Source organism: Acidovorax soli (assembly GCF_014207955.1).
Classification (GTDB): Bacteria; Pseudomonadota; Gammaproteobacteria; order Burkholderiales; family Burkholderiaceae_C; genus Acidovorax; species Acidovorax soli_A.
In genome coordinates, this window is record NZ_JACHLK010000027.1 from 1 (window position 1) to 54550 (window position 54550).

General features: G+C 69.0%; 54 protein-coding genes (1 of these 54 cut by a window edge). 33 read left to right on the forward strand and 21 right to left on the reverse strand.

What is annotated here, in order from left to right; genetic code table 11:
- Positions 1 to 217 precede the first annotated feature (217 nt).
- The 4 genes from HNP48_RS33415 to HNP48_RS33430 all read left to right on the forward strand — a co-directional run bounded on the left by HNP48_RS33415 (position 218) and on the right by HNP48_RS33430 (position 3497).
- Positions 218 to 766: a pseudouridine synthase gene (locus tag HNP48_RS33415; protein WP_184865589.1), complete on the forward strand. Its 549-nt coding sequence runs from the start codon at positions 218 to 220 to the stop codon at positions 764 to 766.
- A 92-nt stretch (positions 767 to 858) separates the two neighbouring features.
- On the forward strand, positions 859 to 1602 hold the full coding sequence (locus HNP48_RS33420) for a GntR family transcriptional regulator (RefSeq protein WP_184865591.1): 744 nt from the start codon (positions 859 to 861) through the stop codon (positions 1600 to 1602).
- 27 nt (positions 1603 to 1629) lie between these two features.
- A complete protein-coding gene (locus HNP48_RS33425; protein WP_184865593.1) occupies positions 1630 to 2634 on the forward strand; it encodes a tripartite tricarboxylate transporter substrate binding protein in 1005 nt (334 codons plus the stop codon).
- 41 nt (positions 2635 to 2675) lie between these two features.
- The gene (locus HNP48_RS33430; RefSeq protein WP_184865595.1) at positions 2676 to 3497 is read left to right on the forward strand and encodes an amidohydrolase; all 822 of its coding nucleotides are present in this window, start codon (positions 2676 to 2678) and stop codon (positions 3495 to 3497) included.
- 289 nt (positions 3498 to 3786) lie between these two features.
- Here the strand turns inward: HNP48_RS33430 and HNP48_RS33435 are convergent, their stop codons facing one another.
- Positions 3787 to 4326 (reverse strand): DUF2242 domain-containing protein, encoded by a 540-nt coding sequence (locus tag HNP48_RS33435; protein WP_260420483.1) that lies wholly within the window; start codon positions 4324 to 4326, stop codon positions 3787 to 3789.
- A 488-nt stretch (positions 4327 to 4814) separates the two neighbouring features.
- Between HNP48_RS33435 and HNP48_RS35745 the strand changes: the two genes are divergently transcribed.
- Positions 4815 to 5915 (forward strand): tetratricopeptide repeat protein, encoded by a 1101-nt coding sequence (locus HNP48_RS35745; protein WP_184865599.1) that lies wholly within the window; start codon positions 4815 to 4817, stop codon positions 5913 to 5915.
- A 186-nt stretch (positions 5916 to 6101) separates the two neighbouring features.
- Entirely contained in the window at positions 6102 to 7418 is a 1317-nt protein-coding gene (locus tag HNP48_RS33445; RefSeq protein WP_184865601.1) for a UDP-N-acetylglucosamine 1-carboxyvinyltransferase, read from the forward strand.
- Positions 7419 to 7425: 7 nt separating this feature from the next.
- On the opposite strand, the gene HNP48_RS33450 is transcribed toward HNP48_RS33445, so the two are convergent.
- Positions 7426 to 8085: a hypothetical protein gene (locus tag HNP48_RS33450; protein ID WP_184865603.1), complete on the reverse strand. Its 660-nt coding sequence runs from the start codon at positions 8083 to 8085 to the stop codon at positions 7426 to 7428.
- A gap of 115 nt (positions 8086 to 8200) precedes the next feature.
- Here HNP48_RS33450 and HNP48_RS33455 point away from each other — a divergent pair, with 115 nt between their 5' ends.
- On the forward strand, positions 8201 to 8653 hold the full coding sequence (locus HNP48_RS33455) for a thermonuclease family protein (RefSeq protein WP_184865605.1): 453 nt from the start codon (positions 8201 to 8203) through the stop codon (positions 8651 to 8653).
- A 6-nt stretch (positions 8654 to 8659) separates the two neighbouring features.
- Here HNP48_RS33455 and HNP48_RS33460 read toward each other — a convergent pair whose 3' ends face one another.
- The gene (locus tag HNP48_RS33460; protein WP_184865607.1) at positions 8660 to 10360 is read right to left on the reverse strand and encodes a flagellinolysin; all 1701 of its coding nucleotides are present in this window, start codon (positions 10358 to 10360) and stop codon (positions 8660 to 8662) included.
- A gap of 293 nt (positions 10361 to 10653) precedes the next feature.
- Here HNP48_RS33460 and HNP48_RS33465 point away from each other — a divergent pair, with 293 nt between their 5' ends.
- The 3 genes from HNP48_RS33465 (at position 10654) to HNP48_RS33475 (ending at position 14851) form a co-directional block, all read left to right on the forward strand.
- Entirely contained in the window at positions 10654 to 11928 is a 1275-nt protein-coding gene (locus HNP48_RS33465) for an MFS transporter (protein ID WP_184865609.1), read from the forward strand.
- Positions 11929 to 12065: 137 nt separating this feature from the next.
- The gene (locus HNP48_RS33470; protein WP_184865611.1) at positions 12066 to 13634 is read left to right on the forward strand and encodes a DUF1800 domain-containing protein; all 1569 of its coding nucleotides are present in this window, start codon (positions 12066 to 12068) and stop codon (positions 13632 to 13634) included.
- A gap of 11 nt (positions 13635 to 13645) precedes the next feature.
- Complete coding sequence (locus HNP48_RS33475) at positions 13646 to 14851, forward strand: DUF1501 domain-containing protein (protein ID WP_184865613.1); 1206 nt, start codon at positions 13646 to 13648, stop codon at positions 14849 to 14851.
- Here the strand turns inward: HNP48_RS33475 and HNP48_RS33480 are convergent, their stop codons facing one another.
- On the reverse strand, positions 14852 to 15766 hold the full coding sequence (locus HNP48_RS33480) for a DHH family phosphoesterase (RefSeq protein ID WP_184865615.1): 915 nt from the start codon (positions 15764 to 15766) through the stop codon (positions 14852 to 14854).
- Positions 15767 to 15833: 67 nt separating this feature from the next.
- Between HNP48_RS33480 and HNP48_RS33485 the strand changes: the two genes are divergently transcribed.
- Positions 15834 to 16352 (forward strand): TerB family tellurite resistance protein, encoded by a 519-nt coding sequence (locus tag HNP48_RS33485; protein ID WP_260420479.1) that lies wholly within the window; start codon positions 15834 to 15836, stop codon positions 16350 to 16352.
- A 4-nt stretch (positions 16353 to 16356) separates the two neighbouring features.
- Here the strand turns inward: HNP48_RS33485 and HNP48_RS33490 are convergent, their stop codons facing one another.
- From HNP48_RS33490 to HNP48_RS33500, 3 genes are all read right to left on the reverse strand, one after another.
- A complete protein-coding gene (locus HNP48_RS33490; RefSeq protein ID WP_184865617.1) occupies positions 16357 to 16692 on the reverse strand; it encodes an ankyrin repeat domain-containing protein in 336 nt (111 codons plus the stop codon).
- Positions 16693 to 16717: 25 nt separating this feature from the next.
- Positions 16718 to 17437 carry a tetratricopeptide repeat protein gene (locus HNP48_RS33495; protein WP_184865619.1) on the reverse strand — a complete coding sequence of 240 codons (720 nt, stop codon included), beginning with the start codon at positions 17435 to 17437 and terminating at the stop codon, positions 16718 to 16720.
- A 70-nt stretch (positions 17438 to 17507) separates the two neighbouring features.
- Positions 17508 to 18161 (reverse strand): DUF6151 family protein, encoded by a 654-nt coding sequence (locus tag HNP48_RS33500; RefSeq protein WP_184865621.1) that lies wholly within the window; start codon positions 18159 to 18161, stop codon positions 17508 to 17510.
- Between the two features lie 128 nt (positions 18162 to 18289).
- On the opposite strand from HNP48_RS33500, the gene HNP48_RS33505 reads away from it, so the two are divergent.
- The 5 genes from HNP48_RS33505 (at position 18290) to HNP48_RS33525 (ending at position 23058) form a co-directional block, all read left to right on the forward strand.
- Positions 18290 to 19039, forward strand: a complete 750-nt coding sequence (locus HNP48_RS33505) for a pseudouridine synthase (protein WP_184865623.1) — start codon at positions 18290 to 18292, stop codon at positions 19037 to 19039.
- Between the two features lie 969 nt (positions 19040 to 20008).
- Positions 20009 to 20626, forward strand: coding sequence for an MgtC/SapB family protein (locus HNP48_RS33510; RefSeq protein WP_184865625.1), 618 nt, complete (start codon positions 20009 to 20011; stop codon positions 20624 to 20626).
- Positions 20627 to 20941: 315 nt separating this feature from the next.
- Positions 20942 to 21814, forward strand: a complete 873-nt coding sequence (locus HNP48_RS33515) for a DMT family transporter (RefSeq protein WP_184865714.1) — start codon at positions 20942 to 20944, stop codon at positions 21812 to 21814.
- Positions 21815 to 21946: 132 nt separating this feature from the next.
- Positions 21947 to 22192, forward strand: coding sequence for a hypothetical protein (locus HNP48_RS33520; protein ID WP_184865628.1), 246 nt, complete (start codon positions 21947 to 21949; stop codon positions 22190 to 22192).
- A 326-nt stretch (positions 22193 to 22518) separates the two neighbouring features.
- Entirely contained in the window at positions 22519 to 23058 is a 540-nt protein-coding gene (locus HNP48_RS33525) for a DUF924 family protein (protein ID WP_184865630.1), read from the forward strand.
- On the opposite strand, the gene HNP48_RS33530 is transcribed toward HNP48_RS33525, so the two are convergent.
- The 3 genes from HNP48_RS33530 to HNP48_RS33540 form a co-directional block, all read right to left on the reverse strand.
- Entirely contained in the window at positions 23055 to 23828 is a 774-nt protein-coding gene (locus HNP48_RS33530) for a fumarylacetoacetate hydrolase family protein (RefSeq protein WP_184865643.1), read from the reverse strand. The two genes, HNP48_RS33525 and HNP48_RS33530, sit on opposite strands and share 4 nt — an antisense overlap.
- Positions 23829 to 23834: 6 nt before the next feature.
- The gene (locus tag HNP48_RS33535; RefSeq protein ID WP_184865716.1) at positions 23835 to 24818 is read right to left on the reverse strand and encodes a tripartite tricarboxylate transporter substrate binding protein; all 984 of its coding nucleotides are present in this window, start codon (positions 24816 to 24818) and stop codon (positions 23835 to 23837) included.
- A gap of 242 nt (positions 24819 to 25060) precedes the next feature.
- Entirely contained in the window at positions 25061 to 26302 is a 1242-nt protein-coding gene (locus HNP48_RS33540) for an alanine--glyoxylate aminotransferase family protein (protein WP_184865646.1), read from the reverse strand.
- Positions 26303 to 26424: 122 nt separating this feature from the next.
- On the opposite strand from HNP48_RS33540, the gene HNP48_RS33545 reads away from it, so the two are divergent.
- Positions 26425 to 27123: a GntR family transcriptional regulator gene (locus HNP48_RS33545; RefSeq protein WP_184865648.1), complete on the forward strand. Its 699-nt coding sequence runs from the start codon at positions 26425 to 26427 to the stop codon at positions 27121 to 27123.
- 12 nt (positions 27124 to 27135) lie between these two features.
- Positions 27136 to 30195: an FAD-binding and (Fe-S)-binding domain-containing protein gene (locus HNP48_RS33550; RefSeq protein WP_184865651.1), complete on the forward strand. Its 3060-nt coding sequence runs from the start codon at positions 27136 to 27138 to the stop codon at positions 30193 to 30195.
- Here HNP48_RS33550 and proC read toward each other — a convergent pair whose 3' ends face one another.
- The 7 genes from proC to HNP48_RS33585 form a co-directional block, all read right to left on the reverse strand.
- Complete coding sequence (gene proC, locus HNP48_RS33555; RefSeq protein WP_184865654.1) at positions 30196 to 31047, reverse strand: pyrroline-5-carboxylate reductase; 852 nt, start codon at positions 31045 to 31047, stop codon at positions 30196 to 30198.
- 56 nt (positions 31048 to 31103) lie between these two features.
- Positions 31104 to 32222: an ABC transporter substrate-binding protein gene (locus HNP48_RS33560; RefSeq protein ID WP_184865656.1), complete on the reverse strand. Its 1119-nt coding sequence runs from the start codon at positions 32220 to 32222 to the stop codon at positions 31104 to 31106.
- A gap of 63 nt (positions 32223 to 32285) precedes the next feature.
- Positions 32286 to 33005, reverse strand: coding sequence for an ABC transporter ATP-binding protein (locus HNP48_RS33565; RefSeq protein WP_184865658.1), 720 nt, complete (start codon positions 33003 to 33005; stop codon positions 32286 to 32288).
- On the reverse strand, positions 33002 to 33802 hold the full coding sequence (locus HNP48_RS33570) for an ABC transporter ATP-binding protein (RefSeq protein ID WP_184865718.1): 801 nt from the start codon (positions 33800 to 33802) through the stop codon (positions 33002 to 33004). The genes HNP48_RS33565 and HNP48_RS33570 overlap by 4 nt, the downstream gene beginning before the upstream one ends.
- Before the next feature lie 17 nt (positions 33803 to 33819).
- The gene (locus HNP48_RS33575; RefSeq protein ID WP_184865659.1) at positions 33820 to 34707 is read right to left on the reverse strand and encodes a branched-chain amino acid ABC transporter permease; all 888 of its coding nucleotides are present in this window, start codon (positions 34705 to 34707) and stop codon (positions 33820 to 33822) included.
- Positions 34700 to 35593, reverse strand: a complete 894-nt coding sequence (locus tag HNP48_RS33580) for a branched-chain amino acid ABC transporter permease (protein ID WP_184865661.1) — start codon at positions 35591 to 35593, stop codon at positions 34700 to 34702. Before HNP48_RS33580 ends, HNP48_RS33575 begins: the two co-directional genes overlap by 8 nt.
- A 219-nt stretch (positions 35594 to 35812) precedes the next feature.
- Positions 35813 to 36922, reverse strand: a complete 1110-nt coding sequence (locus HNP48_RS33585; RefSeq protein WP_184865721.1) for an ABC transporter substrate-binding protein — start codon at positions 36920 to 36922, stop codon at positions 35813 to 35815.
- A gap of 321 nt (positions 36923 to 37243) precedes the next feature.
- On the opposite strand from HNP48_RS33585, the gene HNP48_RS33590 reads away from it, so the two are divergent.
- The 12 genes from HNP48_RS33590 (at position 37244) to HNP48_RS33645 (ending at position 46450) form a co-directional block, all read left to right on the forward strand.
- Positions 37244 to 37936, forward strand: coding sequence for a GntR family transcriptional regulator (locus HNP48_RS33590; protein ID WP_184865663.1), 693 nt, complete (start codon positions 37244 to 37246; stop codon positions 37934 to 37936).
- Positions 37937 to 38268: 332 nt separating this feature from the next.
- Positions 38269 to 38772 (forward strand): gamma-glutamylcyclotransferase family protein, encoded by a 504-nt coding sequence (locus HNP48_RS33595; RefSeq protein WP_184865665.1) that lies wholly within the window; start codon positions 38269 to 38271, stop codon positions 38770 to 38772.
- 71 nt (positions 38773 to 38843) lie between these two features.
- The gene (locus tag HNP48_RS33600; protein ID WP_184865668.1) at positions 38844 to 39737 is read left to right on the forward strand and encodes an ABC transporter substrate-binding protein; all 894 of its coding nucleotides are present in this window, start codon (positions 38844 to 38846) and stop codon (positions 39735 to 39737) included.
- Positions 39738 to 39796: 59 nt separating this feature from the next.
- Complete coding sequence (locus HNP48_RS33605; RefSeq protein WP_184865670.1) at positions 39797 to 40660, forward strand: amino acid ABC transporter permease; 864 nt, start codon at positions 39797 to 39799, stop codon at positions 40658 to 40660.
- 6 nt (positions 40661 to 40666) lie between these two features.
- Positions 40667 to 41443, forward strand: a complete 777-nt coding sequence (locus tag HNP48_RS33610; RefSeq protein ID WP_184865672.1) for an amino acid ABC transporter ATP-binding protein — start codon at positions 40667 to 40669, stop codon at positions 41441 to 41443.
- Positions 41444 to 41468: 25 nt separating this feature from the next.
- Positions 41469 to 41912, forward strand: a complete 444-nt coding sequence (locus HNP48_RS33615) for a VOC family protein (RefSeq protein ID WP_184865675.1) — start codon at positions 41469 to 41471, stop codon at positions 41910 to 41912.
- Positions 41913 to 41951: 39 nt separating this feature from the next.
- Positions 41952 to 42602: a GntR family transcriptional regulator gene (locus tag HNP48_RS33620; RefSeq protein WP_184865677.1), complete on the forward strand. Its 651-nt coding sequence runs from the start codon at positions 41952 to 41954 to the stop codon at positions 42600 to 42602.
- Positions 42603 to 42629: 27 nt separating this feature from the next.
- Entirely contained in the window at positions 42630 to 42911 is a 282-nt protein-coding gene (locus tag HNP48_RS33625) for a hypothetical protein (RefSeq protein WP_184865679.1), read from the forward strand.
- A 25-nt stretch (positions 42912 to 42936) separates the two neighbouring features.
- The gene (locus tag HNP48_RS33630) at positions 42937 to 43863 is read left to right on the forward strand and encodes a DMT family transporter (protein ID WP_184865682.1); all 927 of its coding nucleotides are present in this window, start codon (positions 42937 to 42939) and stop codon (positions 43861 to 43863) included.
- 131 nt (positions 43864 to 43994) lie between these two features.
- A complete protein-coding gene (locus tag HNP48_RS33635; RefSeq protein ID WP_184865685.1) occupies positions 43995 to 44327 on the forward strand; it encodes a hypothetical protein in 333 nt (110 codons plus the stop codon).
- Between the two features lie 91 nt (positions 44328 to 44418).
- Positions 44419 to 45972, forward strand: a complete 1554-nt coding sequence (locus HNP48_RS33640) for a serine hydrolase (protein ID WP_260420480.1) — start codon at positions 44419 to 44421, stop codon at positions 45970 to 45972.
- A 34-nt stretch (positions 45973 to 46006) separates the two neighbouring features.
- Positions 46007 to 46450 carry a DUF6389 family protein gene (locus HNP48_RS33645; protein ID WP_184865687.1) on the forward strand — a complete coding sequence of 148 codons (444 nt, stop codon included), beginning with the start codon at positions 46007 to 46009 and terminating at the stop codon, positions 46448 to 46450.
- Between the two features lie 139 nt (positions 46451 to 46589).
- On the opposite strand, the gene HNP48_RS33650 is transcribed toward HNP48_RS33645, so the two are convergent.
- Both HNP48_RS33650 and HNP48_RS33655 read right to left on the reverse strand, forming a co-directional pair.
- Positions 46590 to 46994, reverse strand: coding sequence for a hypothetical protein (locus tag HNP48_RS33650; RefSeq protein ID WP_184865690.1), 405 nt, complete (start codon positions 46992 to 46994; stop codon positions 46590 to 46592).
- A 162-nt stretch (positions 46995 to 47156) separates the two neighbouring features.
- On the reverse strand, positions 47157 to 48095 hold the full coding sequence (locus HNP48_RS33655) for a succinylglutamate desuccinylase/aspartoacylase family protein (RefSeq protein WP_184865694.1): 939 nt from the start codon (positions 48093 to 48095) through the stop codon (positions 47157 to 47159).
- Between the two features lie 134 nt (positions 48096 to 48229).
- Between HNP48_RS33655 and HNP48_RS33660 the strand changes: the two genes are divergently transcribed.
- The gene (locus HNP48_RS33660; protein ID WP_184865697.1) at positions 48230 to 51325 is read left to right on the forward strand and encodes a WD40 repeat domain-containing protein; all 3096 of its coding nucleotides are present in this window, start codon (positions 48230 to 48232) and stop codon (positions 51323 to 51325) included.
- A 130-nt stretch (positions 51326 to 51455) separates the two neighbouring features.
- Here HNP48_RS33660 and soxR read toward each other — a convergent pair whose 3' ends face one another.
- Complete coding sequence (gene soxR / locus HNP48_RS33665; protein ID WP_260420481.1) at positions 51456 to 51923, reverse strand: redox-sensitive transcriptional activator SoxR; 468 nt, start codon at positions 51921 to 51923, stop codon at positions 51456 to 51458.
- 89 nt (positions 51924 to 52012) lie between these two features.
- Here soxR and HNP48_RS33670 point away from each other — a divergent pair, with 89 nt between their 5' ends.
- A complete protein-coding gene (locus HNP48_RS33670) occupies positions 52013 to 52468 on the forward strand; it encodes a RidA family protein (protein ID WP_184865699.1) in 456 nt (151 codons plus the stop codon).
- Positions 52469 to 52580: 112 nt separating this feature from the next.
- Complete coding sequence (locus HNP48_RS33675) at positions 52581 to 52724, forward strand: hypothetical protein (protein WP_184865702.1); 144 nt, start codon at positions 52581 to 52583, stop codon at positions 52722 to 52724.
- 79 nt (positions 52725 to 52803) lie between these two features.
- Here HNP48_RS33675 and HNP48_RS33680 read toward each other — a convergent pair whose 3' ends face one another.
- On the reverse strand, positions 52804 to 54550 hold the 3' portion of the coding sequence (locus HNP48_RS33680) for a bifunctional diguanylate cyclase/phosphodiesterase (protein WP_184865704.1). 545 nt of this gene lie beyond the right edge of the window; 1747 of the gene's 2292 nt are visible here — the last part of the coding sequence; the start codon falls outside the window, past its right edge; the stop codon is at positions 52804 to 52806.

Sequence of the window (54550 nt, forward strand, 5' to 3'; positions counted from 1 at the left end):
GACGCAGACAGCGGGGCGCTGTTTCTTTGCCTACTTTCTTTTTGCGCAAAAAGAAAGTAGGTGCGCCGCCGGGCGCACATCCCGGCCTCCGCCCTCAACCAAAGCACGCAACTAAAAAGACCCCAAAACTCAACGAACCAGCGCAGCCACAAAAAGCCACCCGCCAGCCGCTATGCTTAGCGCCCCGCTGCAAATCCCCTCCTCTTGTGCCCCACCCATGCCACCGCGCCTGATCCGCTTCAACAAGCCCTACGGCGTACTCAGCCAGTTCACGGCCGAGGGCAAGTGGCAGGGCCTCAAGGACTACATCGACCAGCCGGGCGTGTACGTGGCCGGGCGGCTCGATGCCGACAGCGAGGGCCTGCTGCTGCTCACCAGCGACGGCCCCCTGCAGGCCCGCATTGCCGACCCGCGCTTCAAGATGGAAAAGATCTACTGGGTGCAGGTGGAGGGCCTGCCCAGTGAAGACGCCCTGGCGCAGCTGCGCAGCGGCGTGCAGCTCAACGACGGCCCCACCCGGCCTGCGCGCGCCCGCCTGCTGGAGCCGCCACCGGCCATTTGGGAGCGCACGCCGCCCATCCGCGAGCGCAAGGCCATTCCCACCGCCTGGATCGAGCTGGCCATCCGCGAGGGGCGCAACCGCCAGGTGCGGCGCATGACGGCGGCCGTGGGCTTTCCCACGCTGCGGCTGGTGCGCGCGGCCATCGGGCCCTACACGCTGGACGGCCTGGCCCCGGGGGCCTGGGCCGAGCAGGCCGTGTTGTAGCCCCGGCCTGCCGGCTCCACTCCACCCCAACAAGACATACCAAGGGTATTCCCGCTTCTTCTATAGTCCTCTAGAGAACTATAGTTATCGGCATGAGTTCCTCCCAGCACCTTGCTTTGGTTGACGCCTCCTCCGGCATGCGCCGCTATGCCGCGCTGGCCAACGCCCTGCGCGCCCGCGTGGTGGCCGGCGAATGGCCGCCGGGCAGTGCGCTGCCGTCCGAGAACCTGCTCGCTGCCGAGCACCAGGTGGCCCTGGGCACCATGCGCCGCGCGCTGGAGCTGCTGGTCGAGCAGGGGCTGATCGAGCGCATCCACGGCAAGGGCACCTTTGTGCGCCAGGGCATCGCGGGCGGGTCCATGCTGCGCTTCTTCCGCTTTGGCGGCGGCGGCAGCGAGGTGCCGCAGTCGCGCATCGTCCAGCGCCAGAGCGTGGCCGCCACCACCGCCGTGGCGCGCGGCCTGGGCGTGGCACCGGGCGAGCCGGTGCTGCGCCTGCTGCGCCTGCGCCTGCTGGCGGGGCAGCCCTGCCTGCTCGAGGAGATGTGGTTGCCGCTGGACCTGTTCGCACCGCTCACCGAGGGCGATCCGGCCGGCTGGGACGACCTGCTCTACCCGATGTTCGCGCGCCGCTGCGGCGTGCATGTGCACCGCGCCGTCGACCAGATCGGCTTTGGCGTGCTCACCGCCCCCCAGGCCGCCCACCTGCGCCTGCAGGCCAGCCACCCCTGCGTGGTGGTGGAACGCAGCGCCTACGACCTCACGGGCCGCTGCGTGGAGTGGCGCAGCACACGCGGCGATGCCCACGCCTTCCACTACCAGGTCACGATCACCTGACCCCGCCAACCGCAGGAGCACCGCACCATGACCATCTTTGCCCCCTCTTCCCGCCTCTCCCGTCGCCGGCTGCTGCAGGCCGCAGGCGCCACCGTGGCCGCCCCCTGGCTCGCGGCCGGCCATGCGGCCACGGTCGCAGGCGGGCGGCCGATCACCCTGGTGGTGAGCTACCCCGCCGGCGGCGGCGCCGACCTGATCGCGCGCATCGTGGCGCCGCGCATCGCCGACGCGCTGGGCCAGAGCGTGGTGGTGGAGAACAAGCCCGGCGCCAGCGGCCAGCTGGCCGCCACCCAGGTGGCGCGTGCCACACCCGATGGCAGCACGCTGCTGCTCGACGCCTCGTCCTTCGCGGTGAACCCCTCGCTGTTCCCCAAGCTGCCCTACGACAGCGCCAAGGCCTTCACGCCGCTGGCGGTGCTGGTGACCTTTCCCAACGTGCTGGTGTGCACACCGGGCTTCGCAGCCAAGTCGGTCAAGGACGTGATCCAGATGGCCAAGGCGAAGCCTGGCGAGCTGACCTATGCCTCCTCGGGCAATGGCTCGGCCCAGCACCTGGCAGGCGCCATGTTCGAGGGGCGCGCGGGCGTGCAGCTGCTGCACGTACCCTACCGCGGCGGCGGCCCGGCCATGACCGACGTGATGGGCGGGCAGGTGCCGCTGTTCTTTGCCAACGTGGCCTCGTCGCTCGGCCACATCCAGGCCGGCAAGCTGCGCCCGCTGGCCGTGACCAGCATGGTGCGCGCCCGCTCCCTGCCCGAGATCCCCACCATGGCCGAGGCGGGCGTGCCCGGCTACGAGGTGCTCGAATGGAATCCGCTGTTGGCCCCGGCCGGCATGGCCGCCGACACCAAGGCCACCCTGGTCGCCGCCGTGCGCAAGGCCCTGGCTGACCCCGAGGTGCTGGGCCGCGTGCGCCAGCTGGGCGGCGATGTGTTCGCCGACGCCACGCAGCAGACCGCGGGCAAGTTCATCGCCGCCCAGCAGGAGCAGTGGGCCAAGGTGGTGCGCGAGCGCAAAATATCGGTCGGCTGAGTTCTGAGCGCGCACGCTTCGTGCATGCGCAGTCCACTGCAATGGCTTCCTCTCCCCCTTTGACCCCACTTTCCCCGGCCTTGCCTTCGGGCTGGGACACCCATGTGCACGTGTTCGACCGTGCGGCCCCGGCACAGGCCGGGCACTACGAGCCCGTGCACCGTCCGCTGGCCGATATCGAGGCGTTGGCGGCTGCGCATGGCGTAGGCCACCTGGTGCTGGTGCAGCCCAGCGTGTACGGCACCGACAACCGGGTGCTGCTCGATGCGCTGGCCCAGTCCCCGGGCCGCCACCGCGGCGTGGTGGTGCTGGACGGCACCGTACCCGACGCCGAACTCGACCGCATGCACGCCCTGGGTGTGCGCGGCGTGCGCTTCAACCTGGTCTCGCCCGTGGGCAACGGGCCCGAGACCATGCAGGCCCTGGCCCCGCGCCTGGCCGAGCGCGGCTGGCATGTGCAGTGGTACGCCAACCCCGAAGACCTGGCCACCATCGTCCACCTGCACCAGGGCACGCCCGTGGCCTGCGTGCTCGACCACCTGGCCGGCCTGCATGCGCTGCTCCCCTCCGATGACCGCGCCTGGCAGGCCCTGGCCAAGCTGGCCGGGCAAGGCGCCTGGGTCAAGCTCTCGGGCTGGTACCGGCTGCAGGCCAGCGCCCCCTACGGCCTGCTGCACCCGGCCATCGCACGCGTGGCCGCGCACATGGGCGAGCGCCTGGTCTGGGGCTCGGACTGGCCGCACACGTCCTTCGCCCCCGACGCGTTGCCGCGCTATGCCAGCGTGTGGGAGCCGGTGGTGAATGCGCTGGGCCACGAGGCTGCGCTGCGCATCCGCGATGCGGGGGCGCGCCTGTACGCCTGAAGTGAAACACCCCCTGAGTCGCTTCGCGCCTCGGTGCCACCGCCAGAGGCGGTGGCCCTTCGGGCACGTCCAAGCCTGCGCAGGCAGGCTTGGAGCCGCGGCCCTCAGCCCCTCTCTCGACCCGCTGCGAGTCGGGAGGGGGACGCCCCCAGTGCACGCAAGCGAAGCGCCGCCTGAGCGGCTTGGCGGCCCTTGCACGGGGGCACTGGCCTTGGCCGCGCCAGTTTCATGCGTCACGGGTGGCGCGAAGCGCAATGAACAACTGATACGACGCCTTGGGCGCCTCTGCCTATTCGTTGGCCTGGGCAGCCTCGTCGATCACCAGGTAGCGCCGCACCAGGTCGAAGAAGCTTTCGTAGAAGGTGTCGGTGGTGATGGTCTCGCTGCCCACGCGCACCAGCGATTCGCTGCTCGACGAGAACGGCAGCGACACCGAGCCGATGGCCCCCACGCCCAGGCTGGCCGAGTTGTTGGTCTTGCGCAGCGCAAAGCTGTCCTGGATGGCGGTGACAAAGCCCAGGCTGATCTTGCCCGTGGGCGACTCGGGCACGCAGACCACGCGGATCACCATCTGCATGTGTGTCTCGGTCCCGGGCTGGAAGTTCTTCTTGCCCTCCACCAGCTCGGCCGAGCTGGTGTTGATGATGTAGCCCTGGCTGAGCAGCGCACGGCGCGATGCCTCACAGGTCTGCGCCGGCGTGGCATCGAACAGGCGCGAGTACGTGGCCAGCGAGCCGAACTTTTCCTGCGGCGCCTGGGGGCCCTGCGGGCCGGTGGGCAGGGCGGCGCAGCCGGCCAGCAGCAACGCGGCCGCACCGGCCAGCGCCATGGCCAGGGGGCGAAAAGAGCGGGACAACAAGGGCACGGCAGTGCGAAGGGGCAGACCCAGGGGCATCGGCGAAGTCAAAGGCGGCACTCCGAAAAGGCAGGCATCGGCAGGCGGGTGTCGCTGTGAGACCCGCGGCGGACCGGTGGTTCCCCGCATTCTAAAAATGAAATTCGTCGGTGGGATGGCATTCCCATGTCCGGTGTCAAATGGACCGCCAGCCTGCCCGACCCTTGCCACATGATGCCATGCCGCTCTCATTTCGATAGCCTGCGAGCCCCTCCACGCGATGATTGGTGGTGATTGTTACAAATCCATTCCCAAGCGGCATGGCGCCATGCTGCACAGCAGCACAGTTACACATTCCGACATACAAAAAACCAATTACTACAAATACACTACACGCCATTGGGCCGGCGGCACCCTATGGGAGGGGCCGAACGAGCAGCCCGGGAGGACCGCGCCAGCGTGCGCGGTGAAGGACGAACTACGTGAACACCAAAGCCGGACCATCATCGCTTTCGCTGTCCCTGGAACCCATCGAAAAGGAAGGCGCGGCCGCCGCCGCTCCCTCTGCCGCCACCGGACGCGTCTGCGCCCGTTGCAAATACACCCGCCAGCCCGGCGATACGGCCCCCGACTGGCAGTGCCCCAGCTGCCACGTGGCCTATGACAAGGTAGACCCGCCCAAGCCTCCAGAGCCCAAGGCCGCCGAAGTGCCGGCCCCGGCACCCGCCCCCTATGTCGGCAAGGCCGCCCGCGCTCGCGCAGCCGCGGCAGAAGCGGCTGCCGCCGAAGCCGAAGCCAAGAAGAAGGCCAAGGCGCGCAAGAAGGCCCAGCGCGAGCTGCCCGTGACCTGGATCGCGCTGGCGCTGGCCGTGGCCATCGGCGTGGGCCTGGTCGGCTGGAAGCACCATGCCGACAAGGTCCGCGCCCAGGAGCGCGCCGCCAAGGCCGAGGCCGATGCCCGCGCCGCGGAAGTCGCGGCCCAGAAGGCCGCCCAGGACCAGCAGGCGCGCATGAAGGACCTGGAAAAGCAGGCCCGCCGCAGCAGCGAGGGCCCCGAAGCGGTGAAGGAGTTGCAGGCCCTGGCCGAAAAGGGCGACCAGCGCGCCATGCTGGTGCTGGGCACCACGCTGCGCGATGGCCGTGGCGTGCCCAAGGACCCTGAGCAGGCCGTCCAGTGGCTGACCAAGGCATCCAATGAAGGCTATGCCCTGGCCAGCGTGCAACTGGGCTACAGCTATGAGCGCGGCCTGGGCGTGACCCAGCAGGCCGAACAGGCCGAAAACCTGTACCAGCGTGCTGCGCGCCAGGGCGACCCCGCCGGCCTGTACAGCCTGGGCCTGCTGTATTCCACCGGCCTGGACAACGTGGGCCGCCGCCCTGTGGCCGCCCACATGCTGCTCGACCTGGCGCAGCGCGCGCACAAGGAGCAGCAGCAGGACGATACGCTGGTGCCACCCAACCGCGGCGCCTTCTGGGCGGCTGGCACCCTGCGCCGCCTGGCGCCCAGCATGAGCATCGTGGAAGTGGCCGAGGCCAAGCGCCTGGCCGATGCCTGGAAGCCGGGCCAGCCGTTCGGCTTCTGACGCCCCCTTTGCTTTGGAGGGACGGGTCTAAAACCGACCTGCCAAGCGGCAGATTACCGGCAGATACACGCGCCGGGACGCGGCACGGGTACAGTGCAGGGCTTTCGCGGACGCGGCGCCAGCAGGCGCAGCGCCCGCGATGCTGCTTTTTCCCTGTTCTCCCGCCCCTTTCCTTCCGGTTCCCCCATGTCCAACCTCATCGTCCACGGCGGTACGCCCCTGCGTGGCCGCATCACCCCGTCCGCCAACAAGAACGCCGTGCTGCCGGTGCTGTGCGCCACCCTGCTCACGCGCGAGCCGCTGCGCCTGCACGGCGTGCCCGACATCACCGACGTGCGCAAGATCCTCGACATCTTCCGCATGCTGGGCAGCAGTGTGCAGATGGACCAGGCCACGGGCACGCTGAGCCTGCACCACGAGCACACCGTGTTCGACCCCGCGCAGCACCGCCTGCCCGAGGAGATGCGCTCATCCATCATGCTGATCCCGCCGCTCTTGGCGCGCTTCGGCGTGGCGCGGCTGGAAGACAACGTCAAGGGCTGCACCCTGGGCGTGCGCGAGATCGACCCGCATGTGGAAGTATTCCAGCGCTTTGGCGGCACCGTGGAGCGCGCCGAAGGCTCGCTGCTGGTGCGCAGCAGCCACAACAGCAAGGGCGGCACGCTCACCCCCACGGACCACTGGCTGGACTACGCCTCGGTCACCACCACCGAGAATTTCGTGCTCTGCGCCGTGGCGGCCAACGGCACCTCCACGCTGACCAACGCGGCCTCGGAGCCCCACGTGCAGGAGTTCTGCCGCTTCATGGTGATGCTGGGTGCGCGCATCGACGGCATCGGCACCTCGCGCATCACGGTGCAGGGCGGTGCGGCGCTGGGCGGCGGCGAGTTCCGCTTCGATGAAGACTTCCACGAGATCACCACCTTCCTGGCGCTGGGCGCCATCACGGGCGGTGATGTGATCGTGCGCAACAGCGCGCCGGGCAACTTCCCGCTGATCGACCGCACCTTTGCCAAGTTCGGCGTGGTGGTCACGCACGAGGACGGCTGGTCGCGCGCGCACTGCCCCGGCCCGCTCAAGGTGCAGACGCCGTTCACGAGCAATGTGCTGACCAAGGTCGAGGCCGCGCCCTGGCCCTACTTCCCGGTGGACCTGCTGCCCATCTTCATTGCCCTCGGGGTGCGTGCGCAGGGCAACTGCATGTTCTGGAACAAGGTGTACGACGGCGCCCTGGGCTGGACGGGCGAGCTCTCCAAGTTCGGCGCCCATGTGTTCTCGTCGGACCCGCACCGCCTCATCACCTTCGGCGGCAACCCGCTGTCTCCCGCGCTGGTGGAGAGCCCCTACATCATCCGCGTGGCCATCGCCCTGTTCATGGTGGCGGCCAGCATCGAGGGGCGCTCGGAGATCCGCAACGCTGCCCCCATCCGCCGCGCCCACCCGCGCTTTGTGGAGAACCTGCGCAGCCTGGGTGTGCAGGTGGAGTGGACCAGCGAGGAGTAGACCTTCCCTAGCGGCGCCGGAACCAGAGCACCAAGCCGAGGAAAACCACGCCCGTGAGAACGGGCGACCAGGACATGAGCAGCTCCAGCCAGGTGGACTTGCGGATGCCCGACCAGACCTCGACCTGCACGCGGTCGATGCGCAGGTTGCGCGAGGACTCGAACTCCAGTTGCGGCGCGGCCTTGCGGTCCTCCTTGAAGCTCACGGCCTTGCTCGCGCCCACCATGCTCACGGGCTGGCCCGCACGCGCGCCCTTGTGCACCAGCTCGGGCAGAAAGGACACGGGCGAGGGCCCGTCGAACTGCAGGCCGGTCTGCCAGCGCGAGCCCGCATCGCCATCGGCCAGCGCCACGCCCGAGACCTTGACGACGATGGTGAACGGGTTCTTGCTGGTGGGCAGCGACAGCTCGTCGCCGCGCCAGCGCTCGGTGGCCGCATAGATGCCCTTGCCCTTCTCGCCAGGCGTCTGGGCCTGCTTTTCCTGGAAGCGCTGGAACTTCGCCAGTGTCTCGGGCGACAGGTCGTAGATCTTCTCCAGGGTCTTGCCATAGGCGCCGGCCTCGTCCTTGGCCTGCACGGAAGGCAGGGCCGCCGCCAGCACCAGCACCGCCACGGCGCCCCATCGCCACACCTTGCCTGAATCGGCGGCACAGGTCACATCACGCATTCGAACACTCCCCTCTTGCACTGTTGTCGTTCGTTGTGGGCGCAGCCGCTGTGCAGCGCGCAGCCCGGAGTGTAGGAGACAATGCGCAGCCCTTTTTCCAGCCCTGCCCCGCCCCATGCCCCTGCCTGCCGCCCTGCTCTGCCTTGTGGTCGCCATCAGCGACGGCGACACCCTCACCGCCCGCTGCGGTGCGCCGGGACGCTACGAACAGGTGAAGGTGCGCATCGCAGCCATCGATGCACCCGAACGCAAGCAGGCCTTCGGCCAGAAGGCGCGCCAGCACCTGGCGCAGATGTGCTTCAAGCGCCAGGCGTCGCTGCAGCCCATCGAGGAGGACAGCTATGGCCGCACCGTGGCCAATGTGCGCTGCGGCGGCACCGACGTGGCCACGGCCCAGGTGGCGGCCGGCCTGGCCTGGGTGTACACCCCGTATGCGGAACACCACCCCCACCTGCCACCGCTGCAGCGCAAGGCGCGCGCCCAGGGCGAAGGGCTCTGGGCGCAAAAGCGCCCCTTGGCGCCGTGGGACTACCGGCACCGGCACCAGAAACCCTACGGCAACTCCTGAACCCCGCTACCGCAGCAAGGCCAGCACCCCCTGCGGCAGCTGGTTGGCCTGCGCCACCATGGCCGAGCCGGCCTGCTGTAGGATCTGTTGGCGCGCGAGCGTGGCGGTCTCCACCGCAAAGTCGGCGTCGAGGATGCGCGAACGGCTGGCCGAGAGGTTCTCGCTGCTGTTCTGCAGGTTGGCCATGGCCGATTCGAGGCGTGATGCCTGGGCGCCGATCACGGCGCGCTGGCCATTGACGTAGTCGAGTGCGCGGTCCACCGCCACGATGGCCTGGGCGGGCGACTTGGTCACGTCCAGGGTGCTGCGCAGCCCCAGGGCCGACAGGCCGATGGCACCCACGCGCGTCTCCATGGTCTGGTTGGCGTTGGCGCCGATCTGGAACACCTTGCTGGTGGTGGAGCCGCCCGACTTGGCAATGCTCTCGAAGCTCTCCGCGAAGCCGGTCAGCACGTCGGTGCCGGAGCGGCTGCCGCTGTTGGGCACGGCGCCCGTGGCATTGCGCTCGGGCCCGTTGTCCACGTCCAGCCCGCCGATGGCGCCGGTATCGGCGTTGTTGAGATCGAACCCTCCGATGAAGGCGGCGCCGTTGGCGGCGTACTGCGTCTTGAAGTCGGCAGCGCTGGCGAACTGGCCTTGCGAGGCATTGGCCAGCGCCTGGTCCAGCGTGGACCCCGGGTTGGCGCTCATGTAGGTGAGCACATCCTTCACACCCGCACCGCCTGCGCCCTTGATGCGGCTGTGCATGTAGCGCACGGCGGCGTAGCTCGACGAATAGAACTCGCTGGTGTTGGAAGGCCCGTTGATCGCCGCCACCACGGCGGCCGTGCCCAGGTTGGCGACATCGCCGCGCACGCGCTCGTCGGCACCCTGGATGAATTCGGCCGTGCCTTCGGCGAACCACAGGTTGTTGCTGGTGATGTCCTGCCAGTTGGTGCTGCGCGCCATCACGGCGTGCGCCATTTCGTGGGCGATGATGCGGTCGTTGTAGTAGGGCGCATTGCCCCCGTCGGGCAGGTTGGGCGGCACGAAGTCGGCCATGTCCACCTGCAGCGTGAGGTTGGTGCCCCGGCCCTGGCCGTCAAAGCCCGTGGCCTGCACATAGGCGGCCACGTTGCCCGCACCATCGGTGAAGCCCGTGAACCTCACCGAGAGCGCCGCACCGTCGGCGGTGAGGCCGAAGTACTTGCTGATGAGCGTCTCGCTGCTCTCCAGCCAGCTGCCCACGCTGGTCATGCCGTCGAACACGGCCAGTTGGTCGGCATCGCCCACCACGCTGGCCCGGCTCGGGTCGAACACGTTCATGCCGTTGAACTGCGCGCTCACGCCCGTGCGGTCGATCTCCGAGGCAAGCTGCGATATCTCGGCCTGGATGGCCTGGCGGTCACTGGCGCTGTAGGTGCCGTTGGCAGCCTGCACGGCCAGCTCGCGGATGCGCTGCAGGTTGGCCGTGACGTTGGACAGCGCCCCCTCCGCCGTCTGCAGCATGGAGATGCCATCGTTGGCATTGCGTGCGGCCTGGTTCAGGCCGCGGATCTGGCTGGTGAAGCGTTCGGAAATGGCCAGGCCTGCCGCGTCGTCCCGGGCGCTGTTGATGCGCAGGCCCGAGGACAGCCGCTCGATGGATGTCGCCAGCTTGCCCTGCCCCCCACTCAGGTGGCGTTGCGCGCTCAGCGAGAACACATTGGTGTTGATGGTCAACGCCATGGCATGCCCGAAACAGGAACTCCTGACCGAACAGGCAGGGCTGCGCACGCGCCGCCACTGCCAGGGCTGGCCCCATGCCGGCCCTTTCTTTCCCGGTTATCGGCGGATGTAACAGGAACTTTCGGGTTTTTTTCAACAACCTCCCCAACCGCCCGCCAACCAGTCTTCAGCAGGCCCGCCGCAAAGCCGGTAGCATCGAGCCCTCGGTAGAAACCCTTATTCCCTGATTCCGCGTGGGGATTCGGGGCTTTCCACAGGCAACCCCCTCCCGCGCCCGCCATCCCACCCGCTCCGTGTCCCAACCGTCCCCGACCTCCCCCCCATTGCCGGCAGGCCAGCCCTCGGCCAGCGTCTACCGCCACTCCGGCTTCCTGGCCTTTCTGTCCGCCCGCCTGATCGCCGTGTTCGCCACCCAGGTGCAGGCCGTGGTGGTGGCCTGGCAGGTGTACGACCTCACGCGCGAGCCGCTGGCCCTGGCCTACGTGGGCCTGGCGCAGTTCCTGCCCATGCTGTGCCTGCTGCTGCCGGCCGGCGACCTGATCGACCGCTTCGACCGCCGGCGCATCCTGGCCCTCAGCTGGGCCGTGGGCGCCGTCTGCAGCGGCCTGCTGTGGTGGCTGTCGGGCCATGGCGCCACCGGGGTCAACGGCATCTATGCGGTGCTGGTGCTGTTCGGCTGCGCGCGCGCCTTCTCGGGGCCGGCCATGCAAAGCCTGCTGCCGCAGATCGTGCCGCGCGAGCAACTGGCCCAGGCGATTGCCGCCAACAGCATGCTGATGCGCGCGGCCAGCATCGGCGGGCCGCTGCTGGGCGGCGTGCTCTACGCCATCGGCGGCGGCGAGCTGACCTACGCGCTGTGCTTCATCTGCTTTGCGCTGGGTGCGGCGCTGCTGGCACGCGTGGCCGTGCCCTACGCCACGCCCCCTGCCGCAGCGCAAGGCAGCATGTGGCAGCGCTTTGGCGCGGGCATCGGCTTCATCCGCTCGCGCCCCATCATCCTGGGCACCATCTCGCTGGACCTGTTCGCCGTGCTGCTGGGCGGCGTGGTGGCGCTTCTGCCCATCTATGCGCACGAGGTGCTGCACGTGGGCCCGGCCGGCCTGGGCGCGCTGCGCAGCGCCATGGCCGTGGGCGAGGTGGGCGCGGGCCTGTACCTGAGCATGCGGCCCTTCAACCGCCGCGTGGGCTCCACCATGTTCATCGCAGTGGCCATCTTCGGCGCGGCCAACCTGGTGTTTGCGCTGTCGACCTGGTTCTGGCTGTCGTTCGCAGCGCTGCTGGTCGCGGGGGCGGCCGACATGGTGAGCGTGTACATCCGCGGCGCACTGGTGCAGTTTTCCACGCCCGACGCCATGCGCGGGCGCGTGAATGCGGTGAACATGCTGTTCATCGGTTCCTCCAACGAGCTGGGCGAGTTCCGCGCCGGCACCAGCGCGGCCTGGCTGGGCGTGGTGCCCGCTGCCGTGCTGGGCGGCCTGTGCACGCTGGGCGTGGTGGGCGCCTGGGCGCTCGCCTTCAAGCCACTGCGCAAGGTCGACAAGTTCGAGGAAGCGGCGCAGGCGCGCTGAGCGGCACGCCTTTCGCACACAAATGCTCACAACCCTGCGCGCATTTGTTTCGCGCGGGTAAAAGCCGCCCCAGGCCCTTGCCTTGCCGGTGCGGCAGGCGCAGCATGGCAAGCCTGCCTCAGGATGGATGCCGCCCCATGCGCCAAGACCGCCTCGCCACCCCGCCCCGCCCCGCGATCAGCCGCCGCCATTGGCTGGCGCTGGCCGCCCTGGGCGCTTCGGCCAGCGCCTTGCCGGCCTGGGCCGCCGCGCCCCTGGCGCAAGCCGACATCCCCGACGACGCCCTGCGCGCCCGGCTGCTGGACCGCATCACCTGGGGCTGCACCGCCCAGGGTGCACAGGCCATGGCCGCCATGGGCGCCCAGGCCTGGCTGGCCGACCAGCTGCGCGCGCCCGCCGACGCACCGCTGCCGGCCGCTGCCCAGGCCCAAATCGATGCCATGGCCATCAGCCGCACCCCGTTCGAAGCCCTGGCCCTGCAGATGGAGCAGCGCCAGCGCGACGCCCGTGCCCTGCCCACCGAAGAGGAGCGCAAGGCCGCGCTGGAGGCCTGGCAGAAGGACATGCGCAACCTGCAGCGCGAGGCCGGCCAGCGCTTCGTGCTGCGTGCGCTGTACTCGCCCGCGCAGTTGCGCGAGAAGATGACCTGGTTCTGGATGAACCACTTCAACGTCTTTGCCGGCAAGGCCAACCTGCGCGCCGCCGTGGGCGACTACGAAGAGCGCGCCGTGCGCCCGCACGCGCTGGGCCGGTTTCGCGACCTGCTGGGCGCCGCCACGCGCCACCCGGCCATGCTGCGCTACCTGGACAACGCCCAGAACGCCGCCGGCCGCATCAACGAGAACCATGCGCGCGAGCTGATGGAGCTGCACACCCTGGGCGTGGGCGGCGGCTACACCCAGCAGGACGTGCAGGAGCTGGCCCGCGTGCTCACCGGCGTGGGCATCAGCCTGCGCCCGCTGGACGACGAGCCCCCGCGCATGAAACCCGCGCTGCGCGCCCACTACGTGCGCCAGGGCCTGTTCGAGTTCAACCCCCAGCGCCACGACTGGGACGCCAAGACCCTGCTGGGCCAGCCCATCCGCGCCCAGGGCCTGGCCGAGCTGGATGAGGCCCTGGACCGGCTGGCGCGCCACGGCGCCACGGCCCGCTTCGTCACGCGCAAGATGGCCGTCTACCTGGTGGGCGACACGCCGCCGCCCGCCCTGCTCGACACCCTGGCCCGCACCTTCGAGCGCAGCGATGGCGACATCGCCGCCGTGCTGGCCGCACTGTTCCAGTCCGCAGAGTTCCAGGCCTCGCTGGGCCAGCGTTTTCGCGACCCCGTGCAGTACGTGCTGGCCGGTGCGCGCCTGGTGCATGGCGAACAGCCGGTGCTGGCCAGCACCGACCCGCTGCTCGGCTGGCTGCAGCGCCTGGCCGAGCCGCTGTACGGCCGCGCCACGCCCGACGGCTACCCGCTCGACGCCGCCACCTGGTCGGGCTCGGGCCAGATGAGCACGCGCTTCGAGGCGGCCCGCGCGCTCGGTGCAGGCATCGCCGGCCAGGGCCAGCGCATGCCGCCCCCGGTGCTGGCGCAGACGCCCTACCTGCGCCAGATCGATGCCACGCTGGCACCGGCCACGCGCGCTGCCTTGGTCCAGGCGACCACGCCCAGGGAGTGGAACTTGTTGTTCCTCTCGTCCCCTGAATTCATGCACGGGTGAAGGAGTTCTCGATGCTGCGACGCCACTACCTGCAAGCCCTGGGCGCCAGCGCCCTGGGCCTGGCCACCGCCCGGGTGGCCGCCGCCCCGCGCGCGGGCGATGCGCGCCTGCTGCTGGTCTTTCTGCGCGGCGGCTACGACTGCGCGAGCCTGCTCGTGCCCACAGGCAGCAGCTTCTACTACGAGAGCCGGCCGAATATCGCGATTGCCCGACCGGGGCAGGAGGGCGGCGCGCTGGAGCTGACCAGCGACTGGGGCCTGCACCCGGTGCTGGCCGATTCGATGCTGCCGCTGTACCAGCGGCGCGAACTGGCCTTTGTGCCCTTTGCGGGCACGGACGACCTCTCGCGCAGCCATTTCGACACGCAGGACAGCATCGAGCTGGGCCAGCCCCTCACCGGGCGGCGCGACTATGGCTCGGGCTTTCTGAACCGGCTGGCGGCCGAGCTGGGGGCCCGGCGCGAGACGCCCTCACCCATGGCCTTCACCAGCACCCTGCCCCTGGTGCTGCGCGGCACGGTGGACGTACCCAACACCGCGCTGGCCGCTGCGGCAGGGGGAAAAGCCGGCGTGGACGAACGCCAGGCCGGTCTCATCGACATGATGTACCGCAGCACCCGCCTGGCCCGCCCCGTGGCCGAGGGCTTTGCCACCCAGGGCGAGGTGGCGCGCAGCATGCAGGGCGAGATGGACGCCGCCAGCCGCAATGCGCTGAGCACCAAGGGCTTCGAGGGCATGGCACGGCGCATGGCGCGGCTCATGCAGACGCGCTACCACCTGGGCTTTGTCGACGTGGGCGGCTGGGACACGCATGTGGGCCAGGGCAATGCCACGGGCGCGCTGGCCAACCGCTTCGAGGAACTGGGCCGGGGCCTGGCTGGCTTTGCCGACGAGATGGGTACCGCTGCCTGGAAGAACACCGTGGTCGTGGTGGTCAGCGAGTTCGGCCGCACCTTCCGCGAGAACGGCAACCGCGGCACCGACCATGGCCACGGCACCGTGTTCTGGGTGCTCGGCGGCGGCGTGGCGGGCGGGCGCATCGCAGGCGAACAGCAGGCGCTGACCGCCACCACGCTGTTCCAGAACCGCGATTACCCGGTGCTCAACGACTACCGCGCCGTGCTGGGCGGGCTGTTCGGGCGCATGTACGGATTGAACGCCACGGCGCTGGCTCGGGTGTTTCCGGGCGCACGCGCAACGGACTTGCGCCTCGTCTGATCAGGCGTTCAGTACGCCCGACATCAGCTCGGGCAAACGCTCGATCTTCATCTTGAAGCCGCAGGCCTGTGCATGGCCGCCGCCGCCCATGCTTTCGGCCAGGGCAATGCAGTCGAAGTTGCGCTGCGAGCGCAGGCCCGCCTTCACGCCCTTGGCGCCCGCGCTCCACATCAGCGCGAAGGTACCGGTCTTGGCCGAGAGAATGTCGCCCACCAGGCTGTGGAACATGCCGGGCGCGTTGACCATCAGGCCCTCGATGCCGTTGAACACCAGGGGCTGGGCCCCCTCGGCGATGTCGGCGCAGAGCTTTCGGTACTTCTCGTCCATGGCCGAGCCGCGCGCCATGAAGGTCTGCAGCTGCTCGGGCGTGAAGGACACGATCTCGCGCCAGCGACCGAAGCTCTGCTCCTCCATGTCCAGCGCCGAAAGAAAAGCCGCGCTGTCGGGGAACTCCCATTTCCAGATATCGCGGTCTTCCACGTACTGCAGCAGCGCCGGCACGGGCGTGTGCGGGTGAAAGAACTCCCAGGCCAGGCGCGCGCCCGACTTGTCCATGTCGAAGTGCACCACGCCGCAGCGGCAGGCAAAGCCGGTGAGCTTTTCGGCCGCGCTCTTGTGGTGGTCCAGCATCACCAGGCGTGCCGCGCGCGCGTCGATGGCCGACAGGATCTCGGCCGAGAACGAGAAATCGAGGATGTAGACCGAGCGGCCTTCGAGCGCCGGCAGGTCGTCCACCGACTGCACGTCGCCATGGTCCAGGCCCACGTACTCGGCCTTGTCACCGTAGAACAGCCAGGCGGCCAGCGCGGCGCCAAAGCCGTCGGGGCAGCCGCGGCCGTGGTAGAGCACCAGCGGCGAAGGGTCATTCACATCGGGGGCAACCAGCAGTTGCAGGGGCAGAATCGTTTTTTTCATTGCTGCCAATTGTCGCCGGGCTGCCAGCCGGGGGGAACCAATACATTGCAAGCGGGCTCCATCGTGCATGGCACGCAGCATCCTCACGCGCTTCTCCCACCCCTTTCACCTTGGCCGGCACATGTTCCAGACCCTCAAAGAACTGTTCGACAGCTTCACCGCCCCCGACCCAAGGGCCTCTCTGGCGGCCCGAGCGCACTCCGTGCAGTTGGCGGCCGCCGTGCTGCTGGTGGAGGTGGTGCGCGCCGATGCCCGCATGGACGAGGCCGAGCGCGCCGCCATGGCGCGCGCCCTGCGCGAGCGCTTCGCCCTGGCCAACGACGAGATCGACCGCCTGGTGGAGCTGGCCGTGGACACGGCGAAAACCGCCTACGACTACCAGCGCTTCACCGGCAACCTCAACGACCACTTCACCCAGCCGCAGAAGATCGCCCTGGTCGAGGCCATGTGGCAGGTAGCCTACGCCGATGCCCGGCTGGACGAGAACGAGATGCACGCCATCAGCAAGGTCGCCGGGCTGCTGCACGTGACGCACGGCGAGTACATCGCCGCGAAGATGCGCGCCAAGGAAGCCGCGAGTCTCTAACCCGCTATACCGGTAACCAGCGCCACCAGAAGGGGGCCTTGACCTCGCGCGCGCCACGCGCCTGCAGCAGCTGCACGAACTCCTTGCGGCCATGGCGCTTCGCGGCCTGCAGCGGCGTCATGTCGTCGAACTCCGAGCGCAGCGCTGGGTCGGCACCGTTGTCCAGCAGGTAGTGCGCCATGGCATCGTGCCCATGGATCAGGGCCGCCACCAGTGGCGTGCACAAAATCTCGGGGTGCTGGTAGTTGGGGTTCACGCCCGCGCTGATGTGGTGGCGCACCAGCGCCAGATCGCCGGCCACGGCGGCGGCATACATGTCTTTCCAATCGCCTGCGGACATGGGTGGATCTCCCTGCTTGAAAAAATCAGCGTGGCTTGCCGTACTTGGCCGCGTACTCGGCTGCCAGCTTGCGCGCAGCCGCCTGACCCTTGGCATCCAGGATGGACAGCAGCTGCGCCCGGTTCTTGATGGCCTGGGGTTCGCCCGCACTGGCCGGCATGTCGATCCATGCAAAGGCCTGCACATAGTCCTGCGGCACGCCATGGCCCTGGGCGAAGAGCAGGCCGTACTCGTTCTGCGCGGCCAATGACCCGGCCTCCGCCGCCTTGCGGTACCAGTGCGCGGCCTTCTCGTGGCTCTGGGGCACGCCTGCGCCCTTGCGGTAGGCCTGGCCCAGGTTGAACTGCGACTGCACGTCGCCCTTCTCGGCGGCCAGCGTGGCGTAGTGCTGCGCGCGCTGCAGGTCCTGCGGCACGCCATCGCCCTTGGAGTACATCAGCCCCAGATTGGCCATGGAGGGCGTATAGCCGGCATCGGCCGCCTCGGTGAACAGCGCAGCGGCCTTCTTCACGTCCTTGCCCACGCCCTGGCCCGTGTAATACAGGCTGGCGAGCATGTGCTTGCCTGCGGCATCCCCGGCGTTCGCCGCAGCGCTGAACTCCTTGAAGGCGGTGGCGTAGTCGCCCTTGCCGTAGGCGGTGATGCCATCGTTCACAGCAGCATTGGCGGAAAAGGACATGGCGGCGGCAACTCCCAAGGTCACAACGGCAGCGGCAAGGGCACGCAGGCCCGTCATCATCGTCATCGGTACAGGCTCCTTGCGCGATGGTGGATGGATCGGCCGCATTCTGGCATGGTGCATGCGGCCCTTGCCATCACCTCGCAGCATCCAAGGCGCCCACGGCCTCCATGGCCCGCGCGTGCTCGGCCGCAGTCAGTACCTGGACCGGCGCGATAGGCAGGCCCGCGCCGTCGAAGAACGGCGTGCGCCGGTAGCTGCCGGTCAGGCGCGCGGCGGCAATGCGCGGCATGAAGCCCAGCAGCGCCCTGGCCTGCTTCCACGCGCCCAGCTTCGGCGGCGTACCGCCCTTGGCGCCGGCTGTCTCCAGGTGCATCTGCACGGGCCGGAAGGCCGGCGGCCCCAGCGTTTCGCCGCCGGGGGTGCGCAGGCAGCTGTGCACCAGGCCCACATAGGGCATGCGCCAGTCGCGCCCGGTGTTGGCCAGCGGCGTGTGGCAGCAGCGCGCATACCAGCGCAGCATGCCCTTGTCGGTCAGCGACACACAGGCAATGTGCTCCGCCCCCTTCGTGAACGCGACATGGCGCGCATGCGTGGCGACCACCTCGGTGCCTGCCAGTGCGTCCAGCACCGTGCTGGCCTGGCCCAGGTGGTGGGCATAGGCCTGGCAATCGCGGCAGTAGCAGACGGCGTGCAGGGCCGAGGGCGTGTCGGCCACCTCCCCGGTGACCTGGCCGCAACGGCATTGCAGGCGGTGGGCCTGTGGCCCGTGGCTGTTGGTATCGTTCATGGGTTGTTCTCTCTCCCTTGCTTGCTTGTTCCCGTTGTTCCCTTGGCTCCTGGCGCAAGCTTAGCGCCCCTGCTGCCAGAATCTGTCAGTTGACTGCGCTCTGCTCCCTTTCTTCGTTTCGTTCCTTCATGTCCCCACCGCTGCACATCCTCTGGCGCGACGAACACCTCGTCGCCGTGTACAAGCCCGCGGGCTGGCTGGTGCACCGCACGGGGCTCGACGCGGGCGAGACGCGCTTCGTGATGCAGACCCTGCGCGACCAGTTGGGCCAGCATGTGTTTCCTGTGCACCGGCTGGACAAGGGCACCTGCGGCGTGCTGGTGATGGCGCTGCACAGCGACGCGGCACGCGCGCTGTCGCAGGCCTTCGAGCACCAGGCCACGCACAAGCGCTACCTGGCCATGGTGCGCGGCTGGGCGCCCGAGGCCACCGAGGTGGACCACGCCCTGAAACCCGACGACGCCCCGGCCGACGCGGCCGTGCAGGACGCGCACACGCGCTTTCGCCTGCGGGCCCGGCTCACCCTGCCCGAGGTGAGCGATTCGCGATTTCCCGGCACCCGCGCTTCGCTGGTGGAGGCACTGCCGACCACAGGGCGGCGGCACCAGATCCGGCGGCATTTGAAGCATCTGGCGCATCCCATCATCGGGGATGCGACGCATGGCAAGGGGCCGATCAACCGGTGGTGGGCGGAGCGTTTGGGGCAGCAGCGCCTGTGGTTGCATGCGTGGGAGTTGCGGGTGCCGCATCCGGTGACGGGGGATTTGTTGGTGTTTGAGAGTGGGTTGCGGTTGGATGGCGGTGCCGTGGAGGAGTCGGCGCCTGTGGCGGACTGGCAGCGGTTGTTGGTTCGGTTGCCTTGGTCGTTAGAGTCGTAGCAACGGCAGGGCATTTGTGCGAATGGTTGCCCCATGCCTTGGCTGAGGGCGGGAGCCGGGATGTACGCCCGGCGGCGTGGCTGTTTTGATGGCATGCTTTTGCTGAGTGCGGGAGCCGGGTCTCGGCCCGGCGGCCGAGGTACTTGTTCTTTGCTTCGCCAAAGAAAAGTACCCAAAAGAAAGGCGACCCCGCTGCCCGTGTCCCCCTCGCCCGGGGGCGAGGGGGCAGCCTGCGATGCTCGGTCCTGGGGTGTGCCGCAGAACTCGCTGCGTTCTTCGAACTCCGCTCAGACAGCTGCGGCAAGCATGACAACGATGCGCGTGTCCTTCGGCACGCGCTCACCCCAGGCCCTGCGCTTCTCGGCACGGTCAGAAGGGGGTGGGATCGGGCCCCACACGGGCCATTGCTTCGCTCGGCCCTGGCTGCCTCGCTGCGCTTGGCCTGGGCAGGACCGCCGCGCCCACACGTCGGCAGCGCGCAGCGCGTAACCGACACCCGGCGTAGCTGCGAAAGCAGCAGCCGTTTTTGAACCCGCTCCCCACCCCTTCTGGCTGCGCCGAGAAGCGCAGGGGCTGGGGTGGGCGTGTGTGCCGAAGGACACACACGCTTCGTCGTCTAGCTCGTCGATGCTGTTTGACCGGAGCTGCCTCGCAGAGGCAGCGCAGGGAGTTCATCGACGCCCACCCCAGATCCGAGCATCGCAGGCTGCCCCCATCGCCCGCCAGGGCGATGGGGGACGCAGACTGGGGGTCGCCTTCTCTTTGGTGACTTTCTCTTGGCGACGCAAGAGAAAGTTACTGCGCCGCCGGGCGCACATCCCGGCTCGCGCTCTCAGCACACAGACAAAAGCAGCCACAAGGCACAACGTCAGCTCCGTCCTACCTCTAAAACCGCCCCCCGCTGCTAGCACAGCCCCATACGGCAGCGCACATTGACGCCACCCCCCCCACAAGACCGAATCCAAAGCCATGGCCGAAGCACCCCCAACCGCCCCCTGGTGGCACCAGGTCACCACCACCGTGACCGAAGAGTTCTCCGACGTCCCCGACGCTGGCGAAGCCACCCGCATCGTCGTGCGCCTGGCCGTCGCCGCCGTGCTGGGTGGCCTGCTCGGCTGGGAGCGCGAACATGCAGGCAAGGCCGCGGGCATACGCACGCACATGCTGGTGGCCATGGGCGCGGCGCTGTTCGTGCTGGTGGCGCAGCAGGTCGGGATCAGCGCGGCCGACAACAGCCGGGTGATCCAGGGCATCGTCGCGGGCGTGGGTTTTCTGGGCGCGGGCACCATCCTCAAGGGCGATGCGGAGCACCAGGTCAAGGGCCTGACCACGGCCGCCGGCATCTGGCTCACGGCGGCCATCGGTGTGGCCGCGGGCCTGGGGCGCGAGGTCACGGCCGTGCTCAGCGCGGTGCTGGCGCTGGCCGTGCTGTGGGCCATTCCCCTGGTGCACGAAGCGGCCGAAGACAAAGGGCCACAACAGCACCCACCGCGCAGCGACGACGACAGCGACAAGAACAAGAAGCACCAACCCAGCGGCGGGAAGCGCGCTGGCCATGCGGCAGGCCCTGGCAAGGACCCGGACTGACTGACGGGACCCAGGCCCCCAGGGATCCTGGGGCCCATCGCACGGCAAGCCCTGGCAGCAGGCCTGCAGCAGCAGTGCGCTACACTTTTTGCACAACACCCTTGTGCACAAGCCCCCTGCCTGCCCACCCGGCGCAGGGCGCGGCAAGCCCACGGCCGGCAACCCCCATCCCACGACGATCGATCTTCGCCATGACGCCACGCACCGCCCCGAAGCCCCCGGCACCCGCCGCCGCCCTGACGACCGCCGGAGCCCGCGGTGGCTGAGCCGTCCAGCACCACCCCCGAGCACCTGCCCGCCACCGCCCCGGCCGCGATGTCGGCCAACCTGCGCGGCATCATCGCCATGTGCGCTGCGGTGGGGTTCTTCTCCATCATGGATGCGCTGCTCAAGACCTTGTCGGGCCACTACCCGGCCATGCAGGTCGCCTCCATGCGCGGCCTGGCCGCCCTGCCCCTGGTCACGCTCTACGTGCTGTGGCGCGGCGAGGCGCGCGGCCTGCTCCGGGTGCGCTGGCCGCTGCACCTGCTGCGCGGGGCCATCAACATCAGCATGCTGGCGCTGTTTGCCTTTGCGCTGCGCGAGCTGGGCCTGGCCGAGGCCTACACGCTTTTCTTCATCGCGCCGCTGCTGATCACGGCCCTGTCCACCGTGGTGCTGGGCGAGAAGGTGCGCGGCGCGCACTGGGTCGCCATCGTGCTGGGCATGGTGGGCGTGGTCGTGGCCCTGCGCCCCAGCCAGGAGGCCATGTTCTCCGTGGGTGCGCTCGCGGTGCTGGGCGCGGCCACGGGCTATGCCGTCTCGGCCATCACCGGGCGATTGCTCACGCGCACCGATTCGAGCGCCAGCCTGGTCTTCTGGACCACGGCCCTGCTGGCGCTGGGCGCCACGGCGCTGGCCGTGCCGAACTGGGTCGCACTCGACTCCGCCCACTGGTTGCTCGTGGCCGCCATGGGCATCACCGGCTTTCTGGGCCAGTTGGCGATCACCGAGGCCTTCCGCCACGGCCAGGCCTCGGTCGTGGCGCCCTTCGAGTACACGGCCCTGGCCTGGGGCATGGGGCTGGACTGGGTGCTGTGGCAGGCCGTGCCGGGTGCCTCCACGCTGATCGGCGGGGCCATCATCATCGGCAGCGGCCTGTACCTGGTGCGCACCGAGCGCAACCAGCAGGCGGTGCTGCCCCCCTGATGGCCATCAACGACAACAGCAGCGCTTGGCCCGCGTGGCAGCGGGCTGTGGTCTGACAGCGCCGACCCGCCCCCCGGCGCTGTAATGGGAGCATGCCAACAGCGGCCCCGTGGCCGCAAGGATGATGACCCCATGAAACAGCAACACCAGCCCCAAGCCCGCACGCAGCACGCCACCATCCGTGGCCATGTGACGTTCACGCCCGGCGACGGTGCGCCCATCGCCATTCCCGAAGGCCCGGTGGAACTCATCACCGCACCCGACAGCACCACCCTGAGCTGGACCACCGAGGACGAGACAGCCGGCTCGGCCGCCATCCCCAAGGACCAGTACAACCAGTACGTCAAGGATGGCAAGATCCGGCTGACCAAGCACTGAAATAAAACACCCCCTGAGTCGCTTCGCGCCTCGGTGTGTCCGCCAGAGGCGGCCACTCTTCGGGCACGTCCAAGCCTGCGCAGGCAGGCTTGGAGCCGCGGCCCTCAGCCCCTCTCTCATATTGCTTCGCAATCTGGGAGGGGGACGCCCCCAGTGCACGCAAGCGAAGCGCCGCCTATGCGGCTTGGCGGCCCTTGCACGGGAGCACTGGCTCTGGCCGCGCCAGTTTCATGTGCCATGGAAAACTGAGACAAAGGTCCAGAGCCCGGTCGGTCCCGTGCGCCCTATCATGGGCGCATCTTCATTTATAGGAGCGGGCCCTTTCCATGCACGCCGAAGACGTACTCCACTTCTGGTTCGAGGAACTCACGCCCAACCAGCATTTCATGCAGGACGATGCGCTCGATCGCCGCATCACCGAGCGCTTCGGCGCCACGCTGGCAGCGGCGCGCCAGTGCGAGCTGTCCGCCTGGCGTGCCTCCCCGGAGGGCCGGCTGGCCGAGATCATCGTGCTCGACCAGTTCTCGCGCAACATCCACCGCAACACGCCCGGCGCCTTCGCGCAGGACGCACAGGCCCTGACCCTGGCGCAGGAGCTCGTGGCCAGCGGCCAGCACAAGGCCCTGCCGGTAGCGCAGCGGGCCTTTGCCTACATGCCCTACATGCACAGCGAATCGCTGGCCATCCACACGCAGGCGATGGAGCTGTTCGACCAGCCGGGGCTGGAGAACAACCTGGCCTTTGAGATCAAGCACCGCGACATCATTGCGCGCTTTGGCCGCTACCCGCACCGCAACCAGGTGCTGGGACGCGTGTCGACCGCGGAGGAAATCGCGTTCCTCACGCAGCCAGGTTCGTCGTTCTAAAGGACCAGCGACGCGCGGCCCACGCCGTCGAATTCCACGTCCACCGCCTCACCCTTCGCGGCAGGCAGCAGCCCTACCCACGAGCCCGTGGTCACCACCGTGCCCGCGGCCACGGTCGCACCCTTGCGCGTGGCATGCTGCAGCCAGGTGGGCAGCAGCCAGGCCGGGTCGCCCAGCGGGTGCGTGCCCGTGCGCAGCACGGGTTCGCGCTTGCCGATGCGCGTGGTGCAGCGCTGCGCAGCCCAGTCGCGCGCCGCATAGGGCACCCAGTCACCGAGCGCCAGCGCCCCGTGCGACTGCAGGTCGGCCAGGCGCAGCAGGGCCGGGGCGTCGCCGCCCTCCTGCCAGCGCGAATCCACGATCTCGATGGACACGGCCATGGCATCGACGAACATGCCCGCCGTCTCCGGCGTCAGCGCCGCGGCCTGCGCGGGCGACACCGGCTGGCCCAGGCGCAGCGCGATCTCCGATTCGATGCCGATGGTGTGGAAACGCAGGTCGGAATAGTCCGCCGGGCTGGCGCGCACGCCCGCAGGCGGCAGCGGCGCATGCGTGAGCACGGCCTGGCGGTTGGGGCCGCCCGACTTCCAGTGCCGCGCCGGGCCGGGCGGGAACCAGCCCATGGCCTGGGCCACCGCCTCCTGCACGGCATAGGCCGCCGGCGCATCGGCCAGCGCCCCGCCCCAGGGCAAGGCGCTGATGGTGCGGCCTGCCTGCCATGCGGCCACCAGGGCGTGGGTCAATCCGGTTGTCGGGTCCTGTTCGGCCATCGTTGTTCAGCTTTCTACCTTGACGTTGCCGTCCTTCACCACCTTGCCCCACTTGGCAATCTCGGTGGCGATGAAGTCCTTGAATTTGTCGCGCGTTCCGCCGCCGTCTTCGGCACCATAGGTGTCCAGGCGTTCCTGCACGTCGGGCATGGCCAGCACCGTGTTCACATCACGGTTGATCTTGTCGGCCACGGCCGATGGTAGCTTGCCCGGCCCCGCCAGCCCGTACCAGGTGGTGGCCTCGAAACCCTGAAAGCCCTGTTCCTGCATGGTCGATACGCCCGGGTGGCCCTTGGCGCGCTTGGTGCGCGTCTGCGCCACGGCGGCCACCTTGCCGCTCTTCACATGCGGCGTGGCGGCCGTCATGGTCTCGAAGCAGTACTGGATCTGGTTGCCCATGAGGTCGGCCAGCGCCGGCGCGCTGCCCTTGTAGGGCACGTGCAGCGCATCCACCCCCGCCTGCAGCTTGAACATCTCCAGCGCCAGGTGCTGGGCCGAGCCCGGGCCGGCCGAGCCGAAACTCACCTTGCCGGGATCTGCCTTGCACAAAGCCACGATCTCCTTGACGGTGAGGGCCTTCTGCCCCGGCCCCGCGATCAGCAGGTTGGGCGTGACGCCCACCATCACGATGGGCACGAAGTCGCGCTGCACGTCGTAGCGCAGCTTGGGCTGCAGGCTGGGGGCCAGCGCGTGGCTGTTGATGTGGGCCATCAGCAGGGTGCTGCCGTCGCTGGGCTGCTGGGCCACGTACTCGGCCGCCAGCACGCCCGAGACACCGGCCTTGTTCTCCACGATGACCGACTGCTTCCACATGGTCGACAGTTTGGTCGCTACCACGCGCGCCAGCGCATCGGTACCCCCTCCGGGCGGAAAGCCCACGATGATGCGCACCGGGCCGCTGGGCCACTCCTGCGCGAACAGGCGCGGGGCGCCGAGCGTGGCCGCCGCCGCGCCCGCGGACTGGATCAGGGAACGTCTTTTCATCATCATCATCGCTTGTCTCCTTCGTGGGCCCTTGTTGGTGCGGGCCGGGTTGAATGAACTCAGCACAGACAGACATACCGCCCCGACCGCATGCATGCACGGCCGGTGGCTTTCGGAAAACACGGGATCGATCGGTCCTTGCGCCGCAGCGGGCCGCAAGCGGGGGAGAGAAACAAGGAAAAACGCACACAGACAGCCAGCGCCTCCCGCAGGCGCTGGCTGCTCGGTCCATCAACAGCGTTGCAGGTTCAGGCAGCCTTTTTGAGGGCAGCCGGCGCCGCATGGCTGGCGAAATAGTCCATGCTGGCCTGCACACCGCTGCCAGCCAGGGCCACGCCCGAGAGCTTGAGCCCCATCTCCACGCCCGCCACCATGGCGATCAGCGTGAGGTCGTTGCTGTCGCCCAGGTGGCCCATGCGGAACATGCGCCCCTTGAGCTTGCCCAGGCCCGTGCCCAGCGACAGGTCAAAGCGCTGGTGGATCAGGCGGCGCACGGCATCGGCGTCCACGCCCTCGGGCGTGATCACGCCGGTGAGCACGGGCGAGTACACGGCCGGGTCGGCGCACTGGATGGGCAGGCCCCAGGCGTTGACGGCAGCGCGCACGCCCGCGCCCCAGCGCTGGTGGCGCGCGAAGACGTTCTCCAAGCCCTCGGCCAACAGCATGTCGATGGCTTCGGACAGGCCGTACAGCAGGTTGGTGTTGGGCGTATAGGGCCAGTAGCCGTCCTTGTTCATCTCCACGATCTCGTCCCAGGCCCAGAAGGCACGCGGCAGCGTGGCCTTCTTCGAGGCTTCGAGCGCGCGCGGCGAGAGTGCGTTGAAGCTGATGCCCGGCGGCAGCATCAGGCCCTTTTGCGAGCCGCTGATGGTCACGTCCACACCCCACTCGTCGTGGCGGAAGTCGGCACTGGCCAGGCCCGAGATGCTGTCCACCATCAACAGGGCCGGGTGGCCTGCGGCGTCGATGGCCTTGCGCACTGCGGCGATGTCGGAGGTCACGCCCGTGGAGGTCTCGTTGTGCACCACGCACACGGCCTTGATCTTGCGCTCGGTGTCCTTGCGCAGGCGGGCCTCGATCAGGTCGGCCTGCACGCCGCGGCGCCAGCCGCCGGCCAGGGGCAGGTGCTCGTCCTTGCCCTCCCAGGCCAGGAATTCGGTGGAGATGCCGAGGCGCGTGGCCATCTTCTGCCACAGCGAGGCGAAGTGCCCGGTCTCGAACATCAGCACATGGTCGCCCGCGCTCAAGGTGTTGGACAGGGCCGCCTCCCAGGCCCCCGTGCCCGATGCGGGGTAGATCGCCACGGGGTGGCGGGTCTGGAAGATCTTCTGGATGCCCGAGAGCACCTTGAGCCCCAGGCCACCGAACTCAGGGCCCCGGTGGTCGATGGTGGGCAGGCTCATCGCCCGCAAAATGCGGTCTGGAACCGGGCTCGGGCCCGGGATCTGCAGGAAGTGGCGGCCGGTAGGGTGAAAGTCGAGTTGAAGCATATTGCGTCCTTTCTTCTTTCAGTTTTGCATGCAAAAAACACAATTGCATGCGGGATTACCCTTAATTTACCCGGTTGATCTGCCAATTTTTTGCATGCAAAATTCAAAACAGAAAGCACCACATGGCTGAAATCATCGAAATCTCCCGCCTCGCGCTGCACGACCAGGTCGCCGCGCGCCTGCGCACCATGCTGGTGGAAGGCCAGATCGCGCCGGGAGCCAAACTGAACGAACGGGAGCTGAGTGAGCAGCTGCGCGTGTCGCGCACCCCGCTGCGCGAGGCCATCAAGCTCTTGGGCGCCGAGGGCCTGGTGGACCTGCTGCCCAACCGCGGCGCCGTGGCCGTGAAGCTGACCGAGGCCGACGTGGTGAACACCTTCGAGGTGCTGGCCACGCTCGAAGGCATGTCGGGCGAACTCGCGGCCCGGCGCATCCGCGACGAAGAGCTGGCCGAGCTGCGCGCCCTGCACTACGAAATGATGGCCTGCTTCGCGCGGCGCGACCTGTCGGGCTACTACCGCATCAACGCCAGCATCCATACCGCCATCAACGAGGCGGCCGGCAACCCGGTGCTCACGGCCACCTACCGCTCCATCAACGCCCGCGTGCAATCGCTGCGCTTTCGCACCAACCAGGACGAGGCCAAGTGGAAAGCCGCGGTGGCCGAACACGAACAGATGATCGAGGCCCTGGCCGCGCACGATGCCGAGGCCATGCGCCGGGTGCTCGTGGCCCATGTGCTGCGCAAGCGCGACACGGTGCTGGAGCTGCTGCGCGCGGGCGAAATCTACCCCCACCCCAAGCGGAACGCCAAAACCTAGGACCCCCTCCCCATGCGCATCGAACCCGCCAGCAGCCTGCAGCCAGCCGGTACCACCCTGCCCCCCAACGAGACCTGCGAGGCCCTGGCGCGGCGCCTGGCGGCAGAGACCGAGGGCGAGGTGCTGTTCGATGCCGCTTCGCGCGGGCGCTACGCGACCGATGCCTCCATCTACCAGATCATGCCGGCCGGCGTGCTGGTGCCGCGCACCGAGCGCGACATCGCCACCGCCATAGCCATTGCCCGCGACCTCAAGGTGCCCGTGCTGCCGCGCGGCGGCGGCACCAGCCAGTGCGGCCAGACCACGGGCGCGGCCCTGGTGATCGACAACACCAAGCATTTCCGCAAGGTGCTGGCGCTCGATGCCGAGGCCCGCACGGTGACGGTGGAGCCGGGCATCGTGCTCGACCACCTCAACGCCCAGCTCAAGCCGCACGGCCTGTGGTACCCGGTGGATGTGTCCACCAGCGCCCAGGCCACGCTGGGCGGCATGGCGGGCAACAACTCCTGCGGCTCGCGCTCGATTGCCTACGGCAACATGGTGCACAACGTGCTGGGCGCCAGCGCCTGGCTCAGCGATGGCGAGCTGGTGGACTTTGGCCCGCTGGCCACGCTGGGCCCGCGCGCCAGCGCCATCGCGCAGCATGTGCACGCCCTGGCCCAGCAGCACCGCGGCGAAATCGCCGAGCGCTGGCCCAAGGTGATGCGCCGCGTGGCGGGCTACAACCTCGATATCTTCGACAACCAGAGCGAGAAGCCCTACACCGCCGACGGCAGCGTGAACCTGGCGCACCTGCTCATCGGCGCCGAAGGCACGCTGGCCTATACGCGCAGCCTGACGCTCCAACTCAGCGAGCTGCCGCGCGCCAAGGTGCTGGGCATCGTCAACTTTCCGAGCTTCCACAAGGCCATGGACTCGGCCCAGCACATCGTCAAGCTGGGCCCCACGGCGGTGGAACTGGTGGACCGCACCATGATCGAGCTGGCCCTGGCCAACCCGGCCTTTCGCCCCACGGTGGAGACCGCCCTCATCGGCAAGCCCGAAGCCATCTTGCTCGTGGAGTTCTCGGGTGCCGACAAGGCGGCCCTGCTGCCGCAGCTGCGCCAACTGGTCGAATTGATGGGCGACTTGGGCCTGCCCGGCAGCGTGGTCGAGATGCCCGATGAAGCCCCGCAGAAGAACCTGTGGGAGGTGCGCAAGGCGGGTCTGAACATCATGATGAGCCTCAAGGGCGACGGCAAGCCCGTGAGCTTCATCGAAGACTGCGCCGTGCCCTTGGAGCATCTGGCCGAGTACACCGACGGCCTGACCGAGGTGTTCGCCAAGTACGGCAGCCGCGGCACCTGGTACGCGCACGCCTCGGTGGGCACGCTGCATGTGCGCCCCATCCTCGATATGCGCATAGGCGGGCCACAGGGGGGCGCCGCCAAGATGCGCGCCATTGCCGAAGAGGCCAGCGCCCTGGTGCGCAAGTACAAGGGCGCCTTCAGCGGCGAGCATGGCGACGGCCTGTGCCGCGGCGAGTGGATCGAATGGCAGTTCGGCCCCGCCATCAACGAGGCCTTCCGATCCATCAAGAACCACCTGGACCCGATCGGCCTGTACAACCCCGGCAAGATCATCGACCCGCCCAAGATGGACGATGGCGCGCTGTTCCGCTTTGCGCCTGCCACGGCGCCCAAGCCCTACAAGCGCATCCCGCTCACGCCCGTGCTCGACTGGTCGGCCTGGAACGTGCAGGCCGACCCGGTGACCGAGGTGACCACCGCCCCCGGCACCGGCGGCGACGTGACCGGCGGCTTCGCCAAGGCCGTGGAGATGTGCAACAACAACGGCCATTGCCGCAAGTTCGACGCCGGCACCATGTGCCCCAGCTACCGCGTGACGCGCGACGAGCAGCACCTCACGCGCGGCCGCGCCAACACCCTGCGCCTGGCCGTGTCGGGCCAGTTGGGCCCCGACGCCTTCACCAGCGAGGCGATGCACGACACCATGGACCTGTGCGTGGGCTGCAAGGGCTGCAAGCGCGACTGCCCCACGGGCGTGGACATGGCCAAGATGAAGGTCGAGTTCCTGGCCCACTACAAGCGCAAGCACGGCCACACGCTCAAGGACAGGCTCGTCGCCCACCTGCCCGCCTATGCGCGCACGGCCAGCCATTTCGCCTGGCTGCTCAACCTGCGCAACACCGTGCCCGGCGCCGCCTGGCTGGGCGAAAAGCTGCTGGGCTTTTCGGCCCGGCGTTCACTGCCCGCCTGGCGCGCGGACACCTTCTGGCGCACCAAGGATGCATCCCTGTTCGCCGGCCGTGACGACACCATCGCCGCAGCCCAGGCCGGCCGCAAGGCCGCCGTGCTGTTCGTCGACACCTTCAATGGCACATTCGAAAGCGAGAACGCCCTGGCCGCCGCGCGCGTGCTGCACGCCGCCGGCTATGTGCTGCACACCGTCGAAAAAGGCGATGGCAGCCACCACTGCTGCGGCCGCACGTACCTTGCCACCGGCATGGTCGACGAAGCCAAGGCGCGCGCCGGCGCCCTCGTCGACGCCCTGCTCCCCCTGGCCCAGGCCGGCATCGCCATCGTGGGGCTGGAGCCCTCGTGCCTGCTCACGCTGCGCGACGAGGCCCTGGTCATGGGCCTGGGCGACAAGGCCGTGGCCGTGTCGAAACAGGCCCTGCTGTTCGAGGAATTCCTGGCCCGCGAAGCCAAGGCCGGTCGCTTTGCGCCATCCCTCAAGCCCGCAGGCAAACCCATCCTGCTGCACGGCCACTGCCACCAGAAGGCCTTTGGCGCCGTGCCCCCCATCCTGGAGGTGCTGCGCCTGATCCCCGGGGCGCAACCCGAGCTCATCGAAAGCTCCTGCTGCGGCATGGCCGGCAGCTTTGGCTACGAGGCCTCGCACTACGAGGTGTCCATGCAGATGGCCGAGGCGGCGCTGCTGCCCGCGGTGCGCAAGAGCCCCGATGCCATCGTGGTGGCAGACGGGACGAGCTGCCGGCACCAGATTGCCGATGGGGCACAGCGCGAGGCGGTGCATGTGGCGAAGCTGCTGGATGGGCTGCTGAACTGATCAGGGCCGGGTGCCGGAGCCGCCGGCACCCTCCTCCCCCAACTCATGCGCCCGCCGCTCCGAGGCGCGCATGGCGCGCTCGAAGGCATCGGCCACGCCGTCCCTGGCCAGGGATTGCAGGGCGGCGTAGGTCGTGCCGCCCTTGGAGGTGACGCGCTCGCGCAGCACGGCGGGCGGCTCATCCGAGCAGCGCGCCAGCTCCGAGGCGCCCACGAAGGTGCCCACGGCCAGTTGGTGGGCCTGTTCGGCCGACAGGCCCATGGCCGTGCCGGCGCGGGCCATGGCTTCGAGGAAATAGAACACATAGGCCGGGCCTGATCCCGAGAGCGCCGTCACGGCATCGAGCTGCTTTTCGCTTTCCACCCACAGGACCTCGCCCGTGGTCGCCATGATGGCTTCCACGCTCTGGCGCTCGGTGGCCGAGACGCCTGGGCGTGCGTACAGCGCGCTCATGCCCTTGCCCACCAGGGCGGGCGTGTTGGGCATGGTGCGCACGATGCGCTCGCTGGAGAGCCACTGGGCGATGCTGTCCGAGCGGATGCCGGCGGCCACGCTCAGGTGCAAGGCGTCCTGCGCGTGGGCACGCGCCTGGGCGGCGGCGTCCTTGAAGGTCTGGGGCTTGACGGCCCAGACCACGATGCGCGCGCGCTGCAGGGCTGCGCCGGGCTCGGGCTGGGCCTCGATGCCGTACTGGGTACGCAAGGCTTCGCGCGCGGGTTCCCAGGGCTCGACGACCTCGATCTGGCTCGCGGGGTGGCCCTGGCGCACCAGGCCGCCAATGATGGCGCTGGCCATGTTGCCACCGCCCATGAAGGCGATGGCGGGAAGGGAAACGGTAGTGGGGATGGACATGGAAAGCAGGGGTTGTTGTATTTGTGGTTGTGGAAAGCAGGTGTGCCGGCAGCGTGTCACTCCATCACCCGGCCATTGCTGCGGTAGATGCCCAGCGTGGTGTAACGCGAGGCCACCTGCCTGCCGGGCGGCAGGGCCAGGGTGAAGTCGCCCAGGTCCACGCCCAGGCCACGCTCCAGCGCCTTGCGCACCCCGGCAGCCGACGGGTCGTCGCCGGCGGCACGCAGGGCCTCCACGGCAAAGCGCAGGTTGATGCAGCCCTCCAGGCTCAGCAGCGAGGGGCTGGCGTCGCCCGCGCGGACCAGGCTGGCCTGGTAGTCGCGCACCACGCGGCGCGATGCGTTCCAGGGGCTGGGGTAGAGCATCGAGGTCATGATGCCGGCCACCTTGTGCTGCAGCCGGTCAGTCAACACGCGGCCCCCCACCACATTGAGCACCGCCACGCGCGCGCCCGGGCCGGCGGCGCCCTGGTAGGCCGCGATGAAGGCGGGCGCCGCCTGGCCGGCAGCGATCAGCACCACGGTGTGCGGCTGCGCGCGCTGCACCTGGGCCACCGTGTCCTGCAGCTCACCGAGCTGGATCTCCGCAGGCTGGCGGCCCGCAAAGGCCTTGCGCGCGCTGTCGAGCCCGGCGCGGCCGAAGGGGTTGTCCTGGTAGACCAGGGCCACCTTCTGCATGCCGATGGTGGGCAGGATGCGTGCAAAGCCCTCGAACTCGTCGCCGTTGCCGGCCTTGGTGTGGAACACCCAGCGGCTGCCGGGCAGCGATTCCTGGCGCAGCAGGTCGGCACCGCTGGAGACGCCGACCACCGGCACCTTGAGCTCCGCCAGCACCGGCTGCAGCGCCTGCAGCGAGCCCGTACCCACCAGGTTCACGAAGGCGGCAATGCCCTTGCCCGCCAGCGTGCGCGCATTCGCCACCGCACGCTCGGGCTCGTAGCCATCGTCGAGGTAGTGGATGGCCACCGGCCGCCCACGCACGCCGCCGGCAGCGTTGATGCTGGCCAGGCAGGCGTCGGCGCCCTTGCGGTACTCCTGCCCATACTCGGCAAAGGCGCCGCTGAACGGCGCCGTCGTGCCCAACTGGATGGGTGCCGGGGCGGTGGTCTGCGCATGCAGCGCCGCGGGCGCAAGCGCCCACAGCAGGACCGGGAGGGAGAGACGGGCAAGCAGCATGGGCGGCTCCTTGAAGCGCAAAAAAACGGACAGGAACGGAGGGGGATGGCGAAGTGCAGCGGCTCAGTGCGCGCGGTCGCCGAGGTAGAGCTCGCGCACCTTCTCGTCGCGCATCAGCGCGCCGGCCTCGCCGGTGAGGGCCACCGCGCCCATGGAGAGCACGTAGGCGCGGTCGGAGATGCGCAGCGCCTCCATGGCGTTCTGCTCCACCATGAGGATGGTCACGCGCTCCTGGTTGCGCACATGCACGATGGCGTCGAACACCTCGTGCAGCACCTTGGGCGAGAGGCCGGCCGAGGGCTCATCAAGCAGCAGGATGCCCGGGCGCGGCATCAGCGCGCGCGCCAGCGCCAGGATCTGCCGCTCGCCGCCCGACATCGACGCCGCGCGCGCATCCATCTTGCGCGCCAGCACCGGGTACAGCGCGCACAGCTCGTCCATGCGCCGCGCGCACTCGGCCTTTGGCAGGTAGTGACCGCCCACCTGCAGGTTCTCGCGGATGGTGAGGGCGCTGAAGACGTTGTCCGTCTGCGGCACGAAGCCCAGGCCGCAGTGGCGGATCTTGCGGTGCACGGGGATCTGCGAGACATCCTCGCCGCGCAGCGTGATGCGGCCGCTGCGCGGCAGCAGGTAGCCGGCGATGGTCTTGAGCAGCGTGCTCTTGCCACAGCCGTTGGGGCCCAGCAGGGTCACGATCTCGGCGCCCTGCGCCTGCAGCGTCATGCCGCGCAGGATGTCGATCTCGGCCGAGTAGCCGGCCACGACGTTGTCGATGTCAATCATGCGGCCTCCACAGCCGAAGGGGTGGATGGGGTGGTGGTGGCCGCCGCAGTGCCCAGGTAGGCCTGCAGTACGCGCTCGTTGCGGGCCAGCTCGTCGGGGCGGCAGCTGGCGACGATCTCGCCGCGGTCGAGCACCACGCAGCGCGTGCAGACCTCGCGGATGAAGTGCATGTCGTGCTCCACGATCACCAGGGTCATGCCCTGGGCGTTGAGCCGCTGCAGCGCGGCCACGATGTCGCGGCGCAGGTTGGGGTGCACGCCGGCGGTGGGCTCATCGAGCAGCAGCATGCGCGGCCGCGCCATGAGCGCGCAGACGATGCCCAAAAGTTTTTTCTGACCGCCCGACAGGGCCGAGGCCGGCAGGTCGCGCACGGGGGTCAGCAGCAGTTCGTGCAGCAGGTGGGTGGCGCGCTCGCGCGCATCGCCCTCGGCCTGGCGCGCGCCGGGCGTGCCGAGCAGGGTGTCCCAGACCCCGTGGTGCGCGGTGGCGGCGGCCATGGCCACCTCCATCACCGACATCTTGGTGGGCATGGAGGGCAGCTGGAAGGTGCGCGCCATGCCGGTGCGCACGATGCGGTGCGCGGCCAGCCGCTCGATGGGCGCGCCGTCGAAGTGCACGCTGCCCGCATCGGCCGGCGTGAAGCCGGTGATGAGGTTGAGCAGCGTGCTCTTGCCCGAGCCGTTGGGCCCGAGCAGGCCGACGATCTCGCCCTGCGCGATCTGCAGGTTCACGTCCGACAGGACCTGGTTGCCGCCGAAGGCCTTGGCGGCCCCGCGGACTTCGAGGAATGCATTCATGGGTGCGGTACGGGTCGTCATGGCATCTTTCGCAGCTTCTCGGGCACCAGGCCCTCGCTGCGCCACAGCAGGCAGGCCAGCAGGATCAGGCCGATGAGGCCCAGGCGCAGCGCGCCGGCCAGGTCGGAGCTGAAGTGGAAGTAGTCCTTGGCAAACGGCACCAGGGCATAGGCGCCCTGCACCAGCACCACGCCGCAGAGCACACCGGCGGTATTGCCCATGCCGCCGATCATCAGCATGGTCCACAGCAGAAAGGTCTCGGAGGCCACCATGTAGTCGGGCCCCGCAAAGCTCATGTAGTGCGCGTACAGCGAGCCCGCGAGCGCGGTGACGGCCGCGCCGGCCATGAGGGCCCGGCTCTTGAGCGAGAGCAGGTCGTAGCCCATGCAGACCGCCAGCTGCGGCTCCTCGCGCGCCAGGCGCAGGGCGCGCCCGAAGCGGCCGTTGGCCAGGCGCCGCAGCAGCAGCGCGCACGCGGCCACCAGCGCCAGCACCAGGGCCAGGAAGGCCAGCGCGCTCCATGGCCGGCCCAGGCCGTCGAACAGCGCAGGGATGGCGCTGATGCCATTGGCCCCACCGGTGAGCCAGTCTTCATTGGTGGCCACGGTGCGCAAAATCTCGGCAATCGCCAGCGTGGCGATGCCCCAGTAGTCCGAGCCGAGCTGGCGGCCCAGGCGCGCGATGCACCAGCCCAGCAGCATGGCCACGAGCACGCCGCAGCCCGCGCCGGCCAGCGGCGACCAGCCAGCCTGCACGGCAATGCCTGTGGCATAGGCGCCGATGCCGGCAAACGCGATGTGGCCGAAGTTGAGCAGGCCGGCATAGCCCGCCTGCAGGTTCAGGCCCAGGGCCATCAGGCCGTAGATGCCGGCGATGGTGACAGTGGAGATCAGGAAGTCAAACACGGCGCACCTCGCGGTCGAACAGGCCGTAGGGCTTGAAGAGCAGGGCCAGCAGCAGGATCAGGAACGCGCCGGCGCTGAGGTAGGCAATCGGCAAGAAGGCCAGCGGCTTGCCCACCAGCCAGCCGAAGTTGAGGTTGGTGACCAGGGTCTCGGTCAGCGCGATCAGCGCCGCGCCGGCCACCGCACCCAGCGGGTTGCCCAGGCCGCCCAGGATGGCGGCGGCAAACACCGGCAGCAGCAGGTCGTGGCCCAGGTTGATGTGGGCGCCGGTCGACAGGGCCAGCAGGCTGCCGCCCAGGCCGGCGATGGCGCCGCTCGCAAAATTGACCAGCCGCGTGATGCCTTCGGCATTCAGGCCCGAGGCCGCCGCCAGCGCCGGGTTGGTCGACAGCGCCCGCATGGCGCGCCCGGTGCGCGTGCAGAACAGCAGCAGCGTGAACAGTGCCAGCAGCACGGCGGTGGTGGCCATGGCGGCGATCTGGGTGTGCGACAGGCGCACGCCGCCCAGCACCACGGGCTCGGTGATCGGCAGGTTGAACATGCGCGGGAACGAGCCCGCCACGCCCTGCGCGCCGGCCACGACCAGCATGGCCACGGCGAGCGAGCCGATCATGGCGATGGCCGGGCCCGAGCGCAGCAGGCGGCGGAACACCAGCAGGTGCAGCACCAGCGTGAGCAGCCCCGTGAGGCCGCAGGCGATGGCGATGGCCAGCGGCAGCGGCAGGCCCCAGGCGAACAGGGCATAGGTGGCGTAGGCGCCCAGCATGGCGTACTGCACATGCGCGATGTTGGGGAACTTGACCAGGCCGTAGACGGTGCTCAGGCCCAGCGCGACGAGCGCCAGGTCCGAGGCACGCAACAGCGTGTCGAAGAGAAGTTGGAGCATGGAGACGGATCGGTGGAGCCGGCCGCGCGCGCACTGCGGCGCTGCGGGCCGGGCATCAGGGGATGCCGCGCTGGTTCAGGGGCGCGGCGTGGGGACTCAGAGCGGATAACAAAACTCAGCGAAGCGGTTCTGGCCAGGCACTGCGTTGCAGGCAGTACGGTCAGTACGACAGGACGCAGCAACGGCGCCAGAAGAGTTTTGTTCGCCGCTCTGGAAAGATCAGCGCGGCACGACCTTGCCGTCGTACTTGAGCTTGGCGTACGGCGGATCGGTGCGCTGGCGCTCGGCGTCGAAGACGATGGGGCCGGTCACGCCCACATAGCCCCCCTTGCCCAGCTCCTTGAGCGCGGCCTGCACGGCAGCGGTGTCGGTGGACTTGGCCTTGTTCATCGCGGCAGCCGTCATGAGCACGGCGTCGTAGGCGTAGCCGGTGTACGAGGTCTTCATGCCCTCCTTGTACTTGGCAGCAAAGGCATCGGCATAGGCCTTGCCCGCGGCGCCGTAGACCGAGCCCACCTCCATGCCCAGCTGGCCCTTGGCGATCTCGGGCGCGGTGTCGGACAGGCTCATCGAGATCAGGATGGCGTACCAGGGCTTGCTGCGCAGGCCCAGCTCCAGGGCTTCGCGGTTGATCACGGCCGACTCCTGGCCGTAGGCGGTGTAGATGTAGGCGTCGGGGTTGCTGCGCGACATCTGCTGCAGCTCACGCCGGTAGGTGGACTGGCCGGCCGTGTACAGCACCTCGGTCACGACCTTGCCGCCGAGCTTCTCGAACTCCTGCTTGAAACCGTGCACCACGCCCTGGCCATAGGCATTGTTGGGCGCCACCATGGCCACGTTGCGGTAGCCCAGGTCCCACACGTCCTTCGAGGAGAACTGGTTGCCCTTGTCCTCCAGGCCGATCAGGTTGAACGAGCTGGCGCCCAGGTCGCGGATCTTCACGCTGGTGCTGGCGATGTTGATGTGGGCCACGCCCTCCTTCACCAGGTACTGCGCCATGGGCAGGGTGATGCCCGAGGAGTACTCGCCGATCACCACGGGCACCTTGTCCACGCTGACCAGCTTGCGCGCCGCGTTCAGCGCCGTGGTGGCGTTGCCGCCCGAGTCTTCCACGACCACGCTGAACTTCTTGCCCAGCACGCCGCCGTCGGCGTTCACCTTGTCCACCGCCAGGGCGACCGCGCGGCGCACGTCCTCGCCCACCGTGGCGTTGGCGCCCGTGAGCGAGAGCACGGCGCCCATCTGCACGGTGTCCTGCGCCAGCGCATGCGCGCCGACCGCCAGGCTGAAGGCGAACGCCATGGGCGCTCGGAGGGTTCGAAATTTCATGGACATGGAAGCTCCGTAGGTAAGTAGGTAGTGGCTGAAGGGATGCCGGCTCACGCCGGATGCACGGGGTGCAGGGGGATGCCTGAAGGAGCGCCCGCGCGAATCGGCCATGGAAGGACAGACGCCCCGCCGCGCCCTTGCACGGCCGCTGGCCTGCCCCGCCTTTTCTTCCAAGAAAAGTAGCCAAACACCACTTCTTTGAAACCAATTCGACTTGCTTAAGATCCAACAAATCATCGATTGGATCCAATTCTATACATGCGGATCCAATATGACAATCGTGTTGTGAAACCGGCGGCCAGTTCTGATCCAATAGCGCCCATGAGATCCCGCACCACCAAACCGCGCGCCCTGCACCAGGTCATCCGCGACGCGCTGCGCAACGACATCCTGAGCGGCAAGCTGCCGGCGGGGCACCAACTGCGCCAGGACGCGCTGGCCACGCAGTTCAACGCCAGCCGCATTCCGGTGCGCGAGGCCTTGCGCCAGCTTGAGTCGGAAGGCCTGGTGGTGCACCACCTGAACCGCGGCGCCATGGTGGCGGGCATGAACGTGCAGCAAATCTGCGAGCTGCTGGACATCCGCGTGGCGCTGGAATGCCATGCGGCGCGGCTGGCCGTGCCCAACATGGTGGAGCGCGACTTCGAGACCATGGAGCGCATCCTCGACGAGTACAGCCGCTCCGACGTGGTCAGCGACTGGGCCGAATACAACCGCCAGTTCCACCTGGCGCTGTCGGCTCCGGCCAACAACATGCGCCTCAAGCGCCTGATCGAGGAGTACTGCCTCAACACCGACCGCTACACCCACCTGGCCATGTCCACCGCCACCGGCAAGGACAAGCCCCAGTCGGACCACTACCAGCTGGTGGCGGCCTGCCGTGCGCGCGACGTCACCAAGGTCGTGACCCTGCTTGAAGAGCACATCGACAACACCCGCAAGGAACTGCTGGCCACCGCGCGCGAGCAGCAGATGCAGGGCGAGGACAGCAACGGCCAGCTGCAGTTGGGCTGAGGATCTGAAGGCCTGAGGGCCTGCCCAGCCGCACCATGGCTGCAACGGCGCCGCATGGGCCGCACCAAGGCGGCGCAGCCTGCCCCCTGCGCGCCCGTGCTGCACCAGGGCCGTGCAGCCTGCCGCAGCAGGCATGCCAGGGAAAACACCGAGAGTGGGTCTTGCTTCTTCGTATATCTTTACGTACACATTGAAATATACGAAAAATTGAAGATCGCCAGCCCAGCCAGGATGCTTGGCACAGCTCTTGCGATGTTCGTATACGAAGAGATATACATATTTACCTCCCCGCCTCGCGAGAGGCTCACCTTCCCTGAAAGAAAGCTAGCACCATGCTCTACTACTTTGCCTACTGCACCTGGCTCAACGACCCCGAGATCCGCCGCTACTGGCCCACCACCAAGGCCATCACCAAGGCCCATGCGGCCAACCACCGCCTGCAGTTCCATGCCGCCGGCGAGCGCAGTGACCGCGGCTGGTGCCACCTCAACGGCGTATCGGACGCCGTGGGCCACAACGCCCTGGGCGTGGTGTTCGAGCACGAGCCCCACCAGCTCAACGAGGACTACGACGACTTCGAGCGCTTCTTCCTGACCGTGCACGGCGAGGACGGCAAGGCCTACGACTGCTGGACCTACCGCCTGTCCAAGCCCGGCGTCGCCATGCGCCCGCCCAACTTCTACTGGGAGCACATCCCCACCGGCCTGGCGGCCTGGAAGTTCCCGGCCGCGTACATCGCCTCGGTGCAGGCCACCTTCGACGCCGCGGCGCCCTGCCCGCGCGCCGACCGCCCCAACCCATCGGCCATTCCGGGCAAGTCCGCCGAAAGCCGCTGATCCCTGCCACGCCCACCCCTCCTGAACACGCGCGCATTACCTTGTCTGTAGCGACCTGAAAGGACATTCCCATGCATTTCCTCACGCGTTCCCTGCGCGGCGGCCTGGTGCTGCTGGCCACTGCCATCCCCTTGCTGGGCCTGGCCCAGACCGCCCGCCCCCTCGCGCCCGAGGTCCTGGCGGCCATCCCGGCCGAGATCAAGGCGCGCGGCGTGCTCCGGGTGGGCTCGCAGCAAACCTTTCCGCCCATCGAGTTCCGCGAGCCGGGCAAGAGCGAGGTCACCGGCGCGAGCCGCGACCTGCTGACCGAGATGGCGCAGCGCCTCTCGCTGAAGATCGAATTCGTGCAGGCCGAGTACTCGGCCCTGATCCCCGGTCTGGAGGCCGACCGCTTCGACATGGCCTCGGGCGGCATCAGCGACACCGAGGAGCGCGAGCAGAAGGTGGACTTCGTGAACTACCTGTTCTCGGGCGGCAGCATCCTGGTGCTGGCCGCCAACAAGGACAAGCTCGACACCATCGACGACTTCTGCGGCAAGGGCGTGGCCACCTTGCTGGGCAGCCGGGTCATCATGGCCCAGGTGGAGGCCGCGTCCGAGCGCTGCGTGAAGGCGGGCAAGGCCGCCATCCGCGCAGAACAGCTGCCCTCGGCACCCGATGCGCGCATGCAGCTCGACCTGCGCCGCGTGGACGGCTACCTGGGCGACTTCCCGGCCCTGGTCTACATGGGCCAGCAGTTCCCGGGCCGCTACCGCATCGTCGGCGGCAACTACATGCTCACGCAGTACATCACCTCCTGGGCCTTCGCCAAGAACCGCACCGCCCTGCGCGATGCGGTGCAAAAGGCCACCCAGTCCATGCTGGACGACGGCACCTACCAGAAGCTGCTCGACAAATGGGGCGTGGGCGGTGCGGCTTTGCCAGCCATCAGCGTCAACCTGCCGGCTTCCAAGCGCAATAAATAAGCCCCTGGGGCGGCCTGCGCCGCCCCAGGGCCTCCTCACTGCCCCGACCGGAACCTCGTGTGACCTCCGCCCCCCCTCCGTCCCCTTCTTCCGCCACCGCTCGCCCGCGCCGCGTGGTGCACCGCCGCCCCTGGGGCCCCTGGATCTTTGCCGCCCTGGTACTGGCCGCCCTGGCCGTGCTGCTGCATGCTGCCATCAAGGCCCAGGTGCTGAAGGCATCGATCTTCCTGGAGTACCTGTTCAGCCGCCTGGTGCTGGAAGGCGCCGTCAACTCGCTGATGCTGGGCACCACGGCCCTGCTGCTGGCCGGCCTGGTCGGGCTGGTGGCGGCGCTCATGCGCGTGAGCGGCAACCCCATCCTCACGGCGTTCGCCTCGACCTACATCTACCTGTTTCGCGGCACGCCCATGCTGATCCAGCTGATCTTCTGGTTCAACGCGTTTCCCATCATGTTCCCGCAGCTGCACATCGCCATCCCGTTCACCAGCTGGGTGCTGCTCGATGCGCCGATGACCTCGGTCATCACGCCCCACGTCGCGGCGCTGATCGGGCTGAGCCTGGCCGAGGGCGCCTACATGGCCGAGATCATCCGCGGCGGCTTTCTGGCCGTGGACAACGGCCAGCGCGACGCGGCCCGCGCCATCGGCATGCCGCACGGCCTGCTCATGCGCAAGGTGGTGATCCCGCAGGCCGCGCGCATCATCGTGCCGGCCGCGGGCAACCAGTACATCCTGCTGCTCAAGTCCACCTCGCTGGCCTCGGCCATCGGCTACCTGGAGCTGCTGCGCATCTCCACCGATATCTATGCGGCCAACTTCCACGTGGTCGAGCTGCTGGCCGTCGCAGGCTTCTGGTACCTGGTGATGACCGCCTTCGCCACGGCGCTGCAGACCGCGCTCGAGAAACTCTTTCCCCACCGCTAGCCGACCATGTCCCAGCCGTCCCCCCATGCCATCGAACTGATGGACGTGACCAAGTACCGCGGCACGCAGTGCGTGCTGCGCCATGTCAGCGCACAGATCCCGCGCGGCCAGGTGGTCGCCGTGCTCGGCCCCTCGGGCGCCGGCAAGTCGACCCTGCTGCGCTGCGTGAACCACCTGGAGACCATCGACGGCGGCACCATCACCGTCGATGGCGCGCTCGTGGGCTACCGCCAGCGCGGCGATGCGCTGCACGAACTCAGCGACCACGAGATCAGCCTGCAGCGGCGCCGCACCGGCATGGTGTTCCAGAGCTTCAACCTGTTTCGCCACCTGTGCGTGCTCGACAACGTGATGTCCGGCCCGCTGCACGTGCTGCGCCGGCCCCGCGCCGAGGCGCGCGACAAGGCCATGGCCTTGCTGCAGCGCGTGGGCCTGGCGGACAAGGCCCGGGCCTTTCCGCACCAGCTCTCGGGCGGGCAGCAGCAGCGCGTGGCGATTGCGCGCGCGCTGGCCATGGAGCCCTCGGTGATGCTGCTCGATGAGCCCACCAGTGCCCTCGACCCCGAACTGGCCCAGGAGGTGATCGCCGTGATCCGCCAGCTCGCCGAGGACGGCATCACCATGCTCATGGCCACGCACGAGATGGCCCTGGCGCGCGACTTTGCCGACCGGGTGCTGTTCATGGTGAACGGCGAGATCGTCGAGGACGTGCTGCCGGCGCGGCGCTTCTTCGAAGCCCCGGCAAGCGAGCGCGGCCGCCAGTTCCTCGCCCATCACCACTGACCACCACAACCCGCGAACAACCGCCATGAACCACCAACCCTTCCACCACCTGCACCATGTCTGCATCGTCGTGCACGATCTGGACAAGGCCGTCGCCTACTACCAAAGCCTGGGCATGGGCCCCTGGTTCGACTACCCCAAGGGCCAGCCCTATGTGGCCTTCGAGGTGCCGAACCAGGCGGCCTCCGACAGCATGCGCTACAAGTGCCTTGACCTCGCCAACTTCCAGCTGCAGCTGTGCCAGCCGTCCTTGCTAGACTCGCCCCAGCGCCGCTTTCTCGACACGCATGGCGAAGGCGTCTACCACCTGGGCTTCGAGGTGGCCGATTGCGACGAGGCCGAGGCCCACGCGCGGCAGGCCGGCGTGCTGCCGACCGCCCGCGGGCGCCGCGCAGACCGCTCCGGCTTCACCTACTTCGACACGCGCGCCGGTGCCGGCGTGGTGCTCGAAGTGCGCCGCACCGCCTGAATTTAGCTTGCCAATTCCGTTCGCCACAATGGGAACCCCATGACCCTCCACCACCACGGCACGGCGCCGATCACCCAGGACGTTCACCAGCAACTGCGCGACCGCATCCTGTCGCACGAGGTCAAACCCGGTGAGCGCCTGGTGGAAGACGATCTCTGCGCCCTGCTCTCCGCAGGCCGCACCCCCGTGCGCGAGGCCCTGCTGCGCCTGCAGGGCGAGGGCCTGGTGAGCCGCAGCCGCGGCTGGGTGGTGGGCACCGGAGCGCCGCTGGCGGTGCGCAGCATCTTCGAGAGCCGCATGGCGATCGAAGGCTATGCCACGCGCCTGGCGGCCGAGCGGGCCCCGGCCGAGGCGCTGCAGGAGCTGCGCCAGATCCTTGCGTCCATGGACGCGGCCGAGGCCGTCTCGCGCAGCGAGGTGAACCGGCTCAACCAGATCTTCCACCGCCGCGTGGTCGCGCTCTCGGGCAACGCCTACTTTGTGGAACAGCACGAGCGCACGCAGTTCCAGTACTGGAGCCTGCGCCTGCCGGTGATCTTCGCCAAGGACCAGCTGGCGCACTCCGCCACCGAGCACCACGAGATCCTCGCGGCCCTGGAGCAGCGCGACGGCGACCGGGCCGAGGCGCTCACGCGCGAGCACATCGCCACCACGATGCGCATCGTGGCCGATGCGCTCGACGAACGCTGAGCAGCGCCGCCGCGGCTTTGTCCCTCCATGACCCTGCGGCGCCTGGCGGCGGGCGACAGCCACCTCTACCCCGGCGTGCGGCTTGCCAGCACTCCGGCCGATGCACCGGCGCACTGGCAGGCCGGCGACCCGGTGCTCATCGAGTTCGCCGATCTCACGACCGGCGAGGGCCGGATCGAGGCGGCGGGGGCCCAGGGCTGGCTGCTGCAGCTTTTCGCCCGCAACACGGCCAAGGGTAGCGCCATTCCGGCCCAGACCTGGTGGCTCGAGCCCCAGGGGACAGGCCTGCTGCGCGTGCGCCGGACCTGATTGACCCCGCCAACGGCTGCACCCCATGTCCGCCCACCACCTCCGGGGCAGCCTGCTCCTGGTCGCCGCCATGGCCGGCTTTTCGGTGTCCGACGCGCTGGTCCAGCGCGCGGGCAGCGGGCTCGATGCCGGGCAACTGGCCTGGCTGCGCTACGCCCTGCTGCTGCTCACCGCACTGCCCCTGGCGCTGCGCCAGCCCGGGCTGCTGCGCTCCCGTCGCCCGTTCCTGCAACTCGGCCGGGCGGCCGGCCTGGTCGGCTCGGCCGTGCTGTTTCTGCAAGGCATCAAGACCCTGCCGATGGCTGAGGCCACAGCCCTGGTCTTCGCCTCACCGCTGTATGTGACCCTGCTGTCCGCCCTGCTGCTGCACGAACCCTGGCGGCCCTGGCGCCATGCGCCCGTGCTGCTGGGCTTTGCCGGGGTGCTGGTCGTGGCGCAACCAGGGGGTGCGGGCTTTGACGCGGGCATGCTGTTCCCGCTGCTGTCGTCCCTGGCCTGGGCCGGTGCCGTGCTCTGCACCCGGCTGCTCAGCGGCAGCGATCCCGCGCCCACCACGATCCTGTACTCGGCGGCCCTCGGTGTGCTGGCGCTGGCACTGCCCGCTGCGCGCATAGACCCAGGGGTCTTTGCGTTGCAATGGCCCTGGCTGCTGGCCATGGCGGGCAGCTGGTGCATCGCGCAGTGGCTGATCGTCTGGGCCTACCGCATCGCGCCCCCATCGGCCATCGCCCCGTTCTCCTACTCCCAGCTGTTCTGGGCCGCGCTGCTGGGGTGGATGGTGTTCGGCCAGGTGCCGCAGGGGAGCACCTTGCTGGGCATCGCGCTGATCGTGCTCAGCGGCCTGTGGGCGGCGTGGATGGCGCGGCCTCGCCCCGAGTTGGAACCAGGTTCGGCACACCCCGGAAGGCGATCCGTGGAGCCATCTGCCAAATCCGGCCCCAAACACGAATAAGGCTTGCCTTCGCACAGAAGCCGCTCCAACATGCGACCTCTTGATGCCTGCCGGCCAGCGCCGGACGTCGGAGCGCAGGGCTTTGCCCCGCTGTTGCAACGGATCGCAGGAGTGCCCCTTGGAGCCATCGCATGCCAACGCTTTGTCCCTCGCCAGCCGCCGACGACCACGGCACCATCGGCAGCGAACGCATCCTGCCCGAAGGCTGGATCACCGAAGCCACCTTGCCCAAGACGCTGAGCACGGGTACCGCCCTCAACTACGGCTCTCTCTGGTGGATGGCCGAGGGTGCATCGCGCGCCGATGGGGCCTTCATGGCCATCGGGATCAATGGCCAATACCTTCACGTCAACCGCAAGGAAGAGGTGGTCATCGTGGTGCTGGGCGCGCAGCCGCAGCCCAGCGGCGGCAACACCGTGAGCCACACCGCCTTCTTCGATGCGGTGGTGGCGGCCCTGAAGTGAACCGAAAGATCCCACGCCCTGGCGGGCGACCGCCGGCCATGCATCTGCAACCCACCGGCCCAGGGCCGGACGACACGAGGACCGATTCCCCATGATGAAGCGCCTGCCCCCATTTTCATTGCCGGCAAGGACGGTGGCCCTGGTGCTGGCGGCGGGGGCGCTGGCCGCCTGCGGCGGCGGTGGCAGCAACGACCCGGGCGCGGGCAACCCCGATGGCAGCGGCGCACCATTGCCTGCGCGCGAGGCCTTGATCGCCCGCGCCAAGGGGCTGGAACTCAACACACCCTACGTGCCACCCCCGGGCGACGTGCTGGAACACCAAACCGCCGGCTATGCCAAGACCCTGTGTTCCGCAGTCTTCATCACCGGGCTGGACCCGGAGGTGGCGGCCGAAAGCGTGGGCTACTTCACCGGCCCGTACGCGCAGCGCACACGCGTGGGCAAGCCGGTGGTGGACCGCGAGCGCAGAGAGGTGCGCATCGCCATTCCGGGCGGCCCGACGCTGGTCGCGCGCCAGCACGGATCGCAGGGCTGCACCACCTTGCCGCCAGGGCAGGACAGCGTGTTCTTCACTCCCAAGGCCGTACGCAGCACGCTGCCAGACGCCGGCACCCTGCCCTGGCCCATGGGCGATGTGCTGCCCATCGAGGTGCCCACCGGCTACGACACGGGGCGCGTGGCCCAGGCGGTGGATGCCCCCTTCTCGCTGCTGGACGCCTACACCACCGCCTTTGTGGTCACCTACAAGGGCAAGATCATCGGCGAGCGCTACATGCGCGGCATCACACGGACCACGCCACTCGAATCCTGGTCCATGGGCAAGAGCGTGGTCGCCACGCTGATGGGCGTGCTGGTGCGCCAGGGCGAGTACAAGCTCGATCAGCCCGCCCCCATCCCTGAATGGCAGAGCGCAGGCGACCCGCGCCAGCAGATCCGCATTGCCGACATCCTGCACATGTCCAGCGGCCTGCGCATCAAGGCGCCAGATGATCCGGACTTCGACCCTACCGGCACCTACCCCGACCACACCTACCTTTACACAGGGCGTGTCAACTCGTTCAACTATGCGGCCACGCGGCCGCAGCAGTGGCCGCCCAACACCGTGGGCCGCTACCGCAACACCGACCCGGTACTGGCCAGCTACCTGGTGCGCCTGGCGGTGGAAAAGCGCGGCGAGGACTACCTGGCCTTCCCGCAGCGCCACCTGTTCGACAAGATCGGCATCCGCTCCATGGTGATGGAGACCGACCCCTACGGCAACTTCCTCACCCAGGGCTACGAGTACATGGCCGCGCGCGACTGGGCGCGGCTGGGCAACCTGTACCTGCAAGACGGTGTGTGGAACGGCGAACGCATCCTGCCCGAAGGCTTCGTCAATTTCGTGAGCACGGTGGCGCCGGCCTGGGCTGCCGACAAGCGCCCCATCTACGGGGGCTTCTTCTGGCTCAACGGTACCGGCGCTTTCCCGGCCCTGCCCACTTCGGCGTACTACATGCTCGGCGCGGGTGGGCAGTACACGATCATCGTGCCCTCGCACGACCTGGTGGTCGTGCGCATGGGCTTCGACAAGGGCGAGCGCTTTGCCGGCGCGGGCCTGCAGCGGGCGCTCACGCTGCTCATGGAGGGCTTGCCGCGCACGCGGTAGGCTCGGGTCTCGGCAAGCCCCCAAAGCATCCACAATGAACCAGCAAGACTATGCCCAGGCCGTGCATGCGGTACTCGACCGCCATACGGACCAGGCCGCAGCCCAGTTACGCCGCGCGCTCGATGCCTTGCCGGACAGGGTCCGCGGGGTGACGCTCGACATCTTCGTGGACCAGGGCGGCGAGGGATTCCTCACGGTGCGCGTGGGCCTCGAGGGGCCGGATCTCTACGTGCTCAACAAGGCCATCGCGGCCCACGCCTGCCTGTTCGACACGACCATGCACGACGATGGGCTGCACCCAGGCCTGCCCTTGATGGGCGGCGACGCCGAATTCCCCGTCGGCCATGTGCTGACCGATACCGCGGCCCGCTGGCTCCAGGTGGTCTGGCAAGCCACGGGGCACCCCGCCAGGGGATTGCCCGTGCGCATCGACTCGCCAGAGGGGCATGGACGGAAGCTGCCAGTGGTGCTGCAATAGCGTCGCGCTGGCTGTGCCAAGCCCGGTGCACTGACCAGATGCATGCCCTGCGAACCGACCGCCCGCCGGATTCACAGAAACGATGCATCACTGCACAGTGAGAAAGTGCCCCACCCGCAACCTCGAAGCCTGCCAGCTTTCAGGCGGCAGCAGGTGTACCAGGGCTGGCTTTGCTGCGCTTGAGCAGGGCAATCAACAGGTGCATCCCCACCCCCAGGGCCAACAGCACCAGCGCCCCCACGCCCCACACGGCCCAGGCCAGCAGCGAGATGGCGCCCGAGAGCGCGGGCACGGCTTCCAACGCCGACTGGATGACCGGGCCGACAGAAGCGAGCACCGACCCGAACTCCTGCACCAACGCAGGTGGCAACCAGATGGACAACCAGTCGGGCAGCACGACCTTGTCGACCACGGCGGGGCCGCTGCCAGCCAGGGCACCCGCGCCCGATACCGCCCACAGCGTCAGCGCATGGGCGCTCCAGCAGGCCAGGGACCACAGGGCCAGCAAGGCCAGTACGAGGAACCAGCTGATGGCATACAACATGGGGAGATCGTCCTTTCAAGATGGCAAGCAAGCCCTGGAGTATGGGCAAGCCGACGAGAAAGAGACAGCAGTCCCGGGCGAAGCATGATTCCGGTTTTTACGAACCTATTTCACCCGCAACAACAGCAAAGAGCGAAGTTTTGATCCATCACCCGGGAGACCTCACAGCGGCCGCGTCAGGTACACCGCCTCCCGCCCCACGATGGGTTCGCGCGTGGGCATCATCACGGTGCAGTCGTCGCACAGCGCGCGGATCTCCGCGGTGCCGTCGGTGGCGATGAGCTCGCCCTTGGCAAAGGTCTCGAAGCCTTCGAGCGGGCGGGTGAAGGCGAAGTCGGGCGTGAGCACCATGCAGGTCTCGAGCAGTTCGAAGCGGCGCTGCGGGCCGGGGGCTGCGCGGTCGGCACGCGGCGCGATCAGGCCGAAGTGGGCGATGAAGTCTTGCGCCACCTGCGTTGCGAGGTCGGCCGCCGATTGCAAAAAGTGCTGGCCGCATTCGACCACCATGGCCACGCCGGCATCGCCCAGGGCCTGGCCATGGCGGCCATGCTGGATCAGCGGGGTGCCCGAACCCAGGCCGTTGGGCATGACCATGTGCACGGGCGGCAGGCCGATGGCCATGGCGGCTGCGGCGTTGCGCGCGTACGCAGGGTAGACCCAGAAGGGCTGCACGTCCTGGCTGGTCGAGTGGATGTCCAGGATGTGGTCGGCCGCGGCCACCACGGGGCGCAGCTCGCGCGCGCGGCGCAGCTCGGGGCTGTCATCGCTGCCGTCGAGTTCGGCGGCGGACCACACGCGGTTGAGGTTGTGCACCAGTTGGCGGCTCTCGAACGGGCGGGCCTCGTCGAAGGACTCGTAGGCCGCCACGTTGGCAAAGCTGATGGTCAGCGTGCCGATGAGCGGGCGCACGCCGCTGTCGAGCAGGTGCGTGGCGGCGACCATGCCGCAGATCTCGTTGCCGTGGGTGAGCGCATTGACCAGCACATGGGGGCCGGGCTTGCCCGATTCGAAGCGGTGCACATAGTCGATGCCGACATTGCCTTGGCGGTAGGCGGACAGGTCACGGGGCAGCACTTCAAACGCGGGCGGGTTCTGGCTCATGGCGGGAGGGTTCAATTAATTGATAAGACAACACATCATTGTCGGCCCAAAGTGCAAGCTTTGCACGCTGCGGATGGCCGGCCCGGTGCGGTGTACGATGCCCGCCGACTGTTGCCCCTTGCCCTGAAAGCACCATGCCCAGCCTGCGTTTCGTCCCCCTGGCCGAAGTGGCCCACCTGCTGCCTGCCGACAGCCCCCTGGCCGAGCGCCTGCGCACGGCGCCCGAGGACTTCGAGGACGAAACCGCAGCCTGGATCACCGGTGATGTGCAGTGGCCCGAGCTGCCCCTGGACACGCCGCTCGTGGCCGATGGCGGCCTGCGGCAGTTGGCCCAGGCCCAGCCCGCCACCGTGGCCCTGCCCCGACGCGCGCCCTACCTGGTGCTGGTGGAAGGCGGCTTGGCCATCGGCGGCGCGCTCACGGCCAGCGACATCTACGGCACCACGCACCTGATCGTGCGGGGTGACCTGCAGGTGCAGCATGCCGTGCTCGGCGGGCAGTGGCTGTATGTGCAGGGGGCCTGCGTGGTGGCCGGCCTGCTCTGGGGCCATGGGCGCCATGGCGGGCTGCAGGTGGACGGCGGCCTCACGGCGCGGGTGGCGCTGTTCACCGACGCATACCCGGTGCAGGTGGCCGGTGGCGAGCAGGTGGAGTTCCTGCTCGACGAGGTGCGCGGCGGGCCCAGCCTTGCGGAGTTTTCGAGCGAGATCGCGGGCCTGGTGTTCCTGCCCGAGTACTTCGATGGCATCGACGATGGCACGGACGGCATCGGCGACCTGCTCGACCGCGACCGGGTGGTGGCCGCCGTGCGCGCCGGCGACAGCCCCGTGCGCGCCAGCAGCGACATCCATGCCGACCTGCCCCTGGCCAGCGACCTGTTTGCCGACGAAGCCATCAGCGTGGCCAACATCCTCGCGGTGGTGAATTCGCCCATCGTCACGCACAAGGAGAAAAAGGCGCCCGGCTGGTTCGGACAGACCGACTTCTCGCTGTGCCGCCGGCATGTGGACGCCGATGGCGACCAGCGCGATGACAATGTGTTCATCACCGTCTGGAAGACCTGGGACTTCTACCTCTCGGTGGAGCACGAGCCCACGCGCAAGGGCCTGCTGGCGCGCCTTTCGGCGGCGGTGCTGCGCAAGCCCATTCCCTTCACCGAGGTCACCACGCTACTCTACCGCGGCTACACCGAGGGCACGGCCGATGGCTGGAAGGTGCTGGATGCCGAGGCCCCGGCCGAGGCGCGCGAGGCCGGCACGAAGGCCTGGCGCGGCGTGCTCGACTATGTGCGCCGCGCGGTGGGCCAGTCGCGCGCCGGCTACCCGCTGCACCACCGCCTGCAGGCAGAACTCACGCCGCGGCGCATCGAGCAGTTCACGGACATCCCCTACTTCACCGAGGAATTCAACGACTGGTGGGACAGCGACAAGAACGGCGACTGGCATGGCGACGTATGGGTGGGCGCACGCCAGCCCTGCCTGCACGAGGGTGAGCCCTATGGCCGCGCACTCAAGCTCAGCTGGGAGAACGGCGAGGCGCGGCCGGGCGACGATTCGGACGACGCCTATGCCGCCTACCAGCTCGACATCGACGAGGCGCGCAGCGGCCCGCCGCGGGTGGAATTCCAATACACCCAGCGCCAGAGCGAGGCCAAGGCCACGCTGCCGCGTGGCGCGGTGGACCACATCGCGCGCCTGCTGCGCCTGTACGCGCAGGTGGAGGCGGCGATCCAGGGCCAGCATGAGAAGCAGCAGGCCGAGCGTGCCGAGGCCCGGCGCATCGAGGCCGCCGTGCGCCTGCTGGCCACGCCCCCGCTGGCGCCCGACCTGCCCGATGCCGCCGTGTTCCCGGTCGAGCTGATGCTGCTGTCAGAGCAATGGCAGAACGGCGGCGAAGGCTATGTGGCCGCCATCCGCGCCCACCAGTACGCCATGGCGGAGCACGCCCCTCAGGCCGACGGTGAGAGCGACGGCGAAGAGGGTGAAGACCCGTCCACGGACGACCTGCCGGAAGATCCGCGCAAGGCCAGCGCCCCCACCGTGCTGCAGCTGGCGCGCGTGGTGAACCGCCATGCCGACGAGGCGCTGGCCGAGCGTTTTCGCCAGCGCTTTGCCTTTGCCCCGGATGCCTTTGTGCGCACGGCCGCCAAGGCCGGGCAGTTCATCGGCCCGGCCTTCCTGCTGGCGGACGGGCGCATGCTGGCACGCATCGGCCCCACCTACAGCGACACCGTGCACTGGGTGCAGATCGAGGGCACGGCCCTGACCCCGCTGCCCGCGCTGCAGGGCCTGGGGCGCTCGGCCGACGGGCAATGCTTTGCCCAGAGCGATGGCACGCACATCACCACGCACCGGGGCTTTGGCGGCCCGCAGATCGCGCAGTGGCCGCTGCCGCACGGCAACGAGGGCATTCCCGAATCCATGGGCCTGGTGGGCGGCGCGCTGGGCCGGCGCTGCGACGAGATCATCCCCTTCAACGACGGCCAGCGCGTGCTGCTGCGCAACCCCACGGGCATCTACCTGCTGGGCGCCAGCCAAGGCGCGCAGCGGCTGCACCCGCAGGAGTTCGACGAGGGCGAGGACGGCGAGGACGACGGCGGCCCCTACACCTGGCCCAAGAACCATGAGGATGCGGCCGAAGGCGAGCCCGCAGGCCAGCTGCTGTCCATGGACATGCTGCACATGGCCCTGTCGCCCGACGAGCGCTTCATCGCCGTGGGCGACCAGGACAGCACGCACATCCTGCTCGATGCAGCGGGCCACCCGGTGCGCACGCTCGCAACGCAGTCCTCCTACCCGCACCACGCGCGCTTCTCGCACGACGGCGCGCGGCTGTGGTTCAACTCCTGCCACCTGTACAACGGCATCACCATCGCCACAGCGGTGGATGCGGCCGACGATGCCGAAGGCACGGTGGTCGATGCGCAGTGGCGTGTCTATGCCTCGGCCACGCTGCCCGGCCAGGTGGTCATGGGCGATGCCGATGGCTACCTCCACGCCCTGGACGACGAAGGCCGCACGCTGTGGCGCCACCATGTGGGCAGCAGCATCAGCGCGATCGAGGCCTCGCCCGACGGCAGCACGCTGCTGGTGGGCAGCTATGGCGGCTACCTGGCCGTGCTGGAACGCAAGGAGACGGGGCTGGACCCCTACTCCATCGGCACCTCGCCCTACACCGAAGTGCGCCGCTGGATTTTCTGGCGCAGCGAGGACGCACCACTGCGCTGGTGAGCAGCCACGCCTGCGGCGGGCCGCTCATACGGATTCGCATTCGACCGTATAACTAGGCGGGAAGCCGCAGGCAGTGCTGTAGCACGGCAAGGCGAACCAACGACGTTAGACGGTTGAAGGCGAATCCGTATCAGAAATGCGGCCCCGGCCCCTCTTGCGCGAGAGCATCCTGCGCATTGCGCAGCGGGCAGACCTTGAGCGACAGGCAGCCGCAGCCGATGCAGCCGTCGAGCTGGTCGCGCAGCGCGGTCAGCGTGCGGATGCGCTCATCGAGGTCCTCGCGCCAGCGCTCCGACAGGCGCCGCCAGTCGGCCACCGTGGGCGTGCGGCCCGAGGGCAAAGCCTGCAGGGCTTCGCCGATGGCAGCCAGCGGCACGCCCATGCGCTGGGCGATCTTGATCACCGACACCCGGCGCAGCACCGAGCGCGGGTAGCGCCGCTGGTTGCCCGCGCTGCGCACGCTGGCGATGAGGCCGCGGGCCTCGTAGAAATGCAGGGCCGACACTGCCAGCCCGCTGCGGCGGGCCACCTCGCCCACCGACAGGTCGGCCGCCAGCTCTGCCATGGAATCGCCGTGTGCGTCGTCGTGCTGCTTCATGGCCTTGCTTTCGAAATGGGTCGTTGACCTCAAGTTAACTTGAGATTCGATACTAGCAGCTTGTCCAACGGATTGCAGGAAACACCCCCATGCCGCAGATCGCCTCCCGCTTCACGCCATCGCACGCCGCCAGGCTGGCCCACATCAACCCCGCGGGCGTCTACGACCCGGCCCCCAACGGCTACACCCACGTGGTGGTCGCGCCCCTGTCGGGCCGCACGGTCTATGCCTCGGGCCAGGGCGGCGAGAACCTGGCAGGCGAGCTCTCGCCCGACTTCGCCACCCAGCTCGCACAGGCCCTGGACAACATGCGCCACGTGCTCGAAGCGGCCGGCGCCACCGTGCACGATGTGGCGCGGCTCACGCTGCTGGTTGTGGACCACAGCGAGGCCCGCCTGGCCCTGTGGACCGAGGCGGCACGCCGGGTCTGGGGCGACGACGCCCCCACGCCCGCCTGCACGCTGATCCCCGTGCCGCGCCTGGCACTGGACGGCATGCTGGTCGAAGTGGAGGCCACGGCCGTGGTCACGGCGGCGCAGCCATGAGGCGCTGCGCCAGCCGGCCCTGAAAAGAGCTGCGCACTGCCATGCCGGACACCCGGTTGTGGCGTACCATGCGGTGCAACGCTCCCATCCGGAGCCCCAACCAGGAGGACCCATGGCCAAAGGCGACCAGCGCAGCAACAAGATGACCAAGAAGCCCAAGAAGGACACGTCGATCCCGAAGGAGTCGCACGGCTCCGACCGGCCCGTGCCGCCCGTGACGGCCGTGATCCCGCGCGGCAAGGACAAGAACAAGTAGGCCGGACCGCGCTCCCTGCCGTACCGAACAAAGAACAGCCCCCGCTGCACCGTGCAGCGGGGGCTGTTTTATTGGCGTATCAGACCAGGGGGCCGGGCGACAGCCGGGCCAGCCAGTCCTCCTGCGGCTCGGGCCGGCCGTAGAGATAGCCCTGGTAGAGGATGTCGGGCGCGCGCTGGCGCAGGAAGTCGGCCTGGGCCCGGGTCTCCACGCCCTCGGCCACCACGCGCAGGCCGAAGTGGCTGGCCACCGACAGGATGGCCTGCACCAGCACACCATCGTCGGCACTGGTGGGCGCGTCGTGCACGAAGGAGCGATCGATCTTGATCTCGTGGATGGGCAGGCGCTTGAGGTAGGCCAGCGAAGAGTAGCCGGTGCCGAAATCGTCCAGCGACATCTCCACCCCCAGCGCAGCGAGTTCGCGCATCTTGCCCACGGCGTCGTCGAAGTCGTCGATCACCAGGCCTTCGGTGACCTCCAGCGTGAGCAGCCGCGGGTCGGCCCGGGTGGATTCGAGCAGCGCGCGCAGCTGCGGCACGAAATGGGCCTGGCGGAACTGGCGCGCACTGAGGTTGACCGACAGGCGCAGGCGCTGCTCGCGCATCACGGGCAGGGCCAGCAGCGCGCACGACTGGGCCAGCACCCAGTTGCCCAGGCCCACGATCAGGTCGGACTCTTCGGCGATGGGAATGAAGGCCCCTGGTGCCAGCAGGCCATCGCGCGGATGCTGCCAGCGCACCAGCACCTCGGCCCCGGTGAGCTGGCCCTGTGCATCCACCTGCGATTGCAGGAACAGCCGCAGCTCGTCGCCCGCGATGGCGTGGCGCAGCGTGCGCTCGACCTGGAAGCGCTGCTCCGCCGCCTCGCCCATGCCCTGCTCGAAGAAGGCCGAGCGCCCGCCCCCCGCCTGCTTGGCCCGGTGCAGCGCCGTGCCCGCACGGCGCAGCGCCTCCTGGGGCGAATCGGCCGGGCTCTGCGGGTACAGCGTGATGCCGATGCTGGCACCGAGCTGGGCCTCGTCGGCATAGCCCTCCAGCCTGAGCGGCTGCAACAGCAGGGCCTGCACCTGCTCGGCAAAGGCCAGCGCCCGGCGGCTGGCCTGGGGCGGCTGGTTGGCCAGGTCGTGCAGCACGATGGCGAACTCGTCGCCGGCCACGCGCACCAGCAAGCCCTGGTCGGGCAGCAGTTCGGACAGGCGCAGCGCCACGGCGCACAGCAGCCGGTCGCCCATCTCGCTGCCGCGCGCATCGTTGAAGGTGGTGAAGCGGTCCAGGTCGAGCAGCACCAGCGCATGCAAGGCGCCCGGCGCATTCGACGCGCGCCCCGAGCGCCACTGCAGGGCCGACAGGCGGTCCATCAGCATGGTGCGGTTGGGCAGGCTGGTCAGGCCGTCGAAATGGGACAGGCGGTGGATCTCGTCGGCCGCGCGCTTGCGCTCGGTGATGTCCTGCTTGAGCTCCACATAGTGGGTGATGTGCCCGTCGGACTGGCGGATGGGCGCCACCACCACGGCCTCGATCACCTCGGCCCCGTCCTTGCGGCGGTTGACCTGCTCACCGCCCCAGTTCTCGCCGCGCGCCAGCGTGTCGCGCAGGCCCAGGCGCTGCGCCGGCGCCATGCCATTGCTGGAGACGCGCGCAGAGGGCTGGCCCAGCACCTCGTCGCGCGCATAGCCCATGCGGGCCAGGAAGGCGGCGTTGACGTACTCGATGCGCCCGGACAGGTCGGTGATGACGATGCTCTCGGGGCTCTGCTCCACGGCGCGCAGCAGCTTGCGCAGTTCGGCCTCGCTGGCCGCCAGGCTGGAGGCCGTGTGCTGCGCCTCC

What these genes read in the sequence shown, in the direction of transcription:
- HNP48_RS33415 (WP_184865589.1), top strand. Translation starts at nt 218, where the DNA reads ATGCCACCGCGCCTGATCCGCTTCAACAAGCCCTACGGCGTACTCAGC.
- HNP48_RS33420 (WP_184865591.1), top strand. Translation starts at nt 859, where the DNA reads ATGAGTTCCTCCCAGCACCTTGCTTTGGTTGACGCCTCCTCCGGCATG.
- HNP48_RS33425 (WP_184865593.1), top strand. Translation starts at nt 1,630, where the DNA reads ATGACCATCTTTGCCCCCTCTTCCCGCCTCTCCCGTCGCCGGCTGCTG.
- HNP48_RS33430 (WP_184865595.1), top strand. Translation starts at nt 2,676, where the DNA reads ATGGCTTCCTCTCCCCCTTTGACCCCACTTTCCCCGGCCTTGCCTTCG.
- HNP48_RS33435 (WP_260420483.1), bottom strand. Translation starts at nt 4,326, where the DNA reads ATGGCGCTGGCCGGTGCGGCCGCGTTGCTGCTGGCCGGCTGCGCCGCC.
- HNP48_RS33445 (WP_184865601.1), top strand. Translation starts at nt 6,102, where the DNA reads ATGTCCAACCTCATCGTCCACGGCGGTACGCCCCTGCGTGGCCGCATC.
- HNP48_RS33450 (WP_184865603.1), bottom strand. Translation starts at nt 8,085, where the DNA reads ATGCGTGATGTGACCTGTGCCGCCGATTCAGGCAAGGTGTGGCGATGG.
- HNP48_RS33455 (WP_184865605.1), top strand. Translation starts at nt 8,201, where the DNA reads ATGCCCCTGCCTGCCGCCCTGCTCTGCCTTGTGGTCGCCATCAGCGAC.
- HNP48_RS33460 (WP_184865607.1), bottom strand. Translation starts at nt 10,360, where the DNA reads ATGGCGTTGACCATCAACACCAATGTGTTCTCGCTGAGCGCGCAACGC.
- HNP48_RS33470 (WP_184865611.1), top strand. Translation starts at nt 12,066, where the DNA reads ATGCGCCAAGACCGCCTCGCCACCCCGCCCCGCCCCGCGATCAGCCGC.
- HNP48_RS33475 (WP_184865613.1), top strand. Translation starts at nt 13,646, where the DNA reads ATGCTGCGACGCCACTACCTGCAAGCCCTGGGCGCCAGCGCCCTGGGC.
- HNP48_RS33480 (WP_184865615.1), bottom strand. Translation starts at nt 15,766, where the DNA reads ATGAAAAAAACGATTCTGCCCCTGCAACTGCTGGTTGCCCCCGATGTG.
- HNP48_RS33485 (WP_260420479.1), top strand. Translation starts at nt 15,834, where the DNA reads ATGGCACGCAGCATCCTCACGCGCTTCTCCCACCCCTTTCACCTTGGC.
- HNP48_RS33490 (WP_184865617.1), bottom strand. Translation starts at nt 16,692, where the DNA reads ATGTCCGCAGGCGATTGGAAAGACATGTATGCCGCCGCCGTGGCCGGC.
- HNP48_RS33495 (WP_184865619.1), bottom strand. Translation starts at nt 17,437, where the DNA reads ATGACGATGATGACGGGCCTGCGTGCCCTTGCCGCTGCCGTTGTGACC.
- HNP48_RS33500 (WP_184865621.1), bottom strand. Translation starts at nt 18,161, where the DNA reads ATGAACGATACCAACAGCCACGGGCCACAGGCCCACCGCCTGCAATGC.
- HNP48_RS33505 (WP_184865623.1), top strand. Translation starts at nt 18,290, where the DNA reads ATGTCCCCACCGCTGCACATCCTCTGGCGCGACGAACACCTCGTCGCC.
- HNP48_RS33510 (WP_184865625.1), top strand. Translation starts at nt 20,009, where the DNA reads ATGGCCGAAGCACCCCCAACCGCCCCCTGGTGGCACCAGGTCACCACC.
- HNP48_RS33515 (WP_184865714.1), top strand. Translation starts at nt 20,942, where the DNA reads ATGTCGGCCAACCTGCGCGGCATCATCGCCATGTGCGCTGCGGTGGGG.
- HNP48_RS33520 (WP_184865628.1), top strand. Translation starts at nt 21,947, where the DNA reads ATGAAACAGCAACACCAGCCCCAAGCCCGCACGCAGCACGCCACCATC.
- HNP48_RS33525 (WP_184865630.1), top strand. Translation starts at nt 22,519, where the DNA reads ATGCACGCCGAAGACGTACTCCACTTCTGGTTCGAGGAACTCACGCCC.
- HNP48_RS33530 (WP_184865643.1), bottom strand. Translation starts at nt 23,828, where the DNA reads ATGGCCGAACAGGACCCGACAACCGGATTGACCCACGCCCTGGTGGCC.
- HNP48_RS33535 (WP_184865716.1), bottom strand. Translation starts at nt 24,818, where the DNA reads ATGATGATGAAAAGACGTTCCCTGATCCAGTCCGCGGGCGCGGCGGCG.
- HNP48_RS33540 (WP_184865646.1), bottom strand. Translation starts at nt 26,302, where the DNA reads ATGCTTCAACTCGACTTTCACCCTACCGGCCGCCACTTCCTGCAGATC.
- HNP48_RS33545 (WP_184865648.1), top strand. Translation starts at nt 26,425, where the DNA reads ATGGCTGAAATCATCGAAATCTCCCGCCTCGCGCTGCACGACCAGGTC.
- HNP48_RS33550 (WP_184865651.1), top strand. Translation starts at nt 27,136, where the DNA reads ATGCGCATCGAACCCGCCAGCAGCCTGCAGCCAGCCGGTACCACCCTG.
- proC (WP_184865654.1), bottom strand. Translation starts at nt 31,047, where the DNA reads ATGTCCATCCCCACTACCGTTTCCCTTCCCGCCATCGCCTTCATGGGC.
- HNP48_RS33560 (WP_184865656.1), bottom strand. Translation starts at nt 32,222, where the DNA reads ATGCTGCTTGCCCGTCTCTCCCTCCCGGTCCTGCTGTGGGCGCTTGCG.
- HNP48_RS33565 (WP_184865658.1), bottom strand. Translation starts at nt 33,005, where the DNA reads ATGATTGACATCGACAACGTCGTGGCCGGCTACTCGGCCGAGATCGAC.
- HNP48_RS33570 (WP_184865718.1), bottom strand. Translation starts at nt 33,802, where the DNA reads ATGAATGCATTCCTCGAAGTCCGCGGGGCCGCCAAGGCCTTCGGCGGC.
- HNP48_RS33580 (WP_184865661.1), bottom strand. Translation starts at nt 35,593, where the DNA reads ATGCTCCAACTTCTCTTCGACACGCTGTTGCGTGCCTCGGACCTGGCG.
- HNP48_RS33585 (WP_184865721.1), bottom strand. Translation starts at nt 36,922, where the DNA reads ATGAAATTTCGAACCCTCCGAGCGCCCATGGCGTTCGCCTTCAGCCTG.
- HNP48_RS33590 (WP_184865663.1), top strand. Translation starts at nt 37,244, where the DNA reads ATGAGATCCCGCACCACCAAACCGCGCGCCCTGCACCAGGTCATCCGC.
- HNP48_RS33595 (WP_184865665.1), top strand. Translation starts at nt 38,269, where the DNA reads ATGCTCTACTACTTTGCCTACTGCACCTGGCTCAACGACCCCGAGATC.
- HNP48_RS33600 (WP_184865668.1), top strand. Translation starts at nt 38,844, where the DNA reads ATGCATTTCCTCACGCGTTCCCTGCGCGGCGGCCTGGTGCTGCTGGCC.
- HNP48_RS33610 (WP_184865672.1), top strand. Translation starts at nt 40,667, where the DNA reads ATGTCCCAGCCGTCCCCCCATGCCATCGAACTGATGGACGTGACCAAG.
- HNP48_RS33615 (WP_184865675.1), top strand. Translation starts at nt 41,469, where the DNA reads ATGAACCACCAACCCTTCCACCACCTGCACCATGTCTGCATCGTCGTG.
- HNP48_RS33620 (WP_184865677.1), top strand. Translation starts at nt 41,952, where the DNA reads ATGACCCTCCACCACCACGGCACGGCGCCGATCACCCAGGACGTTCAC.
- HNP48_RS33625 (WP_184865679.1), top strand. Translation starts at nt 42,630, where the DNA reads ATGACCCTGCGGCGCCTGGCGGCGGGCGACAGCCACCTCTACCCCGGC.
- HNP48_RS33630 (WP_184865682.1), top strand. Translation starts at nt 42,937, where the DNA reads ATGTCCGCCCACCACCTCCGGGGCAGCCTGCTCCTGGTCGCCGCCATG.
- HNP48_RS33635 (WP_184865685.1), top strand. Translation starts at nt 43,995, where the DNA reads ATGCCAACGCTTTGTCCCTCGCCAGCCGCCGACGACCACGGCACCATC.
- HNP48_RS33640 (WP_260420480.1), top strand. Translation starts at nt 44,419, where the DNA reads ATGATGAAGCGCCTGCCCCCATTTTCATTGCCGGCAAGGACGGTGGCC.
- HNP48_RS33645 (WP_184865687.1), top strand. Translation starts at nt 46,007, where the DNA reads ATGAACCAGCAAGACTATGCCCAGGCCGTGCATGCGGTACTCGACCGC.
- HNP48_RS33650 (WP_184865690.1), bottom strand. Translation starts at nt 46,994, where the DNA reads ATGTTGTATGCCATCAGCTGGTTCCTCGTACTGGCCTTGCTGGCCCTG.
- HNP48_RS33655 (WP_184865694.1), bottom strand. Translation starts at nt 48,095, where the DNA reads ATGAGCCAGAACCCGCCCGCGTTTGAAGTGCTGCCCCGTGACCTGTCC.
- HNP48_RS33660 (WP_184865697.1), top strand. Translation starts at nt 48,230, where the DNA reads ATGCCCAGCCTGCGTTTCGTCCCCCTGGCCGAAGTGGCCCACCTGCTG.
- soxR (WP_260420481.1), bottom strand. Translation starts at nt 51,923, where the DNA reads ATGAAGCAGCACGACGACGCACACGGCGATTCCATGGCAGAGCTGGCG.
- HNP48_RS33670 (WP_184865699.1), top strand. Translation starts at nt 52,013, where the DNA reads ATGCCGCAGATCGCCTCCCGCTTCACGCCATCGCACGCCGCCAGGCTG.
- HNP48_RS33675 (WP_184865702.1), top strand. Translation starts at nt 52,581, where the DNA reads ATGGCCAAAGGCGACCAGCGCAGCAACAAGATGACCAAGAAGCCCAAG.